Origin of the sequence: Paenibacillus sinopodophylli (assembly GCF_005930355.1) — a bacterium.
GTDB lineage: Bacteria > Bacillota > Bacilli > Paenibacillales > Paenibacillaceae > Pristimantibacillus > Pristimantibacillus sinopodophylli.
This window is the reverse complement of sequence record NZ_VDBO01000014.1, coordinates 1-57,671: the sequence shown is the minus strand read 5'-3', so window position 1 is coordinate 57,671 and position 57,671 is coordinate 1. Positions and strand designations below refer to the sequence as shown.

The 57,671-nt window shown below is 48.7% G+C and carries 44 protein-coding genes; 8 read left to right on the top strand and 36 right to left on the bottom strand.

Annotated features, from left to right (window positions below; genetic code table 11):
* Window positions 1-527: 527 nt before the first annotated feature.
* From FGT79_RS31380 to FGT79_RS26435, 9 genes are all read right to left on the bottom strand, one after another.
* Entirely contained in the window at window positions 528-3,371 is a 2,844-nt protein-coding gene (locus tag FGT79_RS31380; RefSeq protein WP_171056462.1) for a transglutaminase-like domain-containing protein, read from the bottom strand.
* On the bottom strand, window positions 3,358-4,851 hold the full coding sequence (locus tag FGT79_RS26470; RefSeq protein WP_138755847.1) for a DUF58 domain-containing protein: 1,494 nt from the start codon (window positions 4,849-4,851) through the stop codon (window positions 3,358-3,360). Before FGT79_RS26470 ends, FGT79_RS31380 begins: the two co-directional genes overlap by 14 nt.
* Window positions 4,848-5,867 carry an AAA family ATPase gene (locus tag FGT79_RS26465; RefSeq protein ID WP_138755846.1) on the bottom strand — a complete coding sequence of 340 codons (1,020 nt, stop codon included), beginning with the start codon at window positions 5,865-5,867 and terminating at the stop codon, window positions 4,848-4,850. The genes FGT79_RS26470 and FGT79_RS26465 overlap by 4 nt, the downstream gene beginning before the upstream one ends.
* Before the next feature lie 89 nt (window positions 5,868-5,956).
* Complete coding sequence (locus tag FGT79_RS26460; RefSeq protein WP_171056461.1) at window positions 5,957-7,276, bottom strand: polysaccharide deacetylase family protein; 1,320 nt, start codon at window positions 7,274-7,276, stop codon at window positions 5,957-5,959.
* Between the two features lie 442 nt (window positions 7,277-7,718).
* Window positions 7,719-8,828: a copper amine oxidase N-terminal domain-containing protein gene (locus tag FGT79_RS26455; protein ID WP_138755844.1), complete on the bottom strand. Its 1,110-nt coding sequence runs from the start codon at window positions 8,826-8,828 to the stop codon at window positions 7,719-7,721.
* 154 nt (window positions 8,829-8,982) lie between these two features.
* On the bottom strand, window positions 8,983-9,471 hold the full coding sequence (gene bcp, locus FGT79_RS26450) for a thioredoxin-dependent thiol peroxidase (RefSeq protein WP_138755843.1): 489 nt from the start codon (window positions 9,469-9,471) through the stop codon (window positions 8,983-8,985).
* Between the two features lie 57 nt (window positions 9,472-9,528).
* A complete protein-coding gene (locus FGT79_RS26445; RefSeq protein ID WP_138755842.1) occupies window positions 9,529-10,320 on the bottom strand; it encodes an ABC transporter permease in 792 nt (263 codons plus the stop codon).
* A gap of 5 nt (window positions 10,321-10,325) precedes the next feature.
* Complete coding sequence (locus FGT79_RS26440) at window positions 10,326-11,120, bottom strand: ABC transporter permease (protein WP_138755841.1); 795 nt, start codon at window positions 11,118-11,120, stop codon at window positions 10,326-10,328.
* Window positions 11,121-11,122: 2 nt separating this feature from the next.
* Window positions 11,123-12,142, bottom strand: a complete 1,020-nt coding sequence (locus tag FGT79_RS26435) for an ABC transporter ATP-binding protein (RefSeq protein WP_138755840.1) — start codon at window positions 12,140-12,142, stop codon at window positions 11,123-11,125.
* 369 nt (window positions 12,143-12,511) lie between these two features.
* On the opposite strand from FGT79_RS26435, the gene FGT79_RS26430 reads away from it, so the two are divergent.
* Entirely contained in the window at window positions 12,512-13,642 is a 1,131-nt protein-coding gene (locus FGT79_RS26430) for an LCP family protein (RefSeq protein WP_138755839.1), read from the top strand.
* 81 nt (window positions 13,643-13,723) lie between these two features.
* The gene (locus FGT79_RS26425) at window positions 13,724-15,049 is read left to right on the top strand and encodes a glutamate-1-semialdehyde 2,1-aminomutase (RefSeq protein WP_138755838.1); all 1,326 of its coding nucleotides are present in this window, start codon (window positions 13,724-13,726) and stop codon (window positions 15,047-15,049) included.
* A gap of 106 nt (window positions 15,050-15,155) precedes the next feature.
* On the opposite strand, the gene FGT79_RS26420 is transcribed toward FGT79_RS26425, so the two are convergent.
* From FGT79_RS26420 to FGT79_RS26390, 7 genes are all read right to left on the bottom strand, one after another.
* Window positions 15,156-16,328 carry a PQQ-dependent sugar dehydrogenase gene (locus FGT79_RS26420; RefSeq protein WP_246096643.1) on the bottom strand — a complete coding sequence of 391 codons (1,173 nt, stop codon included), beginning with the start codon at window positions 16,326-16,328 and terminating at the stop codon, window positions 15,156-15,158.
* 74 nt (window positions 16,329-16,402) lie between these two features.
* Window positions 16,403-17,257 (bottom strand): inositol monophosphatase family protein, encoded by an 855-nt coding sequence (locus FGT79_RS26415; protein WP_138755837.1) that lies wholly within the window; start codon window positions 17,255-17,257, stop codon window positions 16,403-16,405.
* Between the two features lie 97 nt (window positions 17,258-17,354).
* A complete protein-coding gene (locus FGT79_RS26410; protein ID WP_138755836.1) occupies window positions 17,355-18,173 on the bottom strand; it encodes a sulfite exporter TauE/SafE family protein in 819 nt (272 codons plus the stop codon).
* Between the two features lie 105 nt (window positions 18,174-18,278).
* Window positions 18,279-19,304 carry a UV DNA damage repair endonuclease UvsE gene (gene uvsE / locus FGT79_RS26405; RefSeq protein WP_138755835.1) on the bottom strand — a complete coding sequence of 342 codons (1,026 nt, stop codon included), beginning with the start codon at window positions 19,302-19,304 and terminating at the stop codon, window positions 18,279-18,281.
* Between the two features lie 3 nt (window positions 19,305-19,307).
* Window positions 19,308-19,625 (bottom strand): hypothetical protein, encoded by a 318-nt coding sequence (locus tag FGT79_RS26400; protein ID WP_138755834.1) that lies wholly within the window; start codon window positions 19,623-19,625, stop codon window positions 19,308-19,310.
* 683 nt (window positions 19,626-20,308) lie between these two features.
* Entirely contained in the window at window positions 20,309-21,421 is a 1,113-nt protein-coding gene (locus FGT79_RS26395) for a D-alanine--D-alanine ligase (protein ID WP_138755833.1), read from the bottom strand.
* Between the two features lie 23 nt (window positions 21,422-21,444).
* Window positions 21,445-22,764 (bottom strand): amidase domain-containing protein, encoded by a 1,320-nt coding sequence (locus tag FGT79_RS26390; protein WP_342778524.1) that lies wholly within the window; start codon window positions 22,762-22,764, stop codon window positions 21,445-21,447.
* 244 nt (window positions 22,765-23,008) lie between these two features.
* On the opposite strand from FGT79_RS26390, the gene acnA reads away from it, so the two are divergent.
* Window positions 23,009-25,732, top strand: coding sequence for an aconitate hydratase AcnA (acnA, locus tag FGT79_RS26385; protein WP_138755832.1), 2,724 nt, complete (start codon window positions 23,009-23,011; stop codon window positions 25,730-25,732).
* A gap of 323 nt (window positions 25,733-26,055) precedes the next feature.
* Here the strand turns inward: acnA and FGT79_RS26380 are convergent, their stop codons facing one another.
* Window positions 26,056-26,799, bottom strand: coding sequence for an IclR family transcriptional regulator (locus FGT79_RS26380; protein ID WP_138755831.1), 744 nt, complete (start codon window positions 26,797-26,799; stop codon window positions 26,056-26,058).
* A 250-nt stretch (window positions 26,800-27,049) separates the two neighbouring features.
* On the opposite strand from FGT79_RS26380, the gene FGT79_RS26375 reads away from it, so the two are divergent.
* Together FGT79_RS26375 and FGT79_RS26370 are read left to right on the top strand one after the other, a co-directional pair.
* Window positions 27,050-28,105 carry an alpha/beta hydrolase gene (locus FGT79_RS26375; RefSeq protein ID WP_138755830.1) on the top strand — a complete coding sequence of 352 codons (1,056 nt, stop codon included), beginning with the start codon at window positions 27,050-27,052 and terminating at the stop codon, window positions 28,103-28,105.
* Between the two features lie 181 nt (window positions 28,106-28,286).
* Window positions 28,287-29,372, top strand: coding sequence for a Fe-Mn family superoxide dismutase (locus tag FGT79_RS26370; protein WP_138755829.1), 1,086 nt, complete (start codon window positions 28,287-28,289; stop codon window positions 29,370-29,372).
* Window positions 29,373-29,421: 49 nt separating this feature from the next.
* Here the strand turns inward: FGT79_RS26370 and folE are convergent, their stop codons facing one another.
* The 8 genes from folE to FGT79_RS26330 all read right to left on the bottom strand — a co-directional run bounded on the left by folE (window position 29,422) and on the right by FGT79_RS26330 (window position 34,281).
* Window positions 29,422-30,015, bottom strand: a complete 594-nt coding sequence (gene folE / locus FGT79_RS26365) for a GTP cyclohydrolase I FolE (protein ID WP_138755828.1) — start codon at window positions 30,013-30,015, stop codon at window positions 29,422-29,424.
* Window positions 30,016-30,051: 36 nt separating this feature from the next.
* Window positions 30,052-30,273, bottom strand: a complete 222-nt coding sequence (locus tag FGT79_RS26360; RefSeq protein WP_138755827.1) for a YneF family protein — start codon at window positions 30,271-30,273, stop codon at window positions 30,052-30,054.
* Between the two features lie 126 nt (window positions 30,274-30,399).
* Window positions 30,400-30,942 (bottom strand): methylated-DNA--[protein]-cysteine S-methyltransferase, encoded by a 543-nt coding sequence (locus FGT79_RS26355; protein WP_138755826.1) that lies wholly within the window; start codon window positions 30,940-30,942, stop codon window positions 30,400-30,402.
* A complete protein-coding gene (queG, locus tag FGT79_RS26350; protein ID WP_138755825.1) occupies window positions 30,929-32,116 on the bottom strand; it encodes a tRNA epoxyqueuosine(34) reductase QueG in 1,188 nt (395 codons plus the stop codon). Before queG ends, FGT79_RS26355 begins: the two co-directional genes overlap by 14 nt.
* A 3-nt stretch (window positions 32,117-32,119) precedes the next feature.
* Window positions 32,120-32,554 (bottom strand): ribonuclease HI, encoded by a 435-nt coding sequence (gene rnhA / locus FGT79_RS26345; RefSeq protein WP_138755824.1) that lies wholly within the window; start codon window positions 32,552-32,554, stop codon window positions 32,120-32,122.
* A 13-nt stretch (window positions 32,555-32,567) separates the two neighbouring features.
* Window positions 32,568-33,194 carry a signal peptidase I gene (lepB, locus tag FGT79_RS26340; protein ID WP_246096642.1) on the bottom strand — a complete coding sequence of 209 codons (627 nt, stop codon included), beginning with the start codon at window positions 33,192-33,194 and terminating at the stop codon, window positions 32,568-32,570.
* Window positions 33,191-33,748, bottom strand: coding sequence for a DUF402 domain-containing protein (locus FGT79_RS26335; protein ID WP_138755823.1), 558 nt, complete (start codon window positions 33,746-33,748; stop codon window positions 33,191-33,193). Before FGT79_RS26335 ends, lepB begins: the two co-directional genes overlap by 4 nt.
* Before the next feature lie 110 nt (window positions 33,749-33,858).
* Window positions 33,859-34,281 carry a GNAT family N-acetyltransferase gene (locus FGT79_RS26330; RefSeq protein WP_138755822.1) on the bottom strand — a complete coding sequence of 141 codons (423 nt, stop codon included), beginning with the start codon at window positions 34,279-34,281 and terminating at the stop codon, window positions 33,859-33,861.
* Between the two features lie 344 nt (window positions 34,282-34,625).
* Between FGT79_RS26330 and FGT79_RS26325 the strand changes: the two genes are divergently transcribed.
* Together FGT79_RS26325 and FGT79_RS31375 are read left to right on the top strand one after the other, a co-directional pair.
* Window positions 34,626-35,237: a superoxide dismutase gene (locus tag FGT79_RS26325; protein WP_138755821.1), complete on the top strand. Its 612-nt coding sequence runs from the start codon at window positions 34,626-34,628 to the stop codon at window positions 35,235-35,237.
* A 543-nt stretch (window positions 35,238-35,780) separates the two neighbouring features.
* Window positions 35,781-36,650 carry a hypothetical protein gene (locus tag FGT79_RS31375; RefSeq protein ID WP_171056460.1) on the top strand — a complete coding sequence of 290 codons (870 nt, stop codon included), beginning with the start codon at window positions 35,781-35,783 and terminating at the stop codon, window positions 36,648-36,650.
* 99 nt (window positions 36,651-36,749) lie between these two features.
* Here the strand turns inward: FGT79_RS31375 and FGT79_RS26315 are convergent, their stop codons facing one another.
* The 7 genes from FGT79_RS26315 to FGT79_RS26285 all read right to left on the bottom strand — a co-directional run bounded on the left by FGT79_RS26315 (window position 36,750) and on the right by FGT79_RS26285 (window position 51,294).
* Window positions 36,750-37,868 (bottom strand): S1C family serine protease, encoded by a 1,119-nt coding sequence (locus FGT79_RS26315; protein ID WP_138755820.1) that lies wholly within the window; start codon window positions 37,866-37,868, stop codon window positions 36,750-36,752.
* 12 nt (window positions 37,869-37,880) lie between these two features.
* The gene (locus tag FGT79_RS26310; protein WP_138755819.1) at window positions 37,881-39,134 is read right to left on the bottom strand and encodes an FxLYD domain-containing protein; all 1,254 of its coding nucleotides are present in this window, start codon (window positions 39,132-39,134) and stop codon (window positions 37,881-37,883) included.
* Window positions 39,135-39,615: 481 nt separating this feature from the next.
* Complete coding sequence (locus FGT79_RS26305) at window positions 39,616-41,592, bottom strand: AraC family transcriptional regulator (RefSeq protein WP_138755818.1); 1,977 nt, start codon at window positions 41,590-41,592, stop codon at window positions 39,616-39,618.
* A 217-nt stretch (window positions 41,593-41,809) separates the two neighbouring features.
* Window positions 41,810-47,935: an S-layer homology domain-containing protein gene (locus FGT79_RS26300; RefSeq protein ID WP_246096650.1), complete on the bottom strand. Its 6,126-nt coding sequence runs from the start codon at window positions 47,933-47,935 to the stop codon at window positions 41,810-41,812.
* 301 nt (window positions 47,936-48,236) lie between these two features.
* Entirely contained in the window at window positions 48,237-49,115 is an 879-nt protein-coding gene (galU, locus tag FGT79_RS26295) for a UTP--glucose-1-phosphate uridylyltransferase GalU (protein WP_138755816.1), read from the bottom strand.
* Window positions 49,116-49,234: 119 nt separating this feature from the next.
* Window positions 49,235-50,623 carry a sensor histidine kinase gene (locus tag FGT79_RS26290; protein ID WP_138755815.1) on the bottom strand — a complete coding sequence of 463 codons (1,389 nt, stop codon included), beginning with the start codon at window positions 50,621-50,623 and terminating at the stop codon, window positions 49,235-49,237.
* Window positions 50,620-51,294, bottom strand: coding sequence for a response regulator transcription factor (locus tag FGT79_RS26285; protein WP_138755814.1), 675 nt, complete (start codon window positions 51,292-51,294; stop codon window positions 50,620-50,622). Before FGT79_RS26285 ends, FGT79_RS26290 begins: the two co-directional genes overlap by 4 nt.
* Before the next feature lie 158 nt (window positions 51,295-51,452).
* On the opposite strand from FGT79_RS26285, the gene trxB reads away from it, so the two are divergent.
* On the top strand, window positions 51,453-52,397 hold the full coding sequence (gene trxB, locus FGT79_RS26280; protein ID WP_138755813.1) for a thioredoxin-disulfide reductase: 945 nt from the start codon (window positions 51,453-51,455) through the stop codon (window positions 52,395-52,397).
* 312 nt (window positions 52,398-52,709) lie between these two features.
* Here the strand turns inward: trxB and FGT79_RS26275 are convergent, their stop codons facing one another.
* The 4 genes from FGT79_RS26275 to FGT79_RS26260 are packed head-to-tail and all read right to left on the bottom strand — an operon-like array spanning window position 52,710 to window position 56,808.
* Window positions 52,710-53,819: a GerAB/ArcD/ProY family transporter gene (locus FGT79_RS26275; RefSeq protein ID WP_171056458.1), complete on the bottom strand. Its 1,110-nt coding sequence runs from the start codon at window positions 53,817-53,819 to the stop codon at window positions 52,710-52,712.
* A gap of 20 nt (window positions 53,820-53,839) precedes the next feature.
* The gene (locus tag FGT79_RS26270; protein WP_138755811.1) at window positions 53,840-54,067 is read right to left on the bottom strand and encodes a hypothetical protein; all 228 of its coding nucleotides are present in this window, start codon (window positions 54,065-54,067) and stop codon (window positions 53,840-53,842) included.
* 5 nt (window positions 54,068-54,072) lie between these two features.
* Window positions 54,073-55,272 (bottom strand): Ger(x)C family spore germination protein, encoded by a 1,200-nt coding sequence (locus FGT79_RS26265; protein ID WP_246096649.1) that lies wholly within the window; start codon window positions 55,270-55,272, stop codon window positions 54,073-54,075.
* 24 nt (window positions 55,273-55,296) lie between these two features.
* Window positions 55,297-56,808 (bottom strand): spore germination protein, encoded by a 1,512-nt coding sequence (locus FGT79_RS26260; RefSeq protein WP_138755809.1) that lies wholly within the window; start codon window positions 56,806-56,808, stop codon window positions 55,297-55,299.
* Window positions 56,809-57,671: the final 863 nt, after the last annotated feature.

Below are 57,671 nucleotides of genomic sequence, written 5' to 3'. Positions count from 1 at the left end.
AATGTAGTGCACCTTGTTACTGTGAGGACGAGTACCTCTGTAAAATGTCTAATAGGCCCCAAATGGGGCCAGCTCTACGGCATACAGACCGTCCACGAAGGCAGATCTGGCAGCTAGATATAGACTCGCAAGGCTATGAGATATAAATGTACTCGAGCTTTGGTTACTAACAGTGTGCACAATCAGAACTAACTTTAGCTGGAGCATTTTGCAGCTGTATCGGTTGAATTTGAAAACGAGATAGCCCGTGACTTCAATTACCGCCAAGATGCCGCGCGTATTCCCTTGGACACAGCACGTAACGGTCATAGGAGCAGCTTAGACATGACAAAATGAAAAGTGTGATAGCTAACGGACAAAAAAGATGCTTACGTCTCTTCATCTCTTGATTTTATCGATAAATCTACTTCTTAAGAGCTGTGATGACCGTTAAAAGAGAAACCAGCTGTTCTTCATCGTTTAAGCTTCCATTTTGTCCGTAAGCGTATGTTCCAATGGGCCAAGCAGTGAACGTTCTCAAATACACCTTATGTGATTTTATTAGGTGCATCCATGCCCGAAGGCTGCTTTGACTTGGTAATGGGCTGCTTGTCCAGCACACGTAGAACGGTACGAAGTGCCGATGGAGTCGGTGCGCCGCTCCAAGGTCCCGGAGCTGCAAAATGCGCCTCCTCCATCCAGCTTGTCAGCTGTCGGAGTGCATCCTGTTGCTCTGCGGCGAGCAGCGGAGCAGCAGCGAGCGCGTATTCCCGCGCCGTCAGGCTCGGCGCGTATACGCCGAAACGACGTCGCAGCAGCGGCGCCAATAGATCGGCGACGCTTATAAAGCTTGCGCGCACGAGCCCATCGGCATCGTGCGGCGCTCTGCCGTTCCGCGGCGCAAGCTCCGCCGCCGCGGCAGCCCTGCCCGTCACAGGTTCATGTGACGGATAGGGCGCGGCACGGCCGGCGAGCTTCGCGACGCCGGCGTATGCCGCGCCATAGCGGCGCAGCGCCAGCGATAGGCGAAGCCGCTGGCGCTGTGCCGCAGCAATGGCCGCGGCCGCGAGCGCAAGCGCGCCCGCGCCTGCGGCTGCAGCAGCGGCTGGCGAAGCCGCCGCTGCGCGTTCAGCGGCGCTCTGCGCCGCATGCATGGCGGCATCCCCCCCGAGCGCTGCCGCCGCCCAAGCCCAGGCGGCGAGCTCCGCCAGGCTCACCTCGCCAAACCCGAAGGCGTCGCTGCCTAAGCCGCCGCTCGCAGATGCCGCCCCCGCCGCTGACATCGCGGGAGCAGACAGCATTCCGCCCGCAGAACCGGCGGACACCACATTCAAGACGCCGCCGAAGCCTGGCGTCGGGTCAAAGGGCACCCAGCCTGCGCCTGGGAAATAAACCTCCACCCAAGCATGCGCATCAGAACCCCTCACTTCATAGTCAACAAGCTCACTATTCGAGCCCGCACCCATTCCATTGACTGCTTGCGCGTCACTTCCCGAACCCACCGCCTGCTTCTCCCTTACGTTTATTGCACTATTCGTACTCGCACGCTCAAGGTCACCAACACCTCTTGTCTCTTCCCCGATGCCACTACTCTCCGACTCGCTCTCCCCAGTTGCAACATTCTGAACCTCCGTTCCCGAAGTAAAGCCCTTGACCCATCTAGCTGGTATCCCTTGCGTGCGAAGCAGTATGACCATCGCTGTAGAAAAATGTACGCAATAACCCTGGCGCTGCTCGAACAGAAAGTGATCGACGAAGTCACTGCCCTCTGGAGGCAGCGAACTACCGTCAAGCGAATAAGTATAGCTCCCTTTCAAAAAATCCTCGATGGCCTTTACTTGGTCATAACGGCTCGTCACACCGCCTCCCGCTACTTCAGCAGCCAAGGCAACAACTCGGCTGGGAAGCGACGATGGCAGTTGCAAATAAGGCTCCAGCTCTGCAGCTCCCTCCGCTGCTGCTTCGGTTGACAGCCCATTAGAAGCTTTTCCCTCTGCTCCGGAAACTACGCTTGAATCCGCAGCAAGCGCTCGCAGCTCGGACTCATCTGTTACAGGCAGCACACTTTCTACCGTAAAACGTTCTACCTTAGTCTTGTCTGACTGGGCATACAATGAACTGTTAGCTGCGTTAAACACATAGCTTCCAAGCCTGCGGCGCGGATCGGCTGCGACGATCTCAGTTGCATGTCCTTGTAATCCCGAAGTGAACAGCGGCATCCCTGCCTCTGGTTCAGCCCAGACAACCATTTGACGAATGGCAGGACCATGAATACCGAGCATGCTGCCAGCCACTTCATCGTTTGCAGCCGATGAAGACGATTTCTGAATAGGCTGCAGCACGCGACTTCCTGCTGTATCAAGCCAGCCGCGTCCGTCATATATGTTTTTTGATTCCCCACGCCAATATGCTTTGACCGGTGAGCTTCCCGTGAATAGGACATGCTCATCCTTATTAATAGGAGCCCCTAGCACGCTATCATCAAAGCCATATCCTGTAAAAGATTTCCCTAGCTGGCCAATTCCCTCCTGCCCAAGCGCTGTAACTGCACCTTGCTGGTTGCCCAAAGAACGAATCGTTTGCTCAATACGCTCATTGAGTGAGGACGTCCAGCTAGGCGGAGCTATCGCAGACTCTTTCCCTCCCGCAAATAGCAAACTGCTACCAACTATCATTAATACAACAAATACAGAACCGGACAGCCAGCGCATATCTAGCCCCTTCAGCTTACTTGTGCCTATGTCGATCATTCGTTTAACACGCGGCACTGCGACGACAGCTCCAAGCAGAAGCCCCTCCGCAACGGCGCGCATCAGCCCCCCCATAATATCGAAGCCGAGCCATACATGCAGCGTAATCAAATAGATCATGGTTACCGCAGCAAGGCCAAGCGCTGTCTGACGCATCCAAAGAAGAGCTTGCAAAGCTGGCGCAAGCATCGCCCAGCCTACAAACAACAGTAACGTTCGCAACTCACCTGACATAGCCCAGAAGCCATTCTGCATGAGCTGCATAATATGCTCCTTAAGCATTGCTGGAAAGCCAAGCAGCCATTGCAAATCACTCTGATCCGCTCCTTTATAAAGCCACATCAAGCTCAAAAGACATAGCAGCATATTCATCGCGAGTGTAATCGCCAGCGGCAGTCGAAATAAACTGGTCAACATGACGAAGCCAATAATGAGCAGCAAAGGGCCGGGATTATAAATGGTCGACCATTCACCTGCTTTTACCCATGGCAGCAGCCATTCAGCAAGAAGCCCGAATAACAGCAAGCTCGTAACTAATCGAAAGCCCAAGGATTCCTCTGGCGGCTCAACAATCCTTTCTTTCCTGCTGCTGGAGAGCAGCTTGTCCTTCCGTACAGGCACGTCGCCCTTATGCAGGTTCATGAATATGACCTCCCTCCTCCGCATATGGCTCAGCAGCCATGCCAGCAAGGACAGGCAGCCACGTCAATTTGACGCCGCCGCTATCCAGCCATTTGTGCTGCTCACGCATCGCAAAGGTCGGAACGTTGTTTCTTGTGACGATAAACAACTCCAGCTTGCAGCCTTTCTCAGCCGCAAAACCTGCTAGCTCGCCCCAGTTTCTCCCGCCCCGCCAATCTGCGGTGAACACGAGAATGGTACTGCCGCGGACAAGCATAGTAGTGCCTTGATGTAGGCTGCGGGCAAGCGAGCCCTTCCCTTCAGCACGCAGCATAGCCATCGCTTGCTGCATAACCGTCAGATCCGTCCTTGACCCTCCGGTGTGCATACTTGGCATGGCGTGATCACCTTGGCCTAGCAGAAGCGTTACCCCATTGCCCAGCAAAACAGCCTTGGAGACAGCCAAAGCTGCCCAGCCCACACAGGCGTCAAATAGCAGATCGTCATCGTCATATCCGGATGCCAGCGTATCGACTGCAATGCAAATCTGAACATTTTGCTCCATTGCGTGTGTTTTGGTCTGAAGCCCTCGTCCTCTGGCTGCACTCCGCCAGTCCAAATGACGCAGCGAGTCCCCTTGTCGGAACGGACGACTGTCTGGCCCTAATCCCGCAGCGTGTACCGCTGCTTCAATTTCCTCCAGTCCCGCTTCGCCCCGGTGATCCTGGGCCTCGCCCATCATTTTGGCAGGCACAGCATATAATCCCGTTCCCTCTAGATGGTCCAAACTATTCGTACCCACCCCATGCGGAAGACCGGGAAGCACAAGAAAGGATGACCTGCAAACAAGCTGTTTGCGGATGGCCGTTAAACCAAGCCAATCGCCTACCGTCACTTCTACATATTCAAAAGCATGCTTGCCGCGTCGCAGCTTATGAAGTGAATAACGATAGCTCATTTCCTTATGAAACATAGAAGTAAGTACCGCTCGAATACCGAGTTTCCAATTCGTTAAGGAGCTCTCGTTCCGCATTTGTTCATGGATCGCGACCCAGACAAGCGGAACTACGAAAGATCGCTTTAACGTAAACAGAATTTCTAACTCTTCGCCCTCCCGAATCTGTTCCTTCGCCGCAATCCTTGTTGCGCTAAGCCCGACTGCAGCGAGAAGCGGCGCAAGTCCGCTTATTATTGCAACCATACTTAGTACCGCAGCCATAAACCATTCCACTGCACCTCCCCTTAACAATGCCGCAATTACGCTTCCCACCCAGCCTACTGTGATTAGACTCCAGGCTAACCATCTCGTTCGATAAGCTGGCACAAGGCTATCCTGGGAGAAGCGTATCTTGTCTGTATGCCTCTGCTTCTGCGCTTTTAACGCTTGAATTTCTTGTGCTGTCTGCTTCCCCGTATTGTCCGATTGGGAATCGATACTGCTAGAAGCATCTATTGCCGTATCCGAATTCATCCATTCCTGATCCTGATTTGGTGCATTCATCGGCGTTTCCCGCTTCCTACAGCGGCTGGCAGCGGACAATCGCGAATCGTACGCTTAATAACGGATACCGCGTCTTCTCCCATAGTGGCAGCGCCGTAACGCAGCGATAATCGGTGAGGAAGTACTGCTTCTGCCGTTGTCAGTAGATCATCCGGCACCGCAAACCCCCGCCCCTCCATATAGGCATTCGCTTGAGCAGCACGAAGCCAATCTCGCAGCGCACGCGGGCTCAAGCCCAGCACAACCTCCGGTGCCCGCCGAGTCGCATCAGCTACTTGGACCATATACTCCAGCAATGCCGGATGCATATGAGTCTGCCTCGCTTCAGCCTGCATTTGCAGCCATTCCTCTGTCGCGATGACTGGGCGAAGACGATCTGGCTCAATCCGATTGCCGTCTGCATATTGCTCCAGCATCCGCTTCTCCTCAGCTGAACCAGGATAACCTATCGTCAGTCTCATCATGAAACGATCTAACTGCGCTTCCGGCAGCGTATTCGTTCCTTCGAAGCTGAGCGGATTCTGAGTTGCGATTAACATGAACGGAACAGGCAGCTTCCGCGTTTTCCCTTCTACGCTTACCCTTCGCTCCTCCATAGCCTCAAGCAGTGCAGACTGCGTACGCGGCGATGTCCGATTAATCTCATCGGCCAGAACGACATTTCCCATGATGGGACCGGGACGGTACACAAGCTCACTCGTGCGGGCATCGAGCACTACGCCGCCAACGATATCAGCAGGAAGCATATCCGATGTAAACTGAATTCTTTTGAAATCGCCGCCCACTGCCCTGGCAAAAGCTTGCGCTAACAGTGTCTTGCCTACGCCCGGCACATCCTCCAGCAATACATGGCCTCCAGCAAGCAGGGCGGTTAGTGTATTCCGAATAACCTGCTGCTTACCTAGCAGCACGCTCTCTACCTTTACTAGCAATCGATGCAGCAGAACCTGCGGTGCTTCCGGCCAATGGCTGTATCGCTCTTCTTTCGCTTCGTCAGAAAATTGGGGAGAAATCATATTATTATTCGCCTCCTGAAAAATAAATCTATCTATTTTTCAGTGTCCCCAGCTTTCTCTATCTTTAGACCTGCTAGAAGGAGATCACGTTAATCCGCCAGCCATATTTCGCGCTGCTTATCGTTATACACATACTTTGCAATTCCAATCCCAAATTTTTGAAGCGTTGCCCTCACGGGTACAAGATGATCCAGCTCTGTTCCGGCAGCTTTCGCTCCCTTACTGGCATATGTCACTACTTGATTTCCATCATAAAAAGCCTTTAGCTCGCCATGCTCTGTATCAAACTCTATACTTCCACCTAGCCAACTCGTCAGCTTGCTCAGCGATACTTCAATGAAACCGCCAGTCAAGCTGTATTCACCGCGTCGCAGCACTAGACTTTCCGTTCCCCTATGTAAGATCATTTCCTGTTCAATTGCCTCTTCTGGCTGCATAGAGCCTTCTCTGCCACGCTGCTCCGAGAAAGATGCCAGCTTCGTCTTCTCCGTCTTCGTGACCTGTGGCCTGCTCCATTTCAGCTTGCTCGCCACCTTGAATTGAATGGGGTCCACCTCGTCTGTAATGGGAGCAAATACATAACCCTTGCTTTTGTAGTATTGGATAATCGCCGGCAAAGCCTTCACTGACTCCGCATGCCCCGCACTGTCATGCAGCAGCACGTTCAGCTTGTTTGCCAGCTTCGAGCTTTTGATCGTCGCTACGATTTCCGAAGCCGGCACGCCCTGCTTCTTGGAATCCCCGCTGTCTACATTCCAATCATGCACATGGTAGCCCGCTTGCGCCAGCGCATCAAAGTAGCCTTGATCGAAGTTCGTGAACGTACCGCCTGGCGCCCTGAGCAGATTAGTTCTAACTCCAGTCGTCTGATAGATAGCTTCATCGGTCTTCATGACCTGCTCTGCGAATTCAGAGAAGCTCCCGTATAGCTGCTCATATTTATGATTAAAGGTATGATTGCCGATTGAATGGCCCTCGTCTATGATTCGCTTAGCTATCGCAGGTTGATTGAGTACCTGCTTGCCGAGTACAAAAAAAGTCGCAGCAATACCTTCCTTTTGCAGTATATCAAGCACAAGCGGCGTATATTTGCTAGGGCCGTCATCGAAGGTCAAATAGACGATTTTCTGATTCGTTTCTGCCTTTTCAATCGTGCGGGAAGCCTCTTGATGCGAAGCGAAGGCTGCAGACTTTTTTTGATCAAGTTGCTGCTGCGACTTCGTATCATAGGCTGCATGGGTTGCCAGCAGCGGCTTTGTTTCATAATAAGAGCTGCTCATTGAATGACTTGCTTGCACCTGCTCTTGCTGGTTCGCAGCGTTACTGCCTAGACTGAGCATCCCTATAAGCTCCAGCAAGCCAAACCATACGATTACCATGCAAATTGCAAATCGACATATACGACGCATTCCGCTGCCACCCTTCTCTACCAACGAATATGAACTCTCGTTCCATTTGATAGAGTATATGAGCATTCTCTCTAGTAAATGACTGCTCTTTGTCATTCATTAATCATTACTAGAAAGAACACATATATGTTCGCAGTGCACTAATGTTGGTTACTTGGCTGCTGTAAGAACACATTTGCTCTTACAGCTCCCTTTCGAACCCATTCCAACCACAATCCGACTCCATAAGCGCATATTTGCGTTTACAGCACACTAATTCTACTTACTCGACTACTGTAAGCGCATATTTGCGCTTACAGTCACCCTTGTAAGCTTCGCATAATTTCTCATACAAAAAACCAGCCACAGCTGTAGCTAGCGATGACTGGCTCACGTTTATATGATTTCCTTATTCATCTTACTGATCATTCGATAGAGATGCCGAAGTCTGTCCCGCTCCATCTTACTCAGCCAGACTTATGCGATACGTCTTATTGTCCTTGTCATATGGAAAATCATTTTTGAAATACAGTATGTTCCCTTCTCTTTTAATAAACTTGAGGAAATCACCTGTGTATGGGGAATCGTTTTGCTCTGCATATTCTTGTTGCTTCGTATCCAGTAGCTCCTTATAAAGAATAGACACCTTATCGCTTTTCCTATCGACCAATTTCAGAATACCTCTCTTGTTTGCGCGAAGCAGATATACATCCTTATCCATATATTCAATAAAATAATTGTCCTCTTCTCCACCTATTTTCACTAAATCAATCGTTTCGAGCAATTTCCCTGTTCCGTCCTCGATGATATTAAGCCTCTTCCCGTCAATCAGCAGCAAATCGCTGCCAAGCTTCGTTGCGTTCTTCTCAATACGGTTCCAATAATAGACACTAGATTGCTGAACAACCTTATCGTCCTTCACCACCACCGTAAAATATTGATTGTTTAAGTGCGGCTCTCCATAGGAATCGTAAAAATTGATAATCAGCAGACCGCCAGCTGTTCGTTCAAAATCTGAATATAAATACTCATTTATGGGAGTGCCAAGCTTTGCAAGCACACGTTGGATACCCATTCTATCCGTTACATACAAAATTCCACTTTTACCTTCCACCGTATATTTCAAACCCTCGTAGAAAAAATCATATTTTTTAAACGTTTGCAATTGAACTGCTTTTAACGTCTTCGTCGCCGCATCCCATGTCAAACTTCCCCCGCCCAGTGCATTAATCATAAATTGCGCAGGGATGTAGAGTTCCTTATCTAACAGAAAAGGAGCCTCCGGAAGTTTGATCAGTTTTCCATCAAGAACACCTGTAAGATGTCCTACTCGAACAGCTAAAGACTTTTTCCAACCGCTGAATTGTGCTCTGGTGCCGCTGTCATCCCAACTTAGATCAAGCTTAAAGTAGCCCGTCATGCGTGTTAACGGTACGTAAGTAACCCCGTTTTTCACAAGGGCGATCCCCGTTGCGTCTCCGCTCTCCATCCAATTGAATTTGTATTTCGCTTGGGCCGCTGCGCCTGCTGTGGTAGGGAATATAAGAAGTATAGCCAGGATTAGAACGGTCATCGTTCGAACCACTTTAAATCATCTCCTCTATTTCAAATATTTGGGTTTTTAAATAGTAATGACGCTCATTTAACTGAAAAATTTGCTTATTCATATAGCGTACCTATACAAAACAGCCGAGCGGGGAGTACTTCCCCGCTCGGCTGTTTTGGTTTTACTTCACATTAGCACGCGCCCCCAGTTGCTGAACCACTTCAAGCACCTGCAGCGCATGGCCTTTCACTCGCACCTTTCGCCATTCCTGCACCAGCTTGCCTTCTGCATTAATAAGAAAGGTTGATCTTACGAGTCCCATATATTCTCTGCCGTACAGCTTTTTCAATTGCCACACGCCATACAACTCGCATACCGCATGCTCGGTATCCGTCAGCAGCAGAAACGGCAGCTCCTTCTTCGCAATAAAGTTCTGATGCGATTTCACCGTATCCAAGCTGATCCCCATAATAACGGTATTGTGACGAAGCATCTCTGCATTCGCATCACGAAAGTCACATGACTCTTGGATACATGCGGTCGTCATATCCTTAGGATAGAAATAAAGGACTACATTTTTGCCGCGATAATCGCTTAAGGCAACGTTCTCTCCATTCGATGCTGGCAGTGTAAAAACCGGCGCTATTGATCCTATTTGAAGCTCAGACATTGTTAAACCTCCATCAATCATTAAATATCGGCTCCCCTAATCGCATATAAAGAGAACCTAAGAGCCCGCTCCGCGATATCGTTTGACACCGTGGTTCCAGAACCAAAGCCCTAACGAGAACACGACAATGCCCATTACAGGCGTCAATAACGCAAGCTGCGACAGGTCATCTGCCTTTTTCTCCAGAAAATAAGAAGCTGGTATAACGCCGACAAACGCGAACGGCAGCAGCCAAGTCAATACGAATCGAATTATTTTGTTATAAATATTGACCGGATAGCGTCCATAGTTTTGAATATTGTACATAAGAGGCACGATTCCCGTCGGCGCATCCGAATAGAAAGAAATCGCACTAAGCGCCGTGTACAAGCCAGCATAGATAAGCACTGCTCCCAGAATCAGAAGCAGCAGCACGAGAACATCCATCACTTGGAACGTTAGATCAAGCTGCCCCCAGCTCAGTGCCATAATGATTGCACCGACGAATGAGCCAATTAAAGAAGGGGGGTCAACATTTTCGAGCAGCACCTGATAGAGGCTATGTGCTGGCCGCGTAAGTACACGATCCATTTCGCCTTTGACAATATAACGCTCGCTGAAGTTCCAGATGCTGAAGAAGGTGCTGAATACGCCGTATGGAATCATGAAGAACCCGTATACGAATACAACCTCCGCCTCCGACCATCCCCCCAGCGCTGAGGTATGCTGGAACACGATTAGAATAAAAATAAGATTCATACCTTGGAACAATAAGTCCGACAGCACCTCTACCCAAAAATCCGCGCGGTAGGTTAGACGTGTTTTTGCGTAATTTTTAATGTATTCCCAAAACAACGAAGCATATCTCATCTCAATTATCCCCCTTGCACGAACAGCCGTCTGCGTGCAGCCCGCCATATCAGCCAAATTGGTATCAGCAGGCCTATGAACCACAGCACTTGAATGCCGAATACGTGCAGCACCTCACTGCTTGGTGTACGCCCAGTGAATACGGAGCTAGGCAAATAAGTAATCGCTTGGAACGGCAGCCACTGCATAATTGCGGAGAGCCAGCCAGGGAAGAAGGCAATCGGCACGACAACGCCTGAGAACAAGTCAACCATGACTCGCTTCATACGCATCATGCCTTCATTGTTTTCTACAAAGAACGCAAACAAACCAGTCAGAATATTAATTTGCGAGTTAATGAGAAAGCTGAAAAAAAGCATGACCAAATAGATGAGCCATGTCGTCGGATCTGTCGGCAGCGTGACCGGAAAAATCAAGCATACGATAATCATCCCCGGTATCATGAACAGCAGCATGCGGAACAGACCTTCGCCGAAGCCCTGCATCATCTTCACGAACAAGTAGGAATAAGGCCTGATCAGCTGTACCGATACGCTACCATCCCTAATTTCATTCGCGATCTCACGGTCTAGGTTGTTGAAATAAAAAGCACGCGCCATCCATGACACAGCTACATAAGTCGTCATCTGTATTAATGTAAATCCGGCAAGAATTTCCTTATCGCCATATATGGCTTGCCATAGAAAGTAATAGGCGCCAATGTTAATGGCGTAAATAATGATACCGCTATAATAGTTAACGCGGTAAGCAAGCATCATAATAAAGCGGATGCGAATAAAATCGAGATAAGCGCTCATCATGATTAAACCGTCTCCTTGGCGACAGACGCAGAACCGGACGAGTAGATACTGCGAACGATATCGTCCGTATTCGTCTCAATAATTTTGATGTCGCGAATCTGGACGCCGCCAACCACGCATGAGAGTGCGTCCGAAACGTTCACCGTATGTGGCAGCCACATTTGGGCAGTGACTTCGTTTTCCATCGTCCAGGTCACATCCAGCGATTCTGTTAGCTGACGCAGCTTCGCAAGCTGTGTCTGTCCTGCAAATTGAAATTGAATCTCACGCCCCTTGCTCCAGCGGTTTTTCAGATCGTCCAATCCGCCGTCATAAATAATGCGGCCATCATCCAGCATGATGACACGCGAACACAACGCCTCAATGTCCTGCAAATCATGGGTCGTGAGCAGAATCGTTGTTCCCTGCTCCCTATTCATCTGCATAAGAAAGTCACGGATTTCTGTCTTCACGACGATATCGAGGCCGATTGTCGGCTCATCAAGAAAAAGAATGGATGGATTATGAAGCAGCGAAGCGACAAGCTCGCAGCGCATCCTCTGACCAAGGCTCAGCTTTCGAACAGGGCGATTCAGCAAATCTCCCAGCTGCAGCCGTTCGACAAGCTCGTTCAGCCGCTTGCGAAAGTCCGCCTCTGATACCCGATACACCTTGCGCAGCAGTTGGAATGATTCAATCACGCCGATGTCCCACCATAACTGCGAACGCTGACCGAATACAACTCCGATGCCGTTTACGAACTTCTCCCGATCCTTGAACGGCACATAGCCATTTACCTTAAGCTCGCCGGAAGTCGGTACTAGAATACCAGTGAGCATTTTAATCGTTGTGGACTTGCCAGCACCATTCTCTCCGATATAGCCGCATATTTCGCCTTGCGGAATTTGAAACGAAATATCTTTAACCGCCGTTACCTCATTGTACTCGCGTTTGAACAAGTCTTTGAGAGCGCCGGATAAGCCTTCACGGTTTTTCTGCACGTTGAATTGCTTGCGTAAATCCTTTACATCAATAGCTAGCATTTGAATCTGTCTGCCCCTCTCGCTTCGACATTTCCTAGGAAATACCGATCTTTATTTACCTAAAACGATAAAACTTGCTTCTGCATGTCGTTCAGCTTTATAATTTTATGATATGTAATCATACATTAGTTCACGCTTAGCGTAAACGGCTGGCATGGCCTTTTGCCATGCAGCAATTGTTCACTCAGAAATATAAGCCACTTAGAGCACAAGCTCACAGGTGCTTATCATTCCGAAGTAACCAGCTCCGCTAACCTTTTCTTTGAAGGCGGACCATTCGCTGTGTCATCTTCTTGTATGTTATATTGAAATGTACCCTTATTGGTTCAACTTGATCCTGCTTTATCTGAAAGGAGCACGTCTAGCGAAATGTCTAATGAGACAAACGAAGGGCCTAAAGAAGTAACTGAGGAAGTTCCTCAAGAAATACCTAATGAAGTCCCTAACGAAGTACTTAAAGAACAAAATGAAAATAAGAAAAAGAAATGGAAATGGTTGTTCATCACTATTTCCGTCATATTAGGTGCCGCAATCGTGTTTCTTGTTTACTGGACCGTAGGTATCGTTGGTGCATTAGATGATTTTAGCGACCCTAAGGAAACAAAAGCACCATCTGAGAATGCGGAGGCTACGCCGGTTCCTGTTCCGATTCCGGAATGGGAAGGGAAGGAACGCGTCAACATTTTGCTGTTAGGCGGTGACGCCCGCGGGGTTGAAGAAGGACAGATCGCCCGTTCAGATTCCATATTAGTCGCTTCGTTTGATCCCGTTACCAAAAAAGCGCATCTATTCTCGGTGCTGCGTGATACTTACGTGAATATAGAGGGTCACGGCAAAGGACGGATTAACACTGCGCTAGCGCTTGGCGAGTATCCACTTGCTATGAAGACGGTTGGCGACCTTCTTGGACTGGAAATTCAATATTATGTTTATACCGACTTCGAAGGGTTTAAACAACTGATAGACACGATCGGCGGCATTTACTTTGACGTTGAGAAGGATATGCACTACACCGACAATGCTGACGGCAACCGCTATGATATTGATCTCAAGCAAGGCTACCAGCTGCTGGACGGAGATAAAGCCTTGCAATACGTCCGCTTCCGACACGATGCGATGAGCGACTTCACGCGAACAGAGCGCCAAAGAAACTTCCTTCAAGCGGTATCGAAGGAGCTGCAATCAACATGGAACATCGTTCGTATGAAAAAAATTCTGGAGAGCGTTCAGCCGTACGTCAGCATGAACCTGAGCGTGCTTGATATGCTCAAGCTCGGCCAGCTTGGCGTAAAAAGCCACGTAGCCAGCACGACACAGATTCCGCCGATGGAACTGATTGCAGAAGACCGTATTGGCGGCGCCTCTGTCATTGGAATAAGCGACGAGGATGCACTTCGTTCATATGTACAAATGACGCTCGAGCAGGATGACACGATTCCTGAACCGACTGAAACGCCAGCAGAAACGGATGCTGCAGCCTCAACGAATTCAGCGCAATAACCGACATGTACACGCAACGGCACCAGCAAGTTGCGTGTATTTTGTTTCCCTATTACTCATACCTACTGGAGGCTTAATGCCATGACAACAAAACGACCAAATTCCGAGAAACTATACGAAGAAGCTTTGCAGCACATCGTTGGCGGTGTGAACAGCCCTTCCCGCTCCTATAAAGCAGTTGGCGGAGGTGCTCCCGTATTTATGAAGCGTGGAGAAGGCGCCTATTTCTGGGATGTCGATAATAACCGCTATATTGATTATTTAGCTGCTTACGGCCCTATTATCACAGGACATGCCCATCCGCACATTACGGAGGCTATCGTTCGCGCAGCTCAGAACGGCATCCTGTACGGCACGCCTACCGAGCTGGAAATTAAACTGGCTCGCATGCTGAAGGAAGCCATTCCTTCGCTTGACAAGGTGCGGTTCGTTAACTCAGGAACAGAGGCTGTCATGACGACCATCCGTGTGGCACGCGCCTATACGAAAAAATCCAAAATTATTAAATTCGCAGGCTGCTACCACGGCCATTCCGATCTTGTACTCGTAGCAGCAGGCTCCGGCCCATCCACACTAGGCATTCCAGACAGCGCAGGCGTACCTTCGAGCATTGCCAGCGAGGTTATTACAGTACCCTTCAATGACTTGCCAGCACTAAAGGCAGCCTTGGAGCGCTGGGGCGACGAGACAGCCGCTGTTATGGTTGAACCGATTGTTGGCAACTTCGGTATGGTGATGCCGCATGAAGGCTATCTGGAAGGTCTATGCAAGCTTACACGCGAGGCGGGAGCGCTCGTAATCTATGATGAGGTCATCAGTGCCTTCCGCTTCCATTATGGAGCAGCGCAAACGTATGTAGCATTCCCTGATCCTAAGGCGATCGAGCCGGATCTGACTGCACTTGGCAAAATCATTGGCGGAGGCTTGCCGATCGGCGCATACGGCGGACGCCGCGAAATTATGGAGCAGGTCGCTCCACTCGGCCCCGCTTACCAAGCAGGCACAATGGCTGGCAATCCCGCATCCATATCAGCCGGCATTGCATGCCTTGAGCTGCTGCAGGAGCCCGGCATCTATGACCGAATGAATGCACTCGCTACGAAGCTTGCGACCGGACTTCATGCCGCCGCGAAGCAGTTCAGCATCCCGCTAACGATTAATCAAATTCGCGGATCGTTCTCTGCACATTTCTGCGACCATAAGATTACGAATTATGATGAGGCACAGGATACAGATGGCGAGCTGTTCGGCAGATTCTTCAAGCTCATGCTCGATCAAGGTATCAATCTTGCCCCTTCCAAGTACGAGGCATGGTTCTTCACTACAGCGCATACGGAAGCAGACATCGATGAGACGATTGTCGCGATTGAACATGCTTTCGAACAGCTTGCTGCGGAGAGCATCTAAAGGACACGAATATAATCAGCTCGCTGGCTATCAAACATAAAAAAGAGGAAGTTTCCACGTCCCTAGGACGAGCGAAACTTCCTCTTCTTCATTACAGCGTTCCTCCTTAATTCACATCATTAAGTAGGAGCAGACGATCATCTGTCTTCGATGGATTACCTCTGCCATCCGTGTTATTCGTAATCACGTAGACACGACCATCGTTTATCTTCACGTCCCGAAGCCTGCCTTCACCTTCAAATACGACAGTCATTTCATTAATCGCTGGGTCAAAACGGTAAAGGGCTCCACCCCTCAAGGTTGCAAGCAATATGCGATTATTCGCATCGAGAGCAGCACCGGATGGTGCAATCGCTTCCTCGCCCGTATGATAGATTGGCGCAATCATACCTTCAGCAGTAGCATCACCATAGATGGTTGGCCAGCCGTAATTGCCGCCCGCTTCGATCACGTTAATTTCATCATGCCCGCCAGGAGTTCCGGATGGACCATGCTCCGTGTTGTATAATATACCTTCTTCATTCCAAACCAAACCTTGCGGATTGCGATGCCCGTATGAATAGACATAAGAGTTCGGAAAAGGATTGTCGGCAGGAATTTTTCCGTCGAGCGTTATTCTTAATATTTTGCCGGCTAAGCTATTAAGGTTCTGTGCCAGCTCCCGCTGCTGCGCATCCCCTGTTGTTACATAAAGCAGCTTGTCCGGCCCGATTGCCATTCTTCCGCCATCATGATTGGCTGCTCCAGGTATTTCCTCAACTAGAGCCTTAACCTCATTCCATTCATCGCCCTCTTGCTTAATGAGAACGACCCGGTTCCATATCTGACCCTTAGCCTCATAGGTATGATAAGCATACGCCAGCTTAGTCTGCGCGAAGTCTGGACTCAGCAGAAAGCCAAGAAAGCCTCCTTCTCCAACGCCATGAACGCTTTTAGTCAAGTGTACAGACTGACGTGTCATTTGCGTACCGTCAAGCTTGACGATATTTCCTTCGCGCTCACTTATATACAGGGCCTCTTCGTCAAAAGCAATAACCCATGGCGCTCTTAGCTCCTCAGCGAGCACCGTATAAGGCCCCTCCGCCGCATCTGTTTGCTCCGGCTCCGGCTCCGGCTCCGGCTCATTCGTTTGTTCAGTCGTTTCCGTCTGCAGCGGTTTGTCCGTTGCTGTATTCGCTGTCTGCTGTGGTTCATTGACTTCATTCGTCCCGCAAGCAGCCAGCAGCCCTAGACATATAGTAGTCATCATCATAGCGGCAATTCTTTTTTTGACAGTCATCCCTTTATCGCTCCTCTCCGATACAAAGAAGAACAACGCATCTGCGATAATCGCAGTACGCTGTTCTTTGTCAATTATTCGTTTGCATTTGCTTCGGCAAGAGCCGTCGTCAGCTCCTCATGAATATGACCATTCGTCGCGACAACATTGCGAACGCCAAGATCGTAAGGTCTGCCTAGCGTGTCGCTTACGATTCCGCCCGACTCCTGCACAAGCAGCGCGCCTGCGGCCAAATCCCAGCTGCTAAGCCCAATTTCCCAGAAGCCGCTCAAGCGGCCCGCCGCTACATAAGCCATGTGCAGCGCTGCAGATCCAGCAATACGCAGGTTTCTAACCTGCGGAGCAACCGCTTGTATCCCGCGCATATTTAACGGCAGTGCGTAATGATGCTCAGCTGGAAGACCGGTTGCAACCAAGCTGCCACGCAGTGTATCTTCCTTGGAAACCAACATGCGTTTGCCATGGACGTAAGCTCCCTTGCCCTTCTCCGCAACAAACAGCTCATCCTTCATCGGATCATATACGACACCTACTATGACTTCACCATTATGCGCAAGTGCAATGGATACACAGAAAAACGGAAAGCCATGTACGAAATTAGTCGTCCCATCAATCGGATCAACGATCCATAAATATTCAGCATCACGGATGTTTTCCAGCGCCTTCGCCGATGCTTCTGGCCCCGGCTCCACCCCTTCTTCACCGAGGAAGGAATGGTGCGGAAAATGGGTCATTACAAGATTTTTGATCAAACGCTCCGAGCCCTTGTCGATTTCGGTTACCAAATCATGTGAGGAATACTTTATATCAAGGCTCGCATAATTGCCAAGCTTCGTCTTAATCCATTCTCCTGCTTTGGACGCGCAGTTGATTGCGACTGCAGTAAAGCTTTTCCCGCCAACAACGGAAGCATTGTTCTGGCCATTCATGATCCATCACTCTTCCCTCTATGTAAATTCATGAACATTTATCCTGTATTACGTATGAAGCTTAAAGCAAGTTTCGCATATGATTATTTCCACCTTATCAAATCGATCCAATGCCTTCAATAATTAATTGTCCTGCTAATAGCAGAAGGGTTACTCTAAGCAGCCATAACAACCCTTTCCCACTCATTTTGACCGCGATGGCCGCACCAAGCTTCCCGCCAATCCAAGCGCCTGGTACCAATGCAAGCACGAGCAGCCAATCTGTCTCTCCCAAATAAACATGCATGCCGCTCCCTAGAATTGAAGATAAGAATATAACGAACATGGAGGTGGCTGTCGCCATATGCGGCGGGAAGCGAAACAATAGAACCATAAGCGGCACGAATAATGAGCCCCCACCTATACCGAACAACCCCGATATCAATCCAACTCCAAAGCCAATTCCAAGTGCAGGCAGGATGCCATAGCTATAGGTATGCGTAACTCCTGAAGCATCCGTTAACGTCCGAACGATCGGCCACTCTTTAGAAAACGGTTTCATATAGTCACGAGCAATGAGAAGAGAGGCCATCAGCAGCATAAAAATACCAAATACGAGCTGAAACGTGCCTGCCGGGAGCAATCCTGTCATTGCCGAACCAAGCATGGCCGCTGGACCACTCGTTATAAAAAATAACCAGCCGCTGCGGAAATCTACAATTTTTCGTTTGGCATAGCTTAATGTTGACGCAAGCGCCGTTACAACTAATACCGTTAAAGATATGCCAACTGCCGTTGCATGTCCAATTTCTCCGCCCGTTAATACGGGGCCGAGCAGCATTAGCATAGGCACGATAATAATGCCTCCGCCCAGACCAACAATACTTCCGAACATCGCCGCTACAACACCAAGCAGTACAAGTAAAATCCATTCCATGATGTCAATCACCTTTTTAATGAAGTCATCTTGCTCACTTATTCTAATTGCCGCCATAGTAGGAAAGCACCGTCAGGCATGCCAGACGGTGCTTTCTCAGTATGGCTAATCTACAGCATTAATCTCAATACGCCCGCCGTCCAACACCTTAACACCTTCACCCGCTGCTTCCAATTGCTTGAAATCCTCTATCAGCTTAAACAACGCTTCATCTTTGCTCTTAGCCTCAAGCATGCAATCCAAATAATCACTTGTTCGTGCAGCATGACGAAGAAACGATAGCAGCGGCTCCGCTTCCACAAAGTCGGCATGACCGCGCGGATCAGATAAACTTTTGGGACTCGATGCGTGAATCTTAGGTGGAAGCTCGCTAGCACTTGTCAGACCGAGCCTATCCCGTTCCTTCTCCCATGTGTACTCGATTCGCGGCCATAGTGTGCCATAGAGCTCGTCATCTTCAATCCCGCCAGTATTGACAGCATGATGATGAATATCGAGCACCATCGGAACCTCTACCTGCTCTGCAGCATCAAGCGTTTCTTTGACATTAAACGTTTTGTCATCATTCTCTAGCGTAATGCGGTGCTTTAGACGAGCAGGCAACGCACCGAACTGACGAGCAAAACGTTCACAAGCGACAACCTTGTCACCGTATGCACCGCCGATATGTATATTACATTTGGTTGCTTCCCCTAATCCCATTGCCTCAAGCATACGCACATGGTTAACTAGATCAAGCTCAGATTTGGCAAGAACCTCCGGCCTAGGCGTACTGAATACGCAGAAGTGATCCGGATGAAAGGATACTCTTATGCCATGCTTGTCCGCATATTCACCAACCTCATGAAATGCGGGCTCGAGCGCTGCAAAAGGATTCCAATCGGCCAGTTCCTCATGAGTGGCTAGAGGAATAAGCTTGGACGAGAATCGATACATCTGAATGCCGCTGGCTCTGCAATGCTTAAGAATACGCAGCGAGCTGCGAATGTTTTCCTCAGCAATCCTCTCCAGCTTGCGAATCCCTGCTTCGCGGTCACCCAGCTTGGAGAAGCTTGCGTACGTCATTGTTTTTGATGGGGAAGCATTCTCAAGCTGCAGGCTCATAGCGACAAAGCCTAATCTAACGATCATAGACTAAGCCCTCTCTCCGAAAAACATCTCAAACGCAAGCGCCGTTTGAATTTTCGCTTCATCTTCCGTCAACTTTCTCACGAGCTCCATCTCCACCTGTGTCACTTCTTCGCCTTGGAAATTAATCTCGGCAATCGAAGCTAAAATGCGGACAATCGCGATTGCTTCGTTAGCTGGCGTATAGGCAATGACCTTCTGTCCAGTTGGAAATACACGAAAGCCGCTCTTGACCATTTTGCCCCGACCGTACTCCAACAATTCATACAGCTCTTGATCGGACTTAAATTTACATACTGAATTAAATTCTGTTTCAAATCCCATTTGATTCGCCTCCTTTCAGTGGAATGACAACCGTGCCTTCGAGGAAGGTCATTTCTACCAGACCTTTAAAGGCTTTACTACCAACCTTCAAAGGCGTTACTACCAGACCTTTAAAGGCGTTACTACCAGACCTTCAAAGGCGTTACTACCAGACCTTCAAAGGCGTTACTACCAGCCTTCAGAGGCGTTTCGAACCCACCCAAACCCTCCCTTCCAAGGGAGGGCCCCAAGGGTTGCACCCTCTGGACACCCACAATTGGACTAACGTCCGTGCTGCGGTGAGCGTTATTGCTACGTTTGCTCAAGGAGCGCTTACGTCCCTGCGGGACACGCTTTACGTCGGACTCCATAAATTAGCAACGTGCCATAAACTCCATAAGCGCATATGTGCGCTTACAGCTTCCTTTTGGACCTATTTAAACGCCATTTCCATTCCATAAGCGCATATTTGCTCTTAAAGCACGCTCTTTATGGTTACATGACTGCTGTAAGAGCACATTTGCGCTTACAGCTTCCTTTTGGGCCTATTCCTACGCCATTTCCATTCCATAAGCGCATATTTGCGCTTAAAGCTATCCTACTAAGCTCTGTATCATTTCCTAATAAACAAAAATCCAGAGAGCTGCCCCTCTGGATAGATGCAATGGGGATTTCCGCGGCTTAGCTCACCAAAGACTTAAAGCTTATTTTGCTGCTTCACCTGTAAAGTCTATACGCTGCTTCTCTGCATGACGTGAGAGTGCTAGTGCAATCAGGGTGTCTAGTAGTTCTTTATATGGAATGCCGGTTTCCTTCCACATAAGCGGGTACATGCTGAATGGAGTAAAGCCCGGCAAGGTGTTGACCTCGTTAATGAAAATTTGGTTGTCGCTTTTACGGAGGAAAAAGTCAACGCGCGACAATCCTGAGCCGTCGATCGATTGGAATGCCCGAACCGCCATCTCGCGAATTGACTCTGTTATTTCAGGCGACAGAATTGCTGGAATCTGCATCGTCGATTTTCCGTCAATGTATTTGGCTTTGTAATCATAGAATTCATTGGACGGAGCAATCTCGCCAGGGACGGATGCTTTCGCATCGTCATTGCCAAGAACGCTTACTTCGATCTCCCGAGCATCTACAAATTCCTCTACGATGACCTTGCGATCAAATTGGAATGCATAGTTGACTGCAGCAACAAGCTCCTCACGGTTTTTAGCCTTCGATACGCCAACGCTTGAGCCGAGATTAGCCGGTTTGATAAAGCATGGATAACCGAGTGATACTTCACACTCCATGATGAAGAACGAAGCATCCCTCTCCCACTGTGTGCGGTTGAAATAACGGAATACGCATTGAGGCAAGCCCTCTTGTGCAAACACTTTCTTCATTAGAATCTTGTCCATCCCGACGGCAGATGCGAGAACGCCCGCACCGACGTACGGCATGTTCGCCATTTCGAACAGCCCTTGTATGGTGCCATCCTCCCCGAACGTACCATGCAGCAGCGGGAATATAACATCTATCTCCTGATCCGCATCGGAATCAGCAGCGCCAAGCCGGGCGAACAACGGAGCAAGAGCGAAGCCTGCTTGCTTCGCCTCCTCAGATGCATAGCGAAGCTCCTCGACGGTCGACGGCCTCGCATGCAGTACGTCTCCCGTCTTCCATTCGCCTTGCTTTGTAATATAAAAAGGTTTGATCTCGTATTTGTTGTAATCAAACTCACCCATAACCGCGTAAGCCGTTTGCAGAGAAACCTCGTGCTCTCCCGATTTCCCCCCGTAAACTAAACCTACTCGAACCTTGCTCCCCATGGCATATCCTCCGGTACAATAATTTATAATAGATCGGTAATATGAAAAAAACGATATTTGGTTTGTTCCGTCCATGCATAGGAATCACGATAATCCCAATAACGATGCCTGCTGGATACGGTGTTAGCATTCACCAGCGGCATGCCGAATGAATCAAAGGCAGTCACGATCGTACTATGCTGGAAACGCTGGTCGCCATTCCAATCATAGGTAATAACATCACCTAGCTGCAGCTCATCTGCCGATTGCACAACCTCAGCTCGCAGCCCCGAAGACTTATAACCACTCAAATAATTGGTTAATGCATTCGAAACAGCCCAACTGAAGCTCCACCATTCACTGCCTTTGTTTCGGCCTTTGTACCACCAGCCCGTTTCTCTCTTACCAGTATAGTTCATCGGGGCATTGCCTGCAAAGATGCACTGTGATACGTAATTGGTGCAATTCACCTCGAAAAGCTCATAAGAAGGGTTCCCTTCATTCCACCAACGATCCGCATACGCTGCAACCAAATCTCTCCTGTAGCGAATACCAGCCGGACGGTGTTTGAATTGCTGTAATAGGTCATAATTTAAGTATGGTGTTGACGGCGATGCTAGATCGCCAAACAGCTCCGAGTAATCATCTACGGTCATCCAATTGTCAGTTGCCGTGCCGAAGCGAGGTCTACGTTCTGCGATAATTGGTTCAACTCGCAGCACATCCCAGTCAGCACCTGACAATCCGAGCCATAGACGCTCGAATTCGGACCTCTCCTCCATATAGAACCGCCCTGACTGCTCCATCCTTCTTTTGATATGGAGTCTAACGAGGACTGATACCTCGCTCGATGATTCATTCACACGAATGAGCTCCGCTTTCGTTTCACTGCCAGCCGGAAGAGCGCCTCTAAGCAAGTCACGTTCTCTTAGACGCTCTAGCCTGCCGCGAAGCCGGTCGCAATGATCGTTATCGGTAACGAAATCAGTCAGAACGGCTGCATGCTGATTAGCTTCTGCTTGATTGTACAGGCTCACATAGCGGTGCACAGCTGATTTCCAGCCTTTCAGCTTCTCAATTCCATCGTAATGCTCATAATCAGAAGAGCGAATGAGGGAGTTTAGCTTCGACGTCTGCTGCCTTGGTGTCCTCGCTTCTTGATTGAGCGCAGCTCTGCTCTCTGGATCATGATGGTTATGTCCCGCGAGAGGCTCCGTCCGCAAACCGGAAGAAGGCTGCTGTTTCGGAGTTGTATGCACCGCAGCCTTCATCTGCGATTTGCGATCGGATGCGGCCTGTTTGGACGTCGCTTGCACTTTCTTCGAACCCGTATTTCCTTGTCCTCGGTTACCTGTTCGCGGCAAAGCAATCCCTCCTTGACCTAGTCGTGACTGCAAGCTTAACGCAGATTAACTGCTTCATTATATGAAGCATGCTTCCGTTTCATGTAATATTCGTGAGTTTGCATCATCAAGCGATTAGTAAGCCGGAAAAGACATAATTGGACTTTACGTAAGCACTATTTTAACGATATACTGTTAGTATAGCGATTTTGAAATTGTGTTTCACAGAGCGAAACACAAACTACATTCAAAGAGGAGAATGACGATGGCTACACAAAATCATTATTCGGTTCGCACAACGCTGGACGCGGGTGGCAAGTCTTACGCTTACTACCGTCTGGGCGGACTTGAAGAACAAGGACTAGGCGATATTTCGAAATTGCCTTTCTCTATTAAAGTACTTTTGGAGGCAGCTGTTCGCCAATTCGACGGACGTGCGATTACTCCTGAGCATGTAAAGCAGCTTGCTACTTGGGCTGACGGACGCGAAGACAAAGAAATTCCTTTCATCCCAGCTCGTATCGTATTGCAGGATTTCACCGGTGTTCCGGTTGTTGTTGACCTTGCTGCAATGCGCGATACAGTGAAAAAAGCTGGCGGAGATCCAAAAAAGATCAATCCGCTTGTACCCGTTGACCTTGTTATTGACCACTCGATAATGGTAGACGCATTTGGTTCACCAGAAGCGCTTGAGTACAATACGAAGGTTGAGTTTGAGCGCAACGAAGAGCGTTACCGCTTCCTTCGCTGGGCACAAACGGCATTCGATAACTTCCGCGCGGTTCCACCGGGCACAGGTATCGTTCACCAAGTTAACCTTGAGTACCTAGCCTCTGTTGCGGCAACGAAAACAATTGACGGCGAAACTGTCGTATTCCCTGACTCCCTCGTTGGTACGGATTCGCATACAACGATGATCAACGGACTCGGCGTTGTAGGCTGGGGCGTTGGCGGTATCGAGGCTGAAGCTGGTATGCTTGGCCAACCGCTTTATTTCGTTATGCCTGAGGTTATCGGCTTCAAATTGACTGGCAAGCTGGCAGAAGGCTCTACTGCAACTGACCTTGCGCTTACTGTCACTCAAATTTTGCGTAAAAAAGGCGTTGTCGGCAAATTCGTTGAATTCTTCGGCCCTGGCCTCTCCAATATCAGTCTTGCTGACCGTGCTACCGTTGCCAACATGGCTCCAGAATACGGTGCGACAATCGGCTTCTTCCCAGTCGATGACGAGACTCTAAGCTACTTGCAACAAACAGGCCGCTCCGATGACCTGATTGAGCTTGTTGGCTCTTACTACAAAGCACAAGACATGTTCCGTACAGATGAGACACCAGATCCTGTATTCTCCGACGTTGTTGAGCTTGATCTTTCTACAATCGTTCCATCGCTTGCTGGTCCGAAACGTCCACAAGACCGCGTTGAGCTTACAGCTATGAAGGAATCCTTCAACAGCATTATCCGCACTCCGATCGACAAAGGCGGATACGGCCTCAACGAAGAGAAGATCGAGCAGTTCGTTACCGTTAAACACAATGACGGCCAAGTGAGCAAAATGGGCACTGGTGCAGTCGTAATTGCTGCAATCACAAGCTGTACGAATACATCCAACCCAAGCGTAATGGTTGGTGCCGGCCTCGTAGCTAAGAAAGCTGTAGCACTTGGACTTAAAAAACCTGCTTACGTTAAAAGCTCTCTAACGCCGGGCTCGCTTGTCGTTACAGAATACCTGACAAAAGCAAATCTAATCGAGCCGCTTGAAGCGCTTGGATTCCACGTTGCAGGCTATGGCTGCGCAACTTGTATCGGTAACTCCGGTCCGCTTCCTGATGAAGTAAGCAAAGCAATTGCCGACAACGATATGACGGTTTCTGCTGTTCTCTCAGGTAACCGTAACTTCGAGGGTCGTGTCCATGCACAAGTAAAAGCTAACTACTTGGCTTCGCCGCCGCTAGTTATCGCTTACGCGCTTGCAGGAACGACTAACATCGATTTGACAACTGAGCCAATCGGCTTCACGGAAGACAATAAACCAGTATTCCTTAAGGATATTTGGCCAACTTCCAAAGAAATCAACGACGCGATGACAGCAGCGCTTAACCCGCAGATGTTCCGCGACAAATACGAGAACGTATTTACACAAAATGAGCGTTGGAATGCGATTTCTGTTCCTAAGGGCGAGAGCTACGAGTGGGATAATAAATCCACTTACATTCAAAATCCGCCATTCTTCGAAAATCTTGGACCTGACCTTAACGACATCCAAGATATTCATTCGTCAAGCGTACTTGCGTTGATGGGCGATTCCGTAACGACGGATCATATCTCTCCAGCAGGTAACATTACTGTAAACAGCCCTGGCGGCCAATACTTGATCGAGAACGGCGTTAAACGCGAAGACTTCAACTCGTACGGCTCACGCCGTGGTAACCACGAAGTCATGATGCGCGGAACGTTCGCGAACATCCGAATTCGTAACCAAGTAGCTCCTGGCACAGAAGGCGGCGTAACGACTTACCTTCCGACTGACGAAGTCATGTCCATCTACGATGCTTCGATGAAATATCAGAAAGACGGCAAAAACCTTGTTGTTCTTGCTGGTAAAGAATACGGTACAGGAAGCTCGCGTGACTGGGCTGCCAAAGGTACTTTCCTTCTAGGCGTGAAAGCTGTTATCGCTGAGAGCTTCGAGCGTATTCACCGCTCCAACCTTGTGGGCATGGGCGTATTGCCGCTTCAATTCCCAGAGGGTCAAGGCTGGAAGACGCTTAACATTACTGGCCGCGAAACATTCGACATCGCGGGCTTGTCCAACGACGTAACACCAGGCCAGCAGGTTACGGTTACAGCGACGCGCGAAGACGGTACGACTTTCGAATTCCCAGCGATTGTTCGTCTTGACTCCGTTGTTGACGTTGATTACTACCGTAACGGCGGTATCCTTCAAACGGTGCTTCGCCAAATGATTGCTAACATGAATACAACCGCATAGAATTCGTGCAATAACCAAAGAGAGCAAGGCCTTCATTCAAGAGGGCTTTGCTCTCTTTTTCGTACCCTAACGTCCTCTATTCCAAGCAAAAACGCATGACGGCGTCCTTTAAGACGCTGAAGTAGCTTTGACGGTGAAATATAAGCCCTTTATAAGCTAACAAACTTATAATTTCTTATATTTCAAGGTGAAACGGCAGTCGCCGTTCTTTCTATTAACGCCATCATTTCTGCGAAACGTATAGAGAATAGATGAGCAAACTCATCTCCATTCCTATACGTCAAAAAAACAGGTCTAGGAATAGTCCCAGACCTGCTCGATGCTTACAATATCATAATCCCCATCCGTTTGGCAGACTCCATCATAATAGGAGCATACTCCCTCATCGTCTCCATCGTAAGCCTGCTCGCTGGCCCTGATACAGATAGAGCAGCCGCAAGCTTGCCTGTTCGATTGAATATCGGTGCGGACAATGCTGCAGCACCTGGCTCTCGCTCCTCAAAGCTGGTTGCGTAGCCTTGCTCACAAATCTCATCCAACTGCTGCTTATATTGATCCAAATCAATTGTATACAGCCAAGCCGGATCTCCGAATATGCTCTCTTGTACCAAAAGATCAGAATAAGCGATGAGTACCTTACTTGATGCCCCTGCATATAGCGGCAGCCTTACTCCGACAGGCGCTACTCGCCTTACAGGCTGATTGCTCTGCACGGCCTGGATGCGAATACGCTCTGAACCATCTCTTACATATATACTAACGGTTTCTCCCAGTAGATCGCGAAGCCGCTCCATCTCTGGCAGCCAAATCGTTGCTTGATCGTCTGAACGTGATAAGTTGGCGGACAGCTCCCACATTTTCATACCCAGGTGATAACGGTCCGTTTGTCGGTCCCGCTCAATGAAGCCCTTCTCCTCAAGCGTCGCAAGCATCCGGTGAACCGTGCTTTTGTGCAGGCCGACATGTTCAGCAATCTCCGTCATCGCCCAGTCTGTTTTTGAAGTAAAACACAATAATATATCAAGCGCCCGATCCACTGCCCGAACCGTTGATTTCCCTTCTTCCATGCAGCCGCACCTCCCCTTTGAAGGTTTCACTGAATGAAACCCATTCTCATTCAGTATAACTCATAGCTTCCATTCTCGTAAAGAAGAGTTCTTTACATTACAGTAATATTACAAATGATTAACAATACCTCGACATCAATTGACAGGCTCCTAGGACCGGACTACGATTAAAGTACTAGAAATGAAAAGCGCTTACAACTTATGGAATGCTTCATCCATAGAGGGTTGCACGCATAGGGAGGACACCTACATGAGTACAACGATGATGACACCAATGCCGCTTGAAGGTGGGTTTCCGCAGAGCCTTCAACCCTTTCCGCTAGGAGACTCGAGCAACTCCTTCCTCTTGCGAAGAACGAGAAGCCGCGGCAAGCATTTGCTCATTGCCTCCATCGCTTCCGTAACGGCGATGTGCTTGCTTCTTGTCATTATTTTTCATGGCTATGTAGCTTGGATGCTCGCTTATCCTTACGTTGCACCGCTCACCTCTAATCCGCAAGCGGCTATCGGCCTAGATTATGAGGATGTCATTTTCCCTAGTAAGAGCGGCAACACGACCGTCAGCGGCTGGTTTATTCCGGCAGAGACGGATAGCGCCTCGTCTGAAGCATCCGTTCGAACGGTAGTGTTCAGCCATGGCTATGGCGCGAACCGTGAAGAAACGTGGGTACCTATGTATGAACTATCCAAGCTGCTTCATGGCTTGAACTATAATATATTGCTATTCGACTATGGATACGCCTCGAAGGAGTACAAAGCGCCAGCTACAGGCGGACTGGAGGAATCACAACAGCTGCTAGCAGCTGTTGATTATGCCAAATCCCGCGGTGCTGAGGATATTGTCGTATGGGGCTTCTCGATGGGAGCCGGTACAGCCTTGCAAGCTGCCCTGCAGACGGATGAGATTGACGCTATGATACTCGACAGCTTGTTTATCCCAAGCTCCGAAGCGCTATTCGATAACCTGAACCAATTCGTATCCCTGCCTAACTTCTCATTGCCGCTAATAGAATCGTTGATTCCGCTATGGACAGGAACAAGCTTCGGCTCCATACCAGCCAGCGAGGTTATAGCTAATAAATACGACATTCCACTCTTTATTATACATGGCACAAATGATGTGAAAGCCCCCTTCGCAACAGCTGAAGCTATTGCGGAAGGACAAGGCAATACTCTCTCTCGTTCTTGGATCGTACAGGACGGTAAGCATGAGCTTCTATTCCAGGTTCATCCGAGCGAATATATCCAAAGAGCCGTTTTGTTTTTGAGTCAAGTAGACTTGCAGCTCCAAGCTGAACCAAGGTGAAACGGCTGTCGCCGTCCTCTGGCGGTGCAGCGCGTTTCAGTCCGAGAAATATAAGCGAAGTATAAAGGTGAAACTTATAAACTCTTATATTTGAATATAATCAGCAAGCACGACATAAGCCCCTTTGGCAAAGAATACATCTAACTTAGATGCTATTGTTGCAACAAAGGAGGCGATGGTCGTGCTTTTTGTTTACGGAGCGCTCATGCCGGTTCGCGTCATGGAGCTGATCCGCCAGTGGAAGCTGCAGGAGAAGGAGCATGCTGCCGTTATTAGGCAAGCCTCTCCAGAAATGGAACAGCAATATGCTCAGCTTCTTCAAGCTTGGGAGCCTGTCTTCTCACAGACTGCCCAATATACGCATCAGCGGCTGGACGAATGGCTCCCTTACCCCACTCGCTTGCCTTCCTATGTAGACCAAACGGTAGATTCCCTTGTTCAAGCAGCCCTTGAGCAGTCTCGTACCTATGTCGACCAGCTGTCACAGCTTATTGAACGAACTGCAGCAGTCGCTTCACCAATATCGAAAACGATCATCCTTCATTCCATTCGAGAATCCAACTATTACATCGGCTTGATGAGCGCATATCGCCAATCCGCGAACGGCTCCGACAGTCGTAAGCTGCATGCTCCCGTTCAGCAGGTTCCGATAGGCGGTCATAGCTTTCCGCCGCTGCCTTACTCTTATGATGCTTTGGAGCCATACATCGATGAGCAAACGATGCGTATTCATCATGATACGCATCATCGCGCCTATGTTGATGGTCTGAATAAAGCCGAGCTTGAGCTGCAAAAGGCGCGCCGGTCCAATCAATTTGAGCTTGTGAAGCATTGGGAACGCGAGCTTGCCTTTAATGGAGCAGGACATTATTTGCATACTCTATATTGGAATGTCATGTCACCCTATGGCGGCGGGGAGCCGGTTGGATCACTTAGTCAACAGCTTCACAGTGACTTCGGCAGCATCTCCTCCTTCCGCAAACATTTTAGTGAAGCAGCGGTGAAAGTAGAAGGCGGCGGCTGGGCTCTTCTCGTCTGGAGCCCGCGCAGCAGGCGGCTCGAAATTCTGACCGCCGAGAAGCATCAAAACTTATCACAATGGGACGTTATTCCCATTCTTGTACTCGATGTGTGGGAGCATGCCTATTACCTCAAGCATCAAGGCAATCGTCATGCGTATGTACAGGACTGGTGGAACATTGTTATTTGGCCATATGTGAATGAACGCTTTGAAGAAGCCCGCAAGCTAATTTGGGCTCCATATTAAACAAAAGTCCGACCTGGGATGCACCCTAGTCGGACTTAATATCGCCATGCTATTGCTTGAGCAGCGTTAGGAACTCAGAACGAAGTGCGGAATTGGTGCGGAATTCTCCCCTTACTGCAGACGTGACCGTCTTGCTCCCAGGTTTCTTCACGCCGCGTGCACACATACATAGGTGCTCGCCTTCCACAACGACCATTACACCATTCGGCATAAGCTCCTCATCGAGGATGTCTGCAATCTGCGACGTAATACGCTCTTGCACCTGCAAACGGCGGGTGACCGCTTCAACGAGTCTTGCAAGCTTGCTAAGCCCGGCGATTTTCCCGCTTGGCAAATAGCCGATATGCGCTTTCCCGAAGAATGGAGCCATATGATGCTCGCATTGGCTGTAATACACGATATCTTTGACGATAACAAGCTCCTCATGCTGCTCATCGAACGTAACACCAAGCACCTCGCGAGGATCAACCTCATAACCGGCAAAGATTTCTTCATACATACGAGTTACACGGGCAGGCGTATCAAGCAAGCCTTCACGCTCGACATTTTCCCCAATTAGCTTGAGCACTTCTTTTATATGATACTCAATCTGCTCCCGATTGCTCGTTACAGCCGAATTGACATAGTCTTTTCTTCCCGCCATTTCCGAACTCTCCTTCCTTCCCCTTCACGCAAACCCTTACCTGCGAGGCATTTTTTGGTTTTTCATCATGTGCTGCGCTTTTTGCATCTGCTGCTTGTTCAGGTTGTAGCCCATTTGCTTAGCCATCTTCTGAATCATCTCTGGATCGTTCTGCATTTTCTCAAGCTGCTTGCGCAGATAGAATACGCCTACAAAAAATCCCCCTACAGCTCCTGCCAATAATGTAACGATAGGTACTACGATATTTACCCAAGTCATACCTTTCACCTGACCCTTTCTATAGCTCCTGCTGTGTGTATAATGTTCCAATGATAGCATGTTCGACCCGTACGCGCAATGAACGGGTTTTTACGAGTTCACTCTTTTTTCGACCCCAATATTCAACTAATACGAAGCGCTTTTTTCCAAGTCCAGCAGTGCAATTTTGATAGGCAGGCCCCCGCCATAACCGACCATTTGGCCGCTTGCTCCGATAACCCTGTGACAAGGTACAATGATGGACACGGGGTTGCGGTTATTTGCCCCGCCTACAGCACGCATCGCACCTGGCTGGCCCAGCATAACCGCAATGTCCTTATAATTACGCGTCTCTCCATACGGAATTTGCCGAAGGGCTTCCCATACTCTCTGTTGAAACGTTGTACCGTACATTCGAACGGGGAGCTCGAACTGCTGAAGCTTTCCTTCGAAATAGCGGTTAAGCTGATTGGACGCCTCATTCAGCAAGGGATGCTTGGAAGCTTCCAAGAATGTAATTTCTGCAGCATGCGGCCCTATCTGACGGCCAGCCCATTGTTGAAGACCTTCCAAAGCTGCCTCATAAGAAGCGAAATCCAAATGGCAGACAGCTTCGTCACTTGCGGTCAGCGTCAAAGGTCCGATCTTAGAATCAATTGTTGCTGCATATAAACGTTCACTCACCTGCATCGCCTGCTTCCCCGCTTACTTGAACCTCTTCAGAAATGCCACCAAACGCTTCGAGCGCATTCGCTATCGCTTGCAGTGCTTCCTCATCGCTTTCCCTTCCTGCAGCTGCGAGCAAAGCCTCCTTCGCTTGTTCGCCGCCAATTCTTGCAAGCGACCAAGCTGCCGTTCCGCGCAGCACGGGGCGCGTATCTTGCTCAAGCACACGAATCAAATCAGGCACTGCACTCGTTTCCTTGAAGTTGCCAAGTGCGATAACGGCATTGCGCTGAATCGGCTTCTTCCCGCGCCATGCCGAGGAGGTACGGCCATATCTCGTCTGAAACTCTTTGTTGCCGATTGTCAGCATAGGGACAAGCAAAGGCTTCACCAGCTCCAGATCCGGCTGAAGCTCCGGATGATGCGTCCAGTTTTTGCCGCGATTAACTGGACAAACGATCTGACATGTGTCGCAGCCATAAAGGCGATTGCCAATTTTGCGCATAAACTCGTCCGATAACATGCCTTTCGTTTGCGTGACGAAGGATATACATCGACTGGAATTCAGTTGCCCCGGACCAACCAGCGCATCTGTCGGACAAGCGTCAATACATTTCGTACAGGAGCCGCAGCTTTCTGTAACCGGTTCATCTGGCGCAAGCGGCAAATTCGTAATCATCTCGCCCAGATAAATCCATGATCCAAGGTCAGGCGAAATGATCGAGCAGTTCTTCGCACTCCAGCCAATGCCGGCACGCTCAGCAACCGCACGATCTGACAAAGCCCCTGTATCAATCATACTCTCCACTCGCAGCTCTGGGACACGCTCCCGAAGCCACGCCTCGAGCTTAGCTAAACGGTCACGCAGCACCTTATGATAATCTTCCCCCCAAGCCGAGCGGGACATGATTCCCCGCCGTGCCCCCGGCTCCGATTTAGGAGGGTCTTTCAGCTTCGATGGATAGGCAATCGCAATCGCGATAATCGACTGCGGGTTATCAAATAATAGAGCCGGATTCGTTCGCTTCTCAATGTCAGGCTCTTCGAAGCCTGACTCATGGCCAAGCTCGCGATGCCGCAAAAGGATTTGTTTCAACGATACAAACGGGTCTGCGGAAGCAATTCCGATTTTGTCGATGCCTAAGCTTTGGGCAGCCGCCTTCATCTCTACCTTCAGTTGTTCCCACTTATCAGCCATCAGCTATAACCGTTTAATGGCTTCACGAGCAAGTTCGTCACAGCGATTGTTCCATTCGTTGTCGCTATGGCCCTTTACCTTTATATATTCAACGTTATGCTTCTTCATAAGCTCCCAAAGCGCTTTCCAGAGCTCTTGATTCTCAACAGGCTCCTGCTTGCTGTTCTTCCACCCATTGCGCAGCCAGCCTTTAATCCAGCCTTTCTGAAAGCAGTTGACGACATAGGCGGAATCGCTATACACCTTAACCAGGCACGGCTCCTTCAGAATGCTCAGACCCTCAATAACTGCCTGAATCTCCATGCGGTTGTTGGTCGTATATTTCTCTCCGCCTGAGATTTCCTTCTGATGGACGCCAAAGAAGAGCACTGCGCCCCAGCCGCCCGGACCTGGGTTACCGGAGCAAGCTCCATCCGTATAGATCATCACGTCCTTCATAGCCCTATCCTCCTTAAAGCGCTCTTATCTCTTTGAATGGCCACAGTATGAAATCCGCTCTGCCCCGGATAAGCTCTTCGGGTACTGCGTGGAATGATCTGCTGTCCAAGCTGGCCCTTGAATGGCGGTTGTCTCCCATTACAAAGAAATGACCCTCATTGATAATTTCTGGTCCATAGCTCATATCTTCTATTAAACTATCGGTATACGGCTCCTCAACGAGCTGACCATTGCGATACAGACGCTGGTCATGTACTTCTATCTTGTCACCTGGAGTGCCAACGATTCGTTTAACCAAATACTTCTGTTCACCATCACCGGTGTCCGGCTCCTTCAGAATAACGACATCTCCGAACTTTGGCTTGCTGACAAGGAAGATAAATTTGTTCACGAACAGCCATTCATGTTCAGTCAGCGTCGGCTCCATGGAATGCCCTTCAACCTTGGAGAGGTTAAATACGAAAAAATGCAACAGCAGTACCACAGAAAAAGCAATGACCAGCGTTTTCGCCCAATCCTCTGTCTCCGTCATCCAACGAGGACGCTTGGCGGCTGCATCAGGCTTGGCTGAAGCATCTGATTCTAGAAGCTCCTCCATATGCTCAGCCTCTTGCTTCTTATTCGGTTCTATTACGTTCATTCGCCCACCTCTTCACTGCGTTTCGCCCAAGCTTCATAATATCGAGTAACAAGTTGATCCTCGAAAGGCGACTGATTCCGATCCATTCGCTGCAAGAGCGCCTGAAGACCCTCCTGCACCTTGTCATCCACCATTTTCGGATAATGGTAAGTTGCTTTATGCAGTTCGTATTCGTCCTGGTCGACAATGGTTCTTTCACCACTCACTGTTCGAATAACATCCAGATCGTAATCAATGTAGGTCAGCACATCGCCTTGCAGATAAGGAGGTGAAGCAATGTTGCAGTAGTAGCGTACGCCTCCTTCTTCCATTAAAGCAACAATATTGAACCACTGCTTAGGTATAAAAAAAGAGACGGCGGGCACGCGGCTAATCCATATCTTCCCATCCGACTCTTGAATGGGTGTTTGGCGGTTGATGAACACCTTCATCTCTTCCGCTTTATGCCCCTCTTCAAGCAGCTCGTCCGGAACAAGCCAATTCTGCTGCCAAGTACGGTGAATGTGACCGTTATGTTTGAAGCTTTTGATAACACAGTGCCGATATGGTTCCATCCCGTTCTCCTCATAAAAGTATATAGTAATAAGAAAAGCATATCTGACCGCCAAAAGCAATGGCGATGCAGATATGCCCTGCGTACAACATACATGCAGTAAAGTTCGCGTTAACCAGCAACAATGCTAAGTTTCTGAAAAGATCTGATAAAATCGTTGGCAGCATAGCCTAACGACTCATACAGCGGTAAAACCGGCTCATTGTACTCGTCCGCGGTAATTAGTATCTTTGTGACATTGCGTTGTTCAAAGCGCTGGCGCAATGATTGGATAAGCATTTTGCCAATTCCTTTCCGCCTATGGAGACGAGAAACGGCAATTCGATAGTAATAACCCTTGTTATTATCAATCGTACCGATGATCATGCCCACAATCTCGGAATTTTCGACAGCGACTAATACTAAATCACTATCCCATGACAATTGGCGGGCAAAAGCTTCCATCGTTTGTTCGTAGCACTCTTCAGTCAATACATCCTCAAGCAGTGCTGTAATTGGTCGGTAATCGGACAGCTGGAAGGAACGAACATTCATTAAAATTACACCTTCTATACCATGTCATAGTACTGCATCTAGAATATATTACGACAAAATTTAACGAAATCCTGCTTCTATCTTTAATATTCCTTAAAAAAATTAAACAAATCCACGATTATCTCATGAAAACGCTTTATATTAAGCGCTTACACTCATTTAATCGTTTTTTATGTTAACGGACCCCCTCCATTCCGCCTACTTTGTATAAATTCCATAGGACGGTGATACCCTATTCTGAGCAATGTTCCCCTTTCGACTTTTGCAACATTAATGTTGATTTATTCGATCGGATAAGGGATAATGGACATGGATAACTACATATAACTAGGAGGCTGTAAAAAATGGCACATCAACTACCTGCTTTGCCTTACGCGCACAACGCACTTGAGCCGCATATCGATGCGACTACAATGGAAATTCACCACGGCCGTCACCATAACGCATACGTGACTAACCTTAATGCTGCTCTGGAGTCCGCTCCTGAACTGCAAAGCAAATCAATCGACGAATTGATCGCTGATCTTGCAAGCGTACCTGAAGCAATTCGTACTGCTGTTCGCAACAACGGCGGCGGACATGCTAACCACAGCTTGTTCTGGGAAACAATCGCTCCAAACGCTGGCGGCGCACCAACTGGTGCTCTTGCAGCAGCAATCGAAAGCGAGCTTGGCGGCTTCGAAGCTTTCAAAGCAGATTTCGCTAAAGCAGCAACAACTCGTTTCGGCAGCGGCTGGGCATTCCTTGCAGTAGCTAACGGCAAATTGAAAGTATACAGCTTGCCGAACCAAGACAGCCCGATCATGGAAGGCGAAACGCCAGTTCTTGGTCTTGATGTTTGGGAGCACGCTTACTACCTGAACTACCAAAACAAACGCCCTGATTACATCGCAGCGTTCTGGAACGTAGTAAACTGGGATGAAGTTGGCAAACGTTACGAAGCAGCAGTGAAATAATACCCTTTCATCAGAAGCAGCGCCGACCTCATACATGAGGTCGGCGCTGCTTTTTTGTCTATTGCACTTGATACGACTACTAATAGAAGCTCTGTACGCCCCAATCCGGCTTCGGCTGCAATCCGCTCAAGGAATTAACCTCGTTTAACTTTGCTACTTTTGGCAGTATTTCAACCTCGTCTAACACTTGGTTTCTTTCGCGAGCGTGCAAACGTTTCTCTTACGAACATTTTGGAAGGTTAGACGAAAAAAGAACGACATTTTTTCTGTTAACGGTCATAGCAGCAAATTAAAAAAGTTTACTCCGCTCAAAGTTGGAATAATGAGCTGCTCTCCTGTCGTCCGTTAGAACCCACACTTTGCTTTTATTAGCCTCTAATCTGCGCTCATGACCGTTATATTCTACGACTACATTCGAATACTTTCGTATATAGTCGGATTTGATATCCTTCACATTCTTGCGTACACCGGATAGGCAGTTGCCGCATACGATAGATAAGGATAGATGCCTAATCTGTTTCGTAAAGGAGTTTGAATGCCTGCATGGACTATACTTATACTAACGAACAACAAATGCGCGGGTATCAGCAGCAATCGGCTCCCGCCAGCAGCGACTGCGGCTGCGGCGGACCTCGGTCCATAATGCCCCCGCCGCCTCCAGGCGGTTTTGGACCCGGCGGCTTCGGACCCGGCGGTCCCGGCGGACCAGGGCCATTCCCTCCTGGACCAGGGCCGTTCCCTCCTGGACCAGGGCCATTCCCTCCCGGACCAGGACCGTTCCCTCCCGGACCAGGGCCGTTCCCTCCCGGACCAGGGCCGTTCCCTCCCGGACCAGGGCCGTTCCCTCCCGGACCAGGGCCGTTCCCTCCTGGACCAGGGCCGTTCCCTCCCGGACCAGGGCCGTTCCCTCCTGGACCAGGGCCGTTCCCTCCCGGACCAGGACCGTTCCCTCCCGGACCAGGGCCGTTCCCTCCCGGACCAGGGCCATTTCCTCCGCCGCGGCCGCCGTTTCCTTTTCCAATACCATTCCCGATTCCTTGGCCATTCCCTCCAGGCCCGCAAGCATCGGTAACGGTCGTAATCAACGGCGGAAGAACATTTCCTAACGTTACGCAAGCATATCGCGTTCCCTTCCGTCCAGGCCTGACGATTTATCAAGCATTAGCGGAAACAGGCGCGGTACGCTTCAACTTCAACGGACAAATTATCTCCGTCAGCGGCGTACCGATTGGCGGAAATATCAGCTACCAGCTGCAGTTGAATGGACGTGTCATTCCAGCTTCCTTGCTCAGCTTCCCGGTTCAGCGCAACGATTCCGTAGCTCTTGTGCTCATATACAATCCGCTTGTGCGCGAGGAAGAAACAGAATTCGCCGATGAGTCCGACGGCTTTGATTTCACAAGCGAGAATTAATCCACATTCCCTGCATGCTATGCCAAAAAGCGAGAGAAACCGTTTCCCTGAACGGTTTACTCTCGCTCTTCTTTTGCCACTAGGCTATTGGAAAATTGATTATTTGATGGCCTTCCCTTTGCCGCTCACCAGCTTTAATTGATCATTCTCATATCCTACTTCATAAGTTACCTGATATTTGCTGAGCACATACTTGCCATTCACGCGCTCATCTACCGATATAACGGCAATAACCGTCGCTTTGTCTTCTCTGCTCTCCTTCACATGCATATCATCGATGACGACATTCAATGTGCCCAAATAGCCTTCTCGAAACTTCTCGTAGCTTGTGCCGGACTTCCAATTCCCTCCAAGCAGCGAGTAGGCATACACATAATCCGCATTGTTCAAGCTATCGTAGAAATGGGTAACGAGATAGCCGGCAAACTCCTCCACCTTCGATTCGCTCTCCATATTGACTGTTTCATCCGCTACTTCAAGCTCCGGAAGCTCCGCCATCGGCTCCTTCGACCAGCTTTCAGCAAGCTCAATGACATTGGCAATTGGAATACTGAAGCCGATCGATCCCTGCTCGTACCCAGCCGAATTAATGCCAAGCACCTCGCCGGTTTTCTGATTCACCAGCGGTCCGCCGCTGTTTCCTGGAGCGATTGGTGCTGAAATCTGATATAAATCGGAATACAAGTAGGGTTCAATCTCGAAGCTTCTGCCGAGTCCGCTTATGATGCCTGTAGTTACCGTGTTTTGAAAACCTAGCGGACTGCCCACAGCCAGCACCTCATCACCGACCTCCGCTTTCTCTTGTCGCAAAAGCTGCAGCGGCTCCGTGCCGGAAAGCGCAGGTACACGTACAACAGCGATATCCGTTTCGCTACTGATACCGATGACCTCGCCAGTCAGCTCGCGGGCGTCTGCCATCTTAATCTTCACCCCGCGTGACCCTGCCACAACATGTGCATTCGTTATCAAATCGCCCTCCAGATTATAGAGAAAGCCAGAGCCCTGACTCCCCTGCTCTGTCTCGATCATGACAACTAGCTTCTGTGTCTCAAATATAATGTCCTTCAGCGTCTTCGATTTCTGCTCTTCCGCAAGCGCAAGTAGCGGCTTTCCAGTTAGCTGGCTTGGCACTTCGACATGGACGGCTAATGCAGCTGCCATTCCCCCGCATACAACAAGGGTTGAAGCGATCGCACTAAACCATACTCTTTTACTCATTGCATTGTCTCCCTAATCCAAATACCAAGTCGCATGGTCAACGACTACGGTCGTATTCTCATCTATAACGCCATAGATGGTACTGAATATACGCAAGGTCTCGCCAGGCGCTACATAAGCTTCTTTATCTTCCGCTGTACCCGTGCCAACCACATTGCCTTGTGCATCAGTTACAGTAAATTTCACCGTTATTGCATAGATCGGGCGAGTAGCGGCATTTCTCAGCTCAGCCTCAATGTTCAGATCACCAAATTCATCAAATGTAGAATCAATGTGTACAACCTCTACCGCCGCCGTCTGATTTTTCAATTCCTCTGCTGCGGCCTGCTGCATCGCATGCTCCAAGCGCTGCTGCTCAGTACGCTCATAATCACTTTGGGCCTGTAAAATTTGCTCCTCAAGCTTCAATAGCTTCTCATTGTCCTTGGCAATCCCAAGTGCTTTATCGGTCACAGCAAGAGCAGCGCTAAAGCTCTTGCTCTTCAGCAGCGTCTCCGCATCCTTTATACTAATAGCGACTATTTTATCTACAATCTGCACTCTCACTGCTGCAGCTTCTTCACCATCTAAATAACTAGCGCCATTAAGCTTGGCAGCAAGCTCTTCCACGGTATGAAGTTCGGCCATCTCGCCCGTCAGCCTCAATACTTCCAGCTTAACCGTGTATTCGCCCAATACAGCTTTAACCTTATCATAAACAGGCTCCGAATGACCCTTGAGCTCGTCCCTTGCTTTCTCCAGCATATGCCCCGCGTCGATTATCTTCTGTTCTTCAAGCAGCTTGCCGATTCCCGACATCATATCAGAGATCCCCATAACATGTTCCACGATCTCCGCATCTTTCTGAATAGAAGGAAAGCCCGGGCGGGCATCGCCCGCTTCTTTCAGAAGCGCCGCTGCTTGCGTATAATTTCCGACAAGCGCATCCTCTTTCGCTTTTGCTTGAAGCCTAATTACACGATCATTAATATCTGATTGATAGATATAATAGCCAACTACGGAGGCTGAGGTTAGGAGAGTCAATATAATAGGTACTAACCATGCCCATATAGAGCCACCAGCTCCCACATTCCGTGAAACAGCCTGTATATGTATATGCGCACCTGCTACTCCTGCTTCTACTGCTGCAGCCGTCTCGGATATGACCGGCGTGTGCTCCGCTGTTGAAGCTGCTGCTGCATGCTGATCAGGCGAAATTCGCCTTCCGCACTGGCTGCAATAAATAGCATCGGCTGCGCTCTTCTTTCCGCAATGATGGCAATACAATTCTCGTTCATCCCCCAGCTCATAAAACTCTCTATGTACTTTTTATCTATTCTATAATAAAAACAAATATTTTGCATTTTATCCCAATGATTAGGAATTAAAATGAGCGAAGCTACTTTCAGTTCATGCCCTATGGCAAGTAAACAAAGAAAAAACGAGTGATGAGAGCTGCACCCACGACGAAATGGTACGCGGACTCTTCAAAACTCGTTGCCAGACTCGCAAAAGAAACCATAAGGACTATATCGATTTTGACATAGACACAAGACGCTTTGCAAGCCTTATTTCTGCATGGTTGCCGGTTAAATTACTCGTCCCCCTCGAAGCCAGATTGCTCAAGCTTAATACGACAACAGAGCCAAGAAAAGTAAAGACCGCGGAGCCTCTAGGCATCGCGGTCTTTAAGAATCATCCAGTTGTGTCTTCGACTGGATTCAATTAATCATATACACTTTTTCAGCTTTAAGTATGCTATCCTATATCACTTACCCAGAAAGCTCTCTACTATGAATGCCAACTGCGCATCCAGTGAGATAGGGTCATTATAATAGGAGCCTTTTTGATCAATAAAATAAACCTGATTATTTTTCACGGCAGGCAGCGTCTTCCAAAGCGGACTTCCGTATACGACATTCGCATCGCCATCATCCCAGCCCCAATTGCTTGTGAAGATGTAGTCACCCGCATACTCCGGCAGCAGCTCCAGTGTTAAGCTCACTCCGAACTCCTCGCCATCAATCAGCTTCTCCTGAATAATGGCAGGCGCCTTTAGTCCGAGGTCACCGTGAATGATTTCGCCGCCTCTTCCACCTTTATTGCCCCAAGCGTAGATGCCTTTCGCATACGGCTGAAGAATCGACACCGTCTTATCTCCAACCACTTCCGCGATCTTAGGCTTTACCTCTGCAATTTTTGCATTCCATGCACTTATCCAATCCTGTGCCTGCTCTTCCTTGCCCGTGATTTTACCGAATTCCACCAGCAAATCCTGCGGCGTTCCATTGCCGTATTTGAGCCTTACAACCGGTGCGATTTGCACCAGATTCTCGTACTGGGCTTCTTCAATATAATCGAACGCAATAATCAAATCCGGCGCTAAGTCCAATATAGCCTCGATGTTTGGTTCAGCGCCCATATTAATGACGTCAGCCAGCTTGTCCTTATGATAAGGACTTTGCAGTGCATCCTCCGTAGCAGCTATAGGCGTCACGCCTAGCGCTAGCAGATTACCAATCGCGCTTCCCGTCAAATCAATAATCCTCTCCGGATCCGCAGGTATCGTAACCTCGCCTTTACTGTCCGTATAGGTTTTAGTCGCTGCCACCGCGTTGCTTGGCTTTGCCGTCTCCGCGACGGTTTCCTGGCTTGTAGCCGATGCACCATTCGTGCCTGCATTCGTATTGACTACATTCGTTGCACTGGAACAAGCGCTAAGGAACAAGGTTAAACATAACAGCAGTGTCGCTGTTGCGATTGAAGTTGACTTGCTTACTTTCTTCATTTGTAATCCCCCTCTTACGTGCAAATGATAATAGTTCTCGTTGTCTTTGACACTATAGCACTGAGAATTAGCCGCAACAAGGGCAGATTTCATACGAAGATTGGGCAATTCTGATATGAAACCCTCCCCTCCGTATTTCGCTCTGAATTGCACAGGAGGTATGCCGTAGTTTTTCTTGAAGCTGCGACTGAATGTATGCGCGTCAGGATAGCCAACTAACTCGGCGATCGCCTGCAGCGAATAATCAGATCTTATTAAATAACTCGCAGACATCTCCAAGCGAATGCGATTGAGGAACCGAATCGGACTCTCATTCATCCGCTGCTTGAACAGCTTCGTCAGATAGCTGACACTACAGCCAAACTGTTCAGCCATCGCTTCCAATGTAATTGGGTTCATATAGTGATCCTGCATATAGCGCAGTATTTGCCCCATTAGATCAGGCTGAATTGGATTTGCTCCTTGGCTCTGCATCTGGCCAAGCAACTCATGAACAAATTGATAGAATAAGGTTCTTGCATGAAAAGCGTCAAGCGGACTATGCTTCAACCAATCCTCGTGCATGCGCTCCATTTTCTCCAGCAATGGCAATGGATAAGCCGGAACGAAATTATAGGCACATTGAAATGGATTATCTCGCTCTATCTGCCTGCTTCTCTTGCTAGAAGAAGGCAGCATAAGGACAGCCTTATATAGAATCAAATAATATTCGAATGCTTCTTCTGCTAACATGTATAAGCTCGCTCCGCGCCCGCCATGCACAATATGATCTCGTCTTACCGTTTGCAGCGAATCATCCATCTTTATCTCAGCATACCCGCTGCGCACATAAAGAAAGGCGCTTGCAGGCAAACGGTAGCTCTTCATCTCCGCCCCTTGCTCGAGCGACCCATAGCGGATATCCAGCACTTTAATGGAAGCCTGATTCCATAATGCAATATGTTCATTCACATTCATCGTCGTTTATTAACCTCCCGACACTGTTCAACCTTTCTTCTTATTATATTGATAACGATTCTCATCGTAAAGGGAAAATGATGATTTGTGTATCGGATAACCGAACAGACTGAACGTACTCATACGCCCTATCCTTTCAAAAGCAAAGAGTAACATAGAACAAAATACAGCCTGTCCCGGTCATCGACCAAGACAGGCTGTATTTTTATGACTACAATTATTTCACGCTATCACTAATCGTTTCCAGCCATTGCTCGCTTCCATCTGAGTTGCGCTCCGCTTTATGGGAGATCGTCGCTTCCTGTACATTGCCGAAGCCCCAGTGGCTTTGCGGCATATCCGGGAATGTTGGAGCTACGCCCAGTAATGGACCGCGATAAAGCATCTGGTTGATCATCGTGACCGCTTCAACACGTTTGATCGCGTTCTTCGGCTTGAAGCTGCCATCCGTGTAGCCAGTCAAAAACTTGCCGTTATACAAGGCTTCAATTGCATTCGCCGCCCAGTGCCCTGCAGTATCCTTGAAGTACGCCGAGGTTGGCTCACTGACTTCAAGTTTCAGGAATCGAGCCATAACAGACGCAAGCTCTCCTCTCGTCACAGCGGCATCTGGACGGAACGTTCCGTCTTCATAACCGCTGAAATACTGATGTTTGACAGCAATTTTAATATAATTCATTGCCCAATGTCCTTCACGAATATCGTTATAAGGCAATGTCGAATCGATATTTTCGTTTTCGGTCAGCCTTGCAACAATTGCCGCAAGCTCAGCCCTGGTTAATGAGCCTTCCGGCTTGAACTCCTTGTCTGGGTAGCCAAGGATATAACGGTAATGCGTAAGCTCGCCAAACCGATCAGAGAATACGTTGATTTGGACCGATGACTTGACCGTTGCGCCGTTAGCAAGAAGCTCGCCGCGAACATCATAAGTCGTATCGGCCGCTTTCATTAGCGGCCATTCGAGCGTTACTTTATAGCTTCCGCCTTGTCCGCTAGCCACATTGGCAATGTTCCATACAATCGTCTGACCAGAAACCGTTCCACCTGCCGCATTAATAACGATTGCATCTGCTGGGATGGTTACTTTGATCTCTCCTGCAGCAAGCGTGCTGCTGGACGTGTTCTTGTAATCAACCGTAATGATGGATGCAGTGCCTTCCCTGACCTTGTTTTTATCTACAGAAAGGGTTAACGCCGGACTCGCAGCCGGTGTCGACCTCGATATTGGAGTGAGCTCGAGATCATGTTTTACAATCTCCCACTCTACGGAAAGAACAGGACTTGTATAGCTCTGATAGCCATTCTTTGTTACGAGCAAATAGTAGTCCGTTTCAGGATAAACCATGTAGGCGTAGAAACCATGCTCATCACTAAGCTGCAACGGACTTGCGTTGTCGTTCGGCTCAAAGCCTACCAATACTGGTACTACTACCTTAACGTTAGGCGTAATGCCCTTGCTCTTGTTTCGAGCTGTGTCCGCATAGTGAAGCACAACCTCTGCGCCCTCAATAACCGCTTTAGTGACCGAATCGGTAATCGTACCGTATGGATCAACCAGCGATTCCGAGATATTCAATTCCCCTGATGCCGTTACACTTACCGCTGCACGGCTGAAAGTAATGGTCTTGCCTGGCTCAATCTCATACCCGATTTCCAGCTCATACTCGCCAATAGCGAGTCCGTCTGCATGGAATACGCCCTGCTCGTTCAGCTCAAACGCTTTTGGAACTCCGCCTTCCAGCACATAGCTGCCATCGGCTTTTTTGACATAAATATGCGTTTTGGCTAGCAGGTCTCCACTGAACAAAGAGGACTCACCTGATGGTTGTTTGAACAGCACGATACCCGTTACCGTCTTCTCAGAGTCGAAGTTCTCTTCTCCTGCACCCGTAACCTCACCAACCTGAGCGGTCTGATTATACGTTACCGTTGTAGGCACGCCGCCTATATCAACCGTCTGTGAAACCTCCAGAGCATAGGTTACACCGCCCTTAGGCACTACAGCGTAATAAGCTCCGCTTACATCGGTAAGCACTGTTTGATCAAAATCAACGCCAGCCGTAATAATGCCGTCGCCATCGAGATCAAGCGTTATTCTTACGCTTGCTCCAGCGACTGGCGTATTGTTATCTCCTTTGGTGATGAAGCCCTTCACTGCTGCTGGCAAGGAAGTAATGATTACTTCTTCCTGTGCCTTCAAGCCAAGTGATTTGTTGTACACATTGACCTGAATCGGGATTTGCTGCTCACTCACCCCTGTAATTTGTGGAGACTTGTAGGTCACCACAGCAATGCCCTGCTCATTCGTTACAGCAGTATTCCCGCCTACGAACTCACCTTTACCGGCAGGAGCTGTAAACACAACGGTAATGCCTGCTAATGGAGAACCGTCTTCATTCGTCAGCAGCGCCGACAGCTCTGTTGTCGATTTGCCATCGCCCAGAATTTGATCAGGATTCGCGGATAATACCAATTCAGCTTTTATCACTTCGAAGTGGTTATCCATCAATCTAGCCGCAGGTTCCGGTGATAAGTCTCTTCCCTCTCCATCAACTGCGTCAAAAGTAACCAAGTACGCCTTGCCAGCTGTGTCAGATGGAAGCAAATACGTCGTATTTACCCACTTCTTGTAGCCGTCTAGAACAAAGGTATCTGGATTGGCAAGAGTAAGCGGAACAACAATGCCGTTCACATTTGCCGTCACTCCTTCTGCAATCCATGAGCTAACAGCAGCTAATCCTAATTGCTCACCGGGAATGATACTTGCAACTGAAGGATCACCTTGAGCCTTGTCTCCTACCCAGCCGTCCAGCAGCCTGTGGATATTAATGGTTACAACGGCTGGCGTTTCGCCAGTCTGTCCGTCTTCATCCGATACATTATACGTAAAGCTGTCCTGCCCCGAGATAAAGTCCGTATTCGGTGTATAAATCCAAGTATCTCCCGAAACATCATCGTCTGCCGGTCTAATCGTACCTTTGGAAGGATTCGTCTCCAGTCCGTATACGATTCCCGTAACGCTCTCCGCGTCCGTACCTTTGAACACAATAATGATTTCTGAAGTACCTTCCGTAACGTTAATCGTTACGGTCTCCGCTATCGGCTTGCCGTTGTACGCAATATTCACCTTGGCAGGCGCTTCGGACAATTGCTTGCCGTCGCTTCCCTTCCAATCGAATGCTACCGAGCTGCCTTCAGGCAAAGAGGCCGATGGCTGGAATCTTAAGCTATCCAGATGAATTCTATCTATAATAGCCGTACTTCCTTGCTCCAAATATACGGATTGTCCAACAGATGAAGAATACCAAAGCTTCCCTGATGCATCAAACTGTGCTGGGAGCGCGATGGCAATCTCTTTGAGTGAATCGCCGTCTCCGTCTGCGTCCGTATAACGAGGCGGATTTGCAAAATCATCCGCTTCGAAAACAATAACCTGGCCAGAGAGACCTGTTTTGTTTATATCTCCAACAACTGGAGGCGTATTAATCGTTATCGTAATCTGTTTGCTGTCCTTGGCGTATTGCTTGCCATCAGAACCATTCCAACCGAACGTAACCGTTCCTGTAACACCTGGTTCTGGAATAAAGATCAGCTTAGCCAAATCACTTGCAGCAAGCTCGTAGCCAGCAGCGGTAATCTCTGTGTCTAATCCGCCACTGTCTCGAAGAACAAGCTTGCCTTTGTTTGAAGCAGGAAGCGTGACCAGCTTTACTTCGGTCAAGCTCTCACTGCCCGAATCACTATACTTAGACGTAAAGTCAGCCGCTGCGAATGGGACAGCCTCTCCCTTGAGGCTTGACTTGTTAATCGGATCAATGATTGGAGCTGCGTTCGCTGTAATGGTAACCGTTGCATCAAGAGCAGCGTATTTCACGCCATCATAGCCATTCCAATCAAAGCTCGCAATGCCAGTGAATCCACTTGAAGCTGGAACGAAAGCAAGATCACCTAGGAGCGTGACCGCAATTTCATCACCAGCCAATACCTCTGCACCATCAAGCTGCAAGAAGCCTTGTGCAGCATCCGGAAGCGTAACAATCTTCACGGTAGTCAGTCCCTCTGCATTAGAAGCACCGCTTGCCTTGGAATAATGGTTTTTGAAATCATCAGCACTGAAGCTGATCGGCTCGTATTGAAGTCCTGCTTTTGCAATATTGCCCGCAACAGGGGCATTCGTATAAGTGATGCTCACGTTTGCCGAAGCGATAGAATATTGTCCTCCGTCACGCCCGTACCAAGCAAAGACGACCGTACTGTCATCCGCCAAGTTCGCAGCGGGCACGAAACGTAAGGTGTTCAGCTCTGTTAGGCTGAGGGCAGTAAGCGTACCCGGCGCAAGCTGCTTTCCTACGCCACCAGATATGTAATTCAGCCGGCCTTTAGTCGCAAAATCCGCTGGCAGTTGAAGCCTTACCTGCGACAAAGTCTCTCCTTCCTCATCGGTAAATGCATCAGCATTTGCGAAATCGGCTGCTTTAAGCTCTACGATTGAACCAGCAATCGCTGCATAAGCAATATCACTGACGATTGGTGCGGCATTGATGCTTATATGCACCGTAGAATGGCTTTTCGCATATTGCTTGCCATCTGAGCCATTCCACTGGAATAAGACATCACCTATCGTATTGTCTTCTGGAACAAAGCGCAGCTTGCCAAGATCTGCTGTGTTAATCTCATCGCCTATAACTGCTTTTACTTCTTGGCCACTGCTGTTCGCGATCCACAGAGTTCCTAGCTCTGAATCAGGCAAAGAAACAAGTTTCACTTTGCTCAGGCTCTCCGCAGGTATGGTTGTATCTACAAAATAGCTCGTAAAATCAACAGCTGCAAACACGACCGGAATACCTTGGTTCGTTGTTTTCGCGATAGCAGCTACTATCGGTGCGGCATTTGCGGTAAGGGTCACCACAGCATCAAGTGATGCATAATTCGCGCCGTCATAGCCATTCCAATTAAACGAAGCCGTACCCGTAAAGCCAGATGCAGCAGGAACAAACTTCAAATTGCTGAGATCGTCCTTGGCAATTTCGTCCCCCACCTGAACATCCACACCCAATAGCTGCAGCTTTCCTCCGCTTGGAAGGGTAACGATCTTCACCTTCTCCAGATTCCCCGGTTGGGCTTGTCCATTCAAGCGATAATATTTACTCGTGAAATCCGATACCGCGAACGTTGTAGGATCGTATTGCGTTGCCGGCTTCGCAATATCTTTCACAACAGGATCAAACGTAGAGAAGGAATACAAATGCTGAGCTTCTCCGGCATTTGTGTTTCCCTCAGCCGCCCGACCGCCTCCTCGATCATCAAACAAGATGATATTAATCTTATATTCATTAGCAGGGTTAATCGTTGTGTTTGATATCGTAATGTCGTTCCAGTCCTTAACGACGCCACTCACAGGTGAAGTGAACAGCTGCTGTACAAGTCCAAGGTTTTTTTCAACCTCTTCCCCACCTACGTTTCTCTTCTCAATCACATTGACTTCAATGGAATAGTTTTTGTTCGGCAGCTTCGGAAGAAAGCTGGTATCGATGATAACCTTTCCGCTTTCCACCTTCACATTAGCCGATTCAATCTCACCCGTTCTTCTCGAGCCGCCATCAATGACAAGCTGTCCCCAGTCGACAGTCATCTGCCAGTTCGTGTTAGGCGTAGTACCAAGACTTCTTAAGTCCTTGTAAAAGTGATGGATCGTAACGCCCACATAGTTATCACCTAGAGCTATGCGGTCGAAATCCTCCGGTTTAAAGGTCAGAACGGATGTATTCCATATTCCGTCCTTGCCGGATAAGGTGCCCAGATAGGCAGCTTCATTGAGTTCCTTCTTATAGCCCTGTCCACCAGGCGTTATACCTGAAGCAGCTATGTTGTTCGTCCAAGCTGTTGTTGTAGGCCACGTCGTATAAGACGGGCCGAAAGCAATGTCAGCGGGGTTAGCTGAGAAATACACGCGATCCCACTCACCGTCTCCTACCATGCTTGTTGGTGTATCAAACTCATCCACGTCCAGTGCACGAATTAAAAGGTGAGCACTCTTTGTAGGAAGAGCATCTACATTGGCAATCTTAAACTCTACTGGATATTTGCTATAGTTATCGGCTGTTTGTTGATTTTGGTTTTTAATGCCGATATCCATATCCCCATCCGCTGCCGAGCCTGCGGCCCCTCCACCCCAATTGTCCGTATCTGTGAAATAGGAGCCACCAGATGGAGCAGGTGCTGCACTTACCAGTGGAAGGCTGGATAAGAAGGTACCCGTTAACAAATTGACTGCTACTAGCATTGCCACTACACGCTTCATCCAGCGTCTTCCTTGTTTGCCGTACAGCTTGTCTTGACTCATATGCTTCAAGCTCATTTCCTCCTTGGTCATCTAATTCCGTTACGCCAGCGTTTCCCGAACAGCCGCGTGATTCTCCCTCCTCTGAAAAATGACAGTCGTCGCTACATTAACAGATGGTTCTGTACATTTTCTGTACATTTTTGTCATTTTTCAAAGAATGATGTCTGATCAACGAAAAAAAGGATTTACACACCAGAATAGGTATGCAAAACCTTTTTTAATGAAAGCTATAGTTTTTAACTGTATAAGTTCAACTCACGTTTTTCGGCTAGAGTCCACCGTGTGAATGGACTTGTAAGCGCTAAGCCTCTGTTTCCTTCAGCCGTTCATACAAATATTTTCTTACATCAACGCTGAGATCCGCACGCTCCAGCGCGAAGTCGATCGTCGCCTGAACGAAGCCGAGCTTGTCCCCCACATCATGCCTGCGGCCGTCGAAGCGGTAAGCCATTAATGAAGAAAGCCGATTCAATTGCTGCAAACTGTCCGTGAGTTGAATCTCGCCTGCTTTGCCTGGCGCTGCGTGCTCCAGCAAATCGAATATCGCGGGATCGAGCACGTAACGCCCAACGACCGCATAATTGGAAGGTGCTTGCCCTCTAGCTGGCTTCTCAATAATGTCACGTACGCGTGCAACTTGTTTACCCCGTTCAATATCAACGATGCCGTATTTATGCGTTTGATCCCACGGCACTTCCATTACCGCAACGACAGAGGATTGTTCGCGTTCGTAAATATCCATCATTTGGCGAAGGCATGGCGGGTCAGACTTCAATATATCATCGCCAAGCAATACAGCGAACGGCTCGTCCGCAATAAAACGCCGTGCGCACAATACAGCATGTCCTAGCCCAAGCGGCTCCTTCTGCCTAACGTAATAAATATCGGCCAGCTGTGATATTTTCCGAACCATATCCAACATTTCCTCGTTATGCCGCGCCTCCAACTCCATTTCAAGCTCAGCGGACTTGTCAAAATGATCCTCAATCGCCCGTTTGTTGCGGCCGCTGACGATGACGATGCTTTCGATACCAGAATGAACGGCCTCTTCTACAATATATTGTATGGCAGGCTTATCGATGATCGGAAGCATTTCCTTGGGCTGCGCCTTCGTTGCAGGAAGAAATCTGGTTCCGAGTCCTCCTGCAGGTATGATAGCTTTCCTTATCCGTTTCTCCATTCGAGCTTCTCCCCCAAAACGTTGCATGAATGTTATTAGCTTCCTCCATCATACCTTCTCGGCAGAGGATTTTCCATTCCTACAATGTTTAGGCAATGCGTCGAACCTATAATCGGCTTTCACTCTGGCAATACAAGCGGAAGCCTCACAAGGAAGCTGGCTCCTTCAAGCTGCTTCGCATTCAGGTCCAGCTCTATACTCCCACCATGAATGTGGACAACAGTTTGAGCGATTGAAAGCCCTAGCCCACTGCCGCCTTGACTGCGGTTCCGCGACAGATCGCCTTTGTAGAACCGCTCGAATATACGCTCTCGTTCCTCCTCGCCAATGCCAATGCCCGTATCGGATATTCGGATAACCGCATATCCGTCCTGCTCGCTCAACACAAAATAGATTTTTCCATCCTCTGGAGTAAATTTCATACTATTAGCGAATAGGTTCATCCATACCTGATTGAGCTGATCACAATCCGCTGTAATGATCGTCTCCTCCATTAGAAGCTCAACGGTCTGCCTCTTCGCCATCCACTGCGGCTCACAGGCGAGCACCACATCACGCAGCTGGCGATCCAATCGATAGGGCTGAGGATGGAACGGATGCTGCCGTGAATCCAATGATGCCAAATTAAGCAGGTTCTCGCTTAAACGAGATAACCGCATACTTTCCTGTTTAATAATGCTAATATAGCGCTCCCGCTCCGCTTCGGTAACGTCCCCGCTGCGAAGCGCCTCAGCAAACCCGCCTATGGACGTAAGCGGCGATTGAATTTCATGAGAGACGTTCGATACAAAGTCCTGCCGCATCATCTCAAGCTGAGACAAGCTAAGCGCCATCTTGTTCATTCCCTCAGCCAGCTCTCCAAGCTCATCTACGCGTCTGACAGGAAGCCGAACGGTGAAGTCCCCCTCCGACATACGCGTTGCCGCATTCGTCATCATTTTGAGCGGCATCACTAAATATCTTGCGGCAATTAAAATCAACACGCTACCCACAGCAAGCAGCGTAGCCAGAAGCGTAGCGGCGGTCCAAATAAAATTGCTGTTCTGCGGGAAAGAATCCAGTTGTACGAATAATGCCCACTTCTCACTTCCGAACTGTACCAGCTTCCCCATTGCAGGCGGCTGCGGCGGGCTTCCTTCCTCGCGATTGAACATGCCCATGCTGACCATGCCACCTCGGAACACATTGCCGAGCTGCTCATATGTCAGCCTATTCACCATCGCCTCGCTTCGTTCGCCAGCCTGCACGAGTCGGTTCGCGCTGCTGACTGCAACGATCGACAGGCTCTGCTGATCCGAAACCTCATCCAGAAATTCCTTCATCGATGAAGGCTTGGAAACCGCGTATAGCTGCTCGATGCGGACGATCGCTTTCTCCATCTGATTGGGCAGCTGTCCTCTGGCATCGCGCTTGAACAGTTGATTCGTGAAAAGAAAAGCGACGCCAATGCTAATTAAGACGATAATGAGGAACGTAGCTGTAATGCGAACATACAGACTGCGGATCATGACCATTCCTCCAGTCTGTACCCGAGACCGCGAATCGTAACGATGCGGAAGCGGTAGGACTCTTCGGGAAAGCGGTCACGCAGCCTTTTGATATGAACATCGACCGTCCGCTCATCGCCCTCATAATCCATTCCCCAAATTTGCTCGATCAATTGATCACGCGCGAACGTTTTGCCAGGGTAGCTGGCTAGCTTGAACAACAGCTCAAATTCCTTAGGCGGCAGATTAACCTTCTCTCCGCCCGCAGTCATGTGGAAATCCGCCTGATTCATCACAACAGCTCCGAATTCCACCCGCTGAGAAGCGGTTATGCGGTATCGCTTGAGCAAGGTTTTCACTCGTGCTACCAGCTCCGGCGGATCAAACGGCTTGACCATATAATCATCTGCACCAAGCTCAAAGCCTTTCACCTTCTGCGTCGTTTCTCCCTTTGCCGTCAACATGAGCAGTGGTATATCATAGCTCTCCCGCAGAGCGGCACAAAGTGCCCATCCGTCCATCCGGGGCATCATGACATCGATAATCGCACAATCAGGACGAACCGATTCAAGCCTCTCTAACGCATCTACACCATCTATGGCTTCAACTACCTGATAACCTTCTCTTTTCAAAAAAAGGCTTACCAGCTCGCGAATATTCGGATCATCATCTACGACTACTATTTTCGGCATAACGATCGCCCTCCTGTCTTCACTCAAGCCGTCATTATAGCAAGCATACATGACCAACATGAACGTTGCATGAACGATATTGACTTTATGTTTAGATTATAATAATTTTAATGTAGTACTTATTATCTTAGGTGTTTACGAAACGGAGGAGAATATAGATGACTTACAAAACGATTATTATTGGTACCGGACCTGCAGGATTGACATCTGCCATTTATCTTGCGCGTGCAAACATGGAGCCGCTTGTTATTGAAGGGTGGCAGCCTGGCGGACAACTCACGACGACTACCGAGGTTGAGAATTTCCCTGGTTTCCCTGACGGTATTCTTGGCAGCGAGCTTATGTCCAACATGCGCAAGCAAGCTCAGCGTTTCGGCGCTACATTCAAAACCGGCTCTGTGAAAAGTGTGGACTTCAGCAAACGCCCTTACACCCTCGACGTTGAAGGAATCGGCGAATTGCAAGCGGAGTCGATCATTATCTCGACCGGAGCTTCCGCCAAATACCTTGGCATTCCTGGTGAGCAGGACAATATCGGACGCGGCGTCAGCACCTGTGCGACTTGTGACGGATTCTTCTTCCGTGGCAAAAAAATTATTGTAGTCGGCGGCGGCGACTCCGCTATGGAAGAAGCCGTATTCCTTACCCGATTCGCATCCGAGGTTAGACTCGTACACCGCCGCGACGATTTGCGCGCATCCAAAATCATGCAGGACCGCGCCCGCGCCAACGACAAAATCGTATGGAGCCTGAATCGTACACCGCTTGAAGTAGCAGCAACAGGCATGGGACTGCAAGGGTTGAAAGTACGCAATAACGAAACGGGCGAAGAAGAGCTGCTTGAGACAGACGGCGTATTCATAACAATCGGGCATACACCGAATACAAGCTTCCTCGGCGGACAAATCGACACGGACGATCAAGGGTATATTATTGTGAAACCCGGTACGTCAGAGACGAATATTCCAGGCGTATACGCATGCGGCGACGTTCAGGACCGCAATTACCGCCAAGCCATAACGGCAGCAGGCAGTGGATGTATGGCCGCTCTGGACTGCGAGCGATTCTTGGAATCACAAGCTCACGAAGCGGTAAACGTATAATTTTCTCGTCATTCAGACTGGTACAATACGTGCAAATTAGGTATAATCAACGTGTTGAGAGTTACTATAGAAAGGCGCTGCTGCCGCATCCATATGTTCGCATGATGCATCGCGGCAGCAGCGCCTGAACGTGTTATGAAAGAAGGTACAGCCTCCGCTTTAATAAGCAGAGGCCGTACCTTCTTTCGTGTTTTCATATGCCTTTCATTGACTATCTAATTAGCATCGGAAACTAGAGCCTATTCCAGACGCTCACGAACAGGAAGGTCAACTCCGACCTTGCCATTCCTTCAAGAGCTCATTCATCGTACCTCAAGAGGAGCCTAGCTGATTTCCACTTATTCTGCTTCTAATGAGGTGCATCGCATATACGAATGGTATGAGTGCGAGAAATTCTGTTATTTCCCACAACGCCCACGCAGGTCCCAAGCTGTTAAGAAAAACGACATCGCTTGAGACCACATATGCAGTCCCGAACATCGTCAAAAAAAGCGGAAGCGCCAGCACGCGATAATCACTTAATCCAAATAGAATCGTCACGCCGCGGCAAAATGCATAAATGGAGATCACGCACTTAAAATAAGTCGACAGCAAATAATTGATGACCAGAATCGCTTCCAGACGCTGCAGGAAATTGCCGATGCTTATTTTTTTGGCCATCACGTAAGTTGAATAAATTTGATGCTCCGTCATGAAAGAGCCCAGCACCAGAATAGACAGCGTGACGACAAGTACAATAGCCGCTCCTCCGTATAGGACAGGCGTAATAAACGATTTAAAGGTCATTTCCTCCTTCTCCAACAATGGAAATAGCATTAAAAAAACGGTAAGCTGGCAGAACGGGAATGCGATAACAAAAAATCCTCCCCTCATCATTTCTGCCGTGTTATGGCTAGCAAGCGGGAGTAGATTATGAGGCTCAGACTCCGGCACAAGCAATAAGAAAAGTATCGTGAAGAGCACGACAAACATCATAAAAAAAACCTGTGCTGTACGTGCAATAACCGGCAAGCCTGTACGGATCGAGATGAGAACCACTGCGGCAAATAAAAACAGTACCACTCGCATTGGCGTTTCTGTCATCATCTGTGTCGTCATGAAATCGCCTATAACACGGATCTGCGCACTGCCATTCATTAATAAATGCAACAGATAGAACGAAGACAGTACGCCACCTGCAAAGCGGCCCAACACACGGCGATTAATATCAATGAGCGTCATTCCTGGAAATTTGGTGCTGAACCCATAAATGAAGCTAGCAATGCCAAGCCCAACAACTACTCCGATAATCGCTGATATCCATGCATCCTGCTTCGAGGCACTTGCCGTGAAGGAAGGCAAGAACCACATGAGGTCGCCCACAATAAAAAAAATGAGCAATACCTTCATTTGTTTGATGTCTATCTTCTGCGATGGTTCCATCAAAGCCCTCCTCCCTCTAGCTACTGCAGCCCCAGCCATTTGAGCAGCGGCCCATAAGCTGCCTGAAGCAGCAGCATGGGACTTGGAACTTCTATAAGACGAATGTTACATATGCTAAGTGATGCTCCTGTCAGCAGCAGTAGCATGTATACAACGGCATCCTTAGCAAGCTTTTTCTTCACCAATGGCATACATTCCCGAAAGATTGCCCAAGCACACAGTAGGCTAATAAGCAGAATAGCGGACATGGCGACTACTCCTTCACATAATTAAGAAAAGAATCATTCGTCGTTCCGATCTTATGGATCTTCACTTCCACCTCATACTTCACCTCTAGCTGCTTGAATTGCTCATTCCATGTTTCTTTTTCTTTTTCCCAGACACGCGGATGTGATTCATACAATTCATGACCGAAGCCAAATATATCAAATCCATATGTCTGCTTCGCATGCTCAACCGCAGCCTTCATAATACCCTCGATTTTCAGCTCCGACTCATGTTCTAGTGCCGCAATCGTTTCAGGCTTCTTTAAATCAATTTGGCATTCGACATCCGTTATGGAAGAGACATTTTTGACCTTTAAAGTAATGATCGGCTTTCCATTTACGATATCAGCTTGAGTTTTCGTATAGTTGCGCAGCGTCTCCATACCGATGATCCCGCCGTTTGGACATTTCATATGCCCTGCGGTGCTTTTTACATTGTTCGAAATATAGTTGTAGCCCTTGCTTTGCTCCTCATTCAGCCAGCCGACAAGCTTGTCTCTGCGGAATACCCCTAGTCCAATAAAGCGAGTTTGCGCTGCAGGGTCGATTTCCTGCACGTTGCTCAGCTCCTCACCCCGCTGTGTGTTGCCTATCATCTTTACGCCAGTAAGCACAGGGCTGCGACCCTCTGTTACGAGCTGTTCGATAAGCTTCTCTATCGTTACGGTTGTAGTGGGAGCCCAGGTCTTTGCGGAAGTATCAAGTGCGTAGAACAAGTTCTCAGCGGGTATCTTTTCAAGCGATGTTAAGGTCTTGAGCACCTGCATCGCGGAGGTATTACGAGCGACCATTAAATAAAAATCGGTACGTGCCTCTGGATTTCGAGAAAACATATCGAGCACCTCGCTAATTCCATCCTTGGCCAGCGACTCCCCCAATACGAGCACACGTATATGAGCAGAATATATTTTCCTAGAGCTTGTTTCCGTCAATTTGCGGAACGCTTCGAATACAGTAGACGCGGTAGCATGGTAAAGCGTAACTGGCGAGAAACCGCTGCTGCTGGCGCGTGCCGATACTTCCCCTGGAATAACAACCTGCACAGCAACCCGGTACTGACCCCCTATCTTATCAATCGATGTGCCAAGCTGTATGGCAAGCTCATTAAGCTCACGGCGGTTCCAACAGCCTGTCGTAAGCGGAGCTATCGTCATAAGAACCAGCAATAGGAGCAAACTTTGCTTCATGAATCTCAAAGGCTTTCACCTCTTTTATTTACTTGTTTTCGACGATTTGGATTGGCGTATCATGTTGCGCTTGCCCGTTGCCTGCGGCCTCGTAAACATGTTCTTCCATGGGAATCGGAATAAGGTATCCTTCTGGTCCTTCCATTCGAAAGGCGCCAAAGATTGCATATAAGGCACGCCAAAGGATTGCAGCGTATTCAGATGCAGAACTAATAAAATAGAACCAAGCAAAATACCCAGCAAGCCGAAGGATGCAGCGAGCCCCATAAGGCCAAACCGGATCATACGCACAGAGATGGACATGTTTACTGCCGGTATCACGAAGCTGGATATCGCCGTTATCGAAACGATAATAACCATAACTGCGGAAACAATTCCTGCATCCACGGCCGCTTGACCGATGACGAGCGTACCAACGATCGACACCGCTTGCCCCACTGTTTTAGGCATTCGTACGCCCGCTTCACGTAAGATTTCGAATGTAACCTCCATAAGCAGTGCCTCGATAAAGGCGGGGAATGGTACTCCTTCCCTCTGGGCTGCCAAGTTAATGAGCAGCCCAGTCGGCAGCATCTCCTGATGGAAGGTAGTGATGGCGATGTAGATCGATGGTGCTAGCATCGTAATCAGAAAGCTGACATAACGAAGCAGCCGCAGCAGCGTGCTCACATCCGCCCGCTGATAATAATCCTCAGCAGATTGGAAAAACTGGATGAACAATGCCGGAACAAGTAAAACAAATGGAGTGCCATCGACGAGAATTGCCACCTTGCCCTCCAGCAATCCCGCTGCAATCGTGTCGGGGCGCTCCGTATTGTATACAGTCGGGAACGGTGAGTAAGAGCTCTCTTGAATGAAATCCTCGATATACCCGCTCTCGAGTATGCTGTCGATCTCAATTTGGTCTAGCCTGCGGAACACCTCGTCGACCAAGCTTTTTTCTGCGATTTCGTTCAGATACATGACGGCAACATTCGTTTGCGTGACGCTTCCGATTTGTCTTCCGATCAGCCAGAGCTGCGGGTCTTTGATTTTTCTGCGAATCAGAGCCGTATTCGTACGAATATTTTCCGTAAATGCTTCCATCGGTCCGCGAACTACACCTTGAGAGCTAGGCTCGCTTACCGGTCTATCCTTCCATCCTTCCGCAGAGATTGCCAAACATTCGGAACAATTCTCCAGCATTAGGATGGCCCCGCCTGATAAAAGGTTAGAGAATAATATATTGAATGATCCGACAACCGCAACCTCACCTGCAGCTAGAACGGTCTCCTTCACATAGTGCAGCATTTCAATTCCGGTTCGTTGTACAGCTTCTTGTTCGGATGCCGTTTCATTGGATATCAGAAATTCAAGAATCGAATGATGGATAATGGTGGAGTCTGTTAAGCCGTCCATATAGACAAGCACACCATGCAAGCCTTGGATGCCTGTCATGCTTTTAATAATCAGATCCTCGCTATTGCCAAGCCTTTCCTTAATCGTCTCGATATTCACATGCAACTGCATGGAAAGTTGCTGCGTCATAACCTGCATGTCTGCCCTCCGAGTGATGACATAATTATGTATTTTGTCCAACTGCGAATGATGTATGCGGAATATTATGGCTGGCTTGCAGCATCGCAACAAAAAGAGGAAACCGCACGTCATGTGTATTCCCTCGTTTGCTTATTTTAAGACTACAGTGATAAGGGGGTATGTAAGGTAGGCTAGATGTTTGATGTTTGATGTTTGATGTTTGATGCTTGATGCTTGATGCTTGATGTTTGATGTTTGATGTTTGATGTTTGATGCTTGTTCGTCACTGGCTTCGACTCGTCAATCGTTTTACGGCTATGTATGTCATTGGTTAAATCGTTTGGACAATGTCATGGGGTTATCGCTTATGATTTCACCTTCATTTTGCTCCATTTCTATCATTATTTTTCCGATTTTGATCATACATGGGCTGATTTCTCCAGATTTATATTTACACTTAGGCAATATTTGCATGAGGATCTTCCACGCAAGTTCCACTCATTTACTGTCTTCCACAACACCCTCCCTGCTTAACCTGCTGACCTGTTTAGACTGTTGAGTGTCTATCCTATACTTCTGCAGTAACTTCGCCCTTCTCGCACACTTTTTACCGCCTATCCTGCACATTCGCATTAGCGTCGCTCAATTGGGATCTTTAACACACCTCTTTCTGCTCATCTAAGGCAGCTATCCTACCAGAGTGCAGGATAGCTGCCAATCACGACCGTTTTTCTACCTCTATCCTGCGGACGTGCAGGATAGCTATAGATGTGTGTTGAAGTGCGCGACTAGCGACACGGTAAGTGGTTGGTTGGTTGGTTGGTTGGTTGGTTGGTTGGTTGGTTGGTTGGTTGGTTGGTTGGTTGGTTGGTTGGTTGGTT

Excerpts from the sequence above, each read along its gene's own strand:
- FGT79_RS26300 (WP_246096650.1), bottom strand. The coding sequence starts at position 47,935 with ATGAGTCAAGACAAGCTGTACGGCAAACAAGGAAGACGCTGGATGAAG.
- FGT79_RS26420 (WP_246096643.1), bottom strand. The coding sequence starts at position 16,328 with ATGACTGTCAAAAAAAGAATTGCCGCTATGATGATGACTACTATATGT.
- FGT79_RS26325 (WP_138755821.1), top strand. The coding sequence starts at position 34,626 with ATGGCACATCAACTACCTGCTTTGCCTTACGCGCACAACGCACTTGAG.
- FGT79_RS26260 (WP_138755809.1), bottom strand. The coding sequence starts at position 56,808 with ATGCAGGTTATGACGCAGCAACTTTCCATGCAGTTGCATGTGAATATC.
- FGT79_RS26305 (WP_138755818.1), bottom strand. The coding sequence starts at position 41,592 with ATGAATGTGAATGAACATATTGCATTATGGAATCAGGCTTCCATTAAA.
- rnhA (WP_138755824.1), bottom strand. The coding sequence starts at position 32,554 with ATGAAGGACGTGATGATCTATACGGATGGAGCTTGCTCCGGTAACCCA.
- FGT79_RS26330 (WP_138755822.1), bottom strand. The coding sequence starts at position 34,281 with ATGAATGTTCGTTCCTTCCAGCTGTCCGATTACCGACCAATTACAGCA.
- lepB (WP_246096642.1), bottom strand. The coding sequence starts at position 33,194 with ATGAACGTAATAGAACCGAATAAGAAGCAAGAGGCTGAGCATATGGAG.
- FGT79_RS26355 (WP_138755826.1), bottom strand. The coding sequence starts at position 30,942 with ATGCAGGTGAGTGAACGTTTATATGCAGCAACAATTGATTCTAAGATC.
- folE (WP_138755828.1), bottom strand. The coding sequence starts at position 30,015 with ATGGCGGGAAGAAAAGACTATGTCAATTCGGCTGTAACGAGCAATCGG.
- FGT79_RS26455 (WP_138755844.1), bottom strand. The coding sequence starts at position 8,828 with ATGACCGTTCTAATCCTGGCTATACTTCTTATATTCCCTACCACAGCA.
- FGT79_RS26445 (WP_138755842.1), bottom strand. The coding sequence starts at position 10,320 with ATGAGATATGCTTCGTTGTTTTGGGAATACATTAAAAATTACGCAAAA.
- FGT79_RS26335 (WP_138755823.1), bottom strand. The coding sequence starts at position 33,748 with ATGGAACCATATCGGCACTGTGTTATCAAAAGCTTCAAACATAACGGT.
- queG (WP_138755825.1), bottom strand. The coding sequence starts at position 32,116 with ATGGCTGATAAGTGGGAACAACTGAAGGTAGAGATGAAGGCGGCTGCC.
- FGT79_RS26395 (WP_138755833.1), bottom strand. The coding sequence starts at position 21,421 with ATGGGGAGCAAGGTTCGAGTAGGTTTAGTTTACGGGGGGAAATCGGGA.
- FGT79_RS26470 (WP_138755847.1), bottom strand. The coding sequence starts at position 4,851 with ATGAATGCACCAAATCAGGATCAGGAATGGATGAATTCGGATACGGCA.
- FGT79_RS26440 (WP_138755841.1), bottom strand. The coding sequence starts at position 11,120 with ATGATGAGCGCTTATCTCGATTTTATTCGCATCCGCTTTATTATGATG.
- FGT79_RS26285 (WP_138755814.1), bottom strand. The coding sequence starts at position 51,294 with ATGCCGAAAATAGTAGTCGTAGATGATGATCCGAATATTCGCGAGCTG.
- FGT79_RS26265 (WP_246096649.1), bottom strand. The coding sequence starts at position 55,272 with ATGAAGCAAAGTTTGCTCCTATTGCTGGTTCTTATGACGATAGCTCCG.
- bcp (WP_138755843.1), bottom strand. The coding sequence starts at position 9,471 with ATGTCTGAGCTTCAAATAGGATCAATAGCGCCGGTTTTTACACTGCCA.
- FGT79_RS31375 (WP_171056460.1), top strand. The coding sequence starts at position 35,781 with ATGGACTATACTTATACTAACGAACAACAAATGCGCGGGTATCAGCAG.
- FGT79_RS26425 (WP_138755838.1), top strand. The coding sequence starts at position 13,724 with ATGACAACAAAACGACCAAATTCCGAGAAACTATACGAAGAAGCTTTG.
- FGT79_RS26315 (WP_138755820.1), bottom strand. The coding sequence starts at position 37,868 with ATGAGTAAAAGAGTATGGTTTAGTGCGATCGCTTCAACCCTTGTTGTA.
- FGT79_RS31380 (WP_171056462.1), bottom strand. The coding sequence starts at position 3,371 with ATGAACCTGCATAAGGGCGACGTGCCTGTACGGAAGGACAAGCTGCTC.
- FGT79_RS26290 (WP_138755815.1), bottom strand. The coding sequence starts at position 50,623 with ATGATCCGCAGTCTGTATGTTCGCATTACAGCTACGTTCCTCATTATC.
- FGT79_RS26275 (WP_171056458.1), bottom strand. The coding sequence starts at position 53,819 with ATGGAACCATCGCAGAAGATAGACATCAAACAAATGAAGGTATTGCTC.
- FGT79_RS26375 (WP_138755830.1), top strand. The coding sequence starts at position 27,050 with ATGAGTACAACGATGATGACACCAATGCCGCTTGAAGGTGGGTTTCCG.
- FGT79_RS26415 (WP_138755837.1), bottom strand. The coding sequence starts at position 17,257 with ATGAATGGCCAGAACAATGCTTCCGTTGTTGGCGGGAAAAGCTTTACT.
- acnA (WP_138755832.1), top strand. The coding sequence starts at position 23,009 with ATGGCTACACAAAATCATTATTCGGTTCGCACAACGCTGGACGCGGGT.
- FGT79_RS26430 (WP_138755839.1), top strand. The coding sequence starts at position 12,512 with ATGTCTAATGAGACAAACGAAGGGCCTAAAGAAGTAACTGAGGAAGTT.
- FGT79_RS26400 (WP_138755834.1), bottom strand. The coding sequence starts at position 19,625 with ATGGGATTTGAAACAGAATTTAATTCAGTATGTAAATTTAAGTCCGAT.
- FGT79_RS26460 (WP_171056461.1), bottom strand. The coding sequence starts at position 7,276 with ATGCGTCGTATATGTCGATTTGCAATTTGCATGGTAATCGTATGGTTT.
- FGT79_RS26435 (WP_138755840.1), bottom strand. The coding sequence starts at position 12,142 with ATGCTAGCTATTGATGTAAAGGATTTACGCAAGCAATTCAACGTGCAG.
- uvsE (WP_138755835.1), bottom strand. The coding sequence starts at position 19,304 with ATGATCGTTAGATTAGGCTTTGTCGCTATGAGCCTGCAGCTTGAGAAT.
- trxB (WP_138755813.1), top strand. The coding sequence starts at position 51,453 with ATGACTTACAAAACGATTATTATTGGTACCGGACCTGCAGGATTGACA.
- FGT79_RS26380 (WP_138755831.1), bottom strand. The coding sequence starts at position 26,799 with ATGGAAGAAGGGAAATCAACGGTTCGGGCAGTGGATCGGGCGCTTGAT.
- FGT79_RS26270 (WP_138755811.1), bottom strand. The coding sequence starts at position 54,067 with ATGTCCGCTATTCTGCTTATTAGCCTACTGTGTGCTTGGGCAATCTTT.
- FGT79_RS26410 (WP_138755836.1), bottom strand. The coding sequence starts at position 18,173 with ATGGAATGGATTTTACTTGTACTGCTTGGTGTTGTAGCGGCGATGTTC.
- FGT79_RS26360 (WP_138755827.1), bottom strand. The coding sequence starts at position 30,273 with ATGACTTGGGTAAATATCGTAGTACCTATCGTTACATTATTGGCAGGA.
- galU (WP_138755816.1), bottom strand. The coding sequence starts at position 49,115 with ATGGAGAAACGGATAAGGAAAGCTATCATACCTGCAGGAGGACTCGGA.
- FGT79_RS26465 (WP_138755846.1), bottom strand. The coding sequence starts at position 5,867 with ATGATTTCTCCCCAATTTTCTGACGAAGCGAAAGAAGAGCGATACAGC.